Source organism: Algoriphagus sp. (assembly GCF_046296635.1).
Classification (GTDB): domain Bacteria; phylum Bacteroidota; class Bacteroidia; order Cytophagales; family Cyclobacteriaceae; genus Algoriphagus.
Window position 1 is genome coordinate 1 of the sequence record NZ_JBKBKZ010000023.1, and the last position, 57,671, is coordinate 57,671.

52 protein-coding genes (1 of these 52 running past the window's edge) are annotated in these 57,671 nt (G+C 42.1%); 17 read left to right on the forward strand and 35 right to left on the reverse strand.

Features of this window, described 5'->3' with window-relative positions:
* Nucleotides 1-527: 527 nt before the first annotated feature.
* The 10 genes from ACK4HU_RS15515 to ACK4HU_RS15560 all read right to left on the reverse strand — a co-directional run bounded on the left by ACK4HU_RS15515 (nt 528) and on the right by ACK4HU_RS15560 (nt 9,024).
* Complete coding sequence (locus ACK4HU_RS15515; RefSeq protein ID WP_409808266.1) at nt 528-1,181, reverse strand: peroxiredoxin; 654 nt, start codon at nt 1,179-1,181, stop codon at nt 528-530.
* 111 nt (nt 1,182-1,292) lie between these two features.
* Nucleotides 1,293-1,694, reverse strand: a complete 402-nt coding sequence (locus ACK4HU_RS15520; protein WP_409808268.1) for a c-type cytochrome — start codon at nt 1,692-1,694, stop codon at nt 1,293-1,295.
* 149 nt (nt 1,695-1,843) lie between these two features.
* Nucleotides 1,844-2,881: a transporter gene (locus ACK4HU_RS15525; RefSeq protein WP_409808269.1), complete on the reverse strand. Its 1,038-nt coding sequence runs from the start codon at nt 2,879-2,881 to the stop codon at nt 1,844-1,846.
* Between the two features lie 10 nt (nt 2,882-2,891).
* Nucleotides 2,892-3,950 (reverse strand): cytochrome-c peroxidase, encoded by a 1,059-nt coding sequence (locus ACK4HU_RS15530; RefSeq protein WP_409808271.1) that lies wholly within the window; start codon nt 3,948-3,950, stop codon nt 2,892-2,894.
* Between the two features lie 39 nt (nt 3,951-3,989).
* Nucleotides 3,990-4,709: an MbnP family protein gene (locus ACK4HU_RS15535; RefSeq protein ID WP_409808273.1), complete on the reverse strand. Its 720-nt coding sequence runs from the start codon at nt 4,707-4,709 to the stop codon at nt 3,990-3,992.
* Between the two features lie 11 nt (nt 4,710-4,720).
* Nucleotides 4,721-5,839 (reverse strand): cytochrome-c peroxidase, encoded by a 1,119-nt coding sequence (locus ACK4HU_RS15540; protein WP_409808275.1) that lies wholly within the window; start codon nt 5,837-5,839, stop codon nt 4,721-4,723.
* A 44-nt stretch (nt 5,840-5,883) separates the two neighbouring features.
* Complete coding sequence (locus tag ACK4HU_RS15545; protein ID WP_409808276.1) at nt 5,884-6,258, reverse strand: hypothetical protein; 375 nt, start codon at nt 6,256-6,258, stop codon at nt 5,884-5,886.
* A 62-nt stretch (nt 6,259-6,320) separates the two neighbouring features.
* Complete coding sequence (gene cydB / locus ACK4HU_RS15550; RefSeq protein ID WP_409808277.1) at nt 6,321-7,397, reverse strand: cytochrome d ubiquinol oxidase subunit II; 1,077 nt, start codon at nt 7,395-7,397, stop codon at nt 6,321-6,323.
* 2 nt (nt 7,398-7,399) lie between these two features.
* Nucleotides 7,400-8,794, reverse strand: coding sequence for a cytochrome ubiquinol oxidase subunit I (locus ACK4HU_RS15555; RefSeq protein WP_409808278.1), 1,395 nt, complete (start codon nt 8,792-8,794; stop codon nt 7,400-7,402).
* A complete protein-coding gene (locus ACK4HU_RS15560; RefSeq protein WP_409808280.1) occupies nt 8,791-9,024 on the reverse strand; it encodes a hypothetical protein in 234 nt (77 codons plus the stop codon). The genes ACK4HU_RS15555 and ACK4HU_RS15560 overlap by 4 nt, the downstream gene beginning before the upstream one ends.
* A 69-nt stretch (nt 9,025-9,093) precedes the next feature.
* On the opposite strand from ACK4HU_RS15560, the gene ACK4HU_RS15565 reads away from it, so the two are divergent.
* Nucleotides 9,094-9,732, forward strand: coding sequence for a Crp/Fnr family transcriptional regulator (locus tag ACK4HU_RS15565; RefSeq protein WP_409808281.1), 639 nt, complete (start codon nt 9,094-9,096; stop codon nt 9,730-9,732).
* Here the strand turns inward: ACK4HU_RS15565 and ACK4HU_RS15570 are convergent.
* The 12 genes from ACK4HU_RS15570 to ACK4HU_RS15625 form a co-directional block, all read right to left on the reverse strand.
* Nucleotides 9,729-10,757 carry a glycosyltransferase family 4 protein gene (locus ACK4HU_RS15570; RefSeq protein ID WP_409808283.1) on the reverse strand — a complete coding sequence of 343 codons (1,029 nt, stop codon included), beginning with the start codon at nt 10,755-10,757 and terminating at the stop codon, nt 9,729-9,731. The genes ACK4HU_RS15565 and ACK4HU_RS15570 overlap by 4 nt on opposite strands.
* Nucleotides 10,758-10,878: 121 nt before the next feature.
* Nucleotides 10,879-11,214 carry a HopJ type III effector protein gene (locus ACK4HU_RS15575; protein WP_409808284.1) on the reverse strand — a complete coding sequence of 112 codons (336 nt, stop codon included), beginning with the start codon at nt 11,212-11,214 and terminating at the stop codon, nt 10,879-10,881.
* Nucleotides 11,215-11,414: 200 nt separating this feature from the next.
* Nucleotides 11,415-12,056 carry a YdeI/OmpD-associated family protein gene (locus ACK4HU_RS15580; RefSeq protein ID WP_409808286.1) on the reverse strand — a complete coding sequence of 214 codons (642 nt, stop codon included), beginning with the start codon at nt 12,054-12,056 and terminating at the stop codon, nt 11,415-11,417.
* A gap of 124 nt (nt 12,057-12,180) precedes the next feature.
* Nucleotides 12,181-12,387 (reverse strand): helix-turn-helix domain-containing protein, encoded by a 207-nt coding sequence (locus tag ACK4HU_RS15585; RefSeq protein WP_409808287.1) that lies wholly within the window; start codon nt 12,385-12,387, stop codon nt 12,181-12,183.
* 3 nt (nt 12,388-12,390) lie between these two features.
* Entirely contained in the window at nt 12,391-13,149 is a 759-nt protein-coding gene (locus tag ACK4HU_RS15590) for a DUF2975 domain-containing protein (RefSeq protein ID WP_409808289.1), read from the reverse strand.
* A 37-nt stretch (nt 13,150-13,186) separates the two neighbouring features.
* Nucleotides 13,187-13,723: a DUF2975 domain-containing protein gene (locus ACK4HU_RS15595; protein WP_409808291.1), complete on the reverse strand. Its 537-nt coding sequence runs from the start codon at nt 13,721-13,723 to the stop codon at nt 13,187-13,189.
* A gap of 188 nt (nt 13,724-13,911) precedes the next feature.
* Nucleotides 13,912-16,086, reverse strand: coding sequence for a TonB-dependent receptor family protein (locus ACK4HU_RS15600; RefSeq protein WP_409808293.1), 2,175 nt, complete (start codon nt 16,084-16,086; stop codon nt 13,912-13,914).
* Nucleotides 16,087-16,146: 60 nt separating this feature from the next.
* Complete coding sequence (locus ACK4HU_RS15605; RefSeq protein WP_409808295.1) at nt 16,147-16,710, reverse strand: hypothetical protein; 564 nt, start codon at nt 16,708-16,710, stop codon at nt 16,147-16,149.
* Between the two features lie 173 nt (nt 16,711-16,883).
* The gene (locus ACK4HU_RS15610; RefSeq protein WP_409808296.1) at nt 16,884-17,009 is read right to left on the reverse strand and encodes a PQQ-dependent sugar dehydrogenase; all 126 of its coding nucleotides are present in this window, start codon (nt 17,007-17,009) and stop codon (nt 16,884-16,886) included.
* A gap of 64 nt (nt 17,010-17,073) precedes the next feature.
* Nucleotides 17,074-17,448: a PQQ-dependent sugar dehydrogenase gene (locus ACK4HU_RS15615; RefSeq protein ID WP_409808298.1), complete on the reverse strand. Its 375-nt coding sequence runs from the start codon at nt 17,446-17,448 to the stop codon at nt 17,074-17,076.
* 155 nt (nt 17,449-17,603) lie between these two features.
* Nucleotides 17,604-18,020 carry a PIN domain-containing protein gene (locus tag ACK4HU_RS15620; protein WP_409808300.1) on the reverse strand — a complete coding sequence of 139 codons (417 nt, stop codon included), beginning with the start codon at nt 18,018-18,020 and terminating at the stop codon, nt 17,604-17,606.
* A gap of 370 nt (nt 18,021-18,390) precedes the next feature.
* The gene (locus ACK4HU_RS15625; RefSeq protein WP_409808302.1) at nt 18,391-19,503 is read right to left on the reverse strand and encodes an FG-GAP repeat domain-containing protein; all 1,113 of its coding nucleotides are present in this window, start codon (nt 19,501-19,503) and stop codon (nt 18,391-18,393) included.
* A gap of 423 nt (nt 19,504-19,926) precedes the next feature.
* Between ACK4HU_RS15625 and ACK4HU_RS15630 the strand changes: the two genes are divergently transcribed.
* Nucleotides 19,927-20,127, forward strand: a complete 201-nt coding sequence (locus ACK4HU_RS15630) for a hypothetical protein (protein WP_409808303.1) — start codon at nt 19,927-19,929, stop codon at nt 20,125-20,127.
* Between the two features lie 68 nt (nt 20,128-20,195).
* On the opposite strand, the gene ACK4HU_RS15635 is transcribed toward ACK4HU_RS15630, so the two are convergent.
* Nucleotides 20,196-23,351, reverse strand: coding sequence for a PVC-type heme-binding CxxCH protein (locus ACK4HU_RS15635; protein ID WP_409808305.1), 3,156 nt, complete (start codon nt 23,349-23,351; stop codon nt 20,196-20,198).
* A 410-nt stretch (nt 23,352-23,761) separates the two neighbouring features.
* Here ACK4HU_RS15635 and ACK4HU_RS15640 point away from each other — a divergent pair, with 410 nt between their 5' ends.
* The 12 genes from ACK4HU_RS15640 to ACK4HU_RS15695 all read left to right on the forward strand — a co-directional run bounded on the left by ACK4HU_RS15640 (nt 23,762) and on the right by ACK4HU_RS15695 (nt 42,140).
* Nucleotides 23,762-26,800 carry a SusC/RagA family TonB-linked outer membrane protein gene (locus tag ACK4HU_RS15640; RefSeq protein WP_409808394.1) on the forward strand — a complete coding sequence of 1,013 codons (3,039 nt, stop codon included), beginning with the start codon at nt 23,762-23,764 and terminating at the stop codon, nt 26,798-26,800.
* Between the two features lie 45 nt (nt 26,801-26,845).
* Complete coding sequence (locus ACK4HU_RS15645; RefSeq protein ID WP_409808307.1) at nt 26,846-28,357, forward strand: RagB/SusD family nutrient uptake outer membrane protein; 1,512 nt, start codon at nt 26,846-26,848, stop codon at nt 28,355-28,357.
* Between the two features lie 420 nt (nt 28,358-28,777).
* Nucleotides 28,778-31,462, forward strand: a complete 2,685-nt coding sequence (locus tag ACK4HU_RS15650; RefSeq protein ID WP_409808309.1) for a c-type cytochrome — start codon at nt 28,778-28,780, stop codon at nt 31,460-31,462.
* Nucleotides 31,459-32,223 carry a DUF1080 domain-containing protein gene (locus ACK4HU_RS15655; RefSeq protein ID WP_409808311.1) on the forward strand — a complete coding sequence of 255 codons (765 nt, stop codon included), beginning with the start codon at nt 31,459-31,461 and terminating at the stop codon, nt 32,221-32,223. The genes ACK4HU_RS15650 and ACK4HU_RS15655 overlap by 4 nt, the downstream gene beginning before the upstream one ends.
* 207 nt (nt 32,224-32,430) lie before the next feature.
* Nucleotides 32,431-33,489, forward strand: a complete 1,059-nt coding sequence (locus tag ACK4HU_RS15660) for an aldose 1-epimerase family protein (RefSeq protein ID WP_409808313.1) — start codon at nt 32,431-32,433, stop codon at nt 33,487-33,489.
* Between the two features lie 324 nt (nt 33,490-33,813).
* Nucleotides 33,814-35,022: a hypothetical protein gene (locus tag ACK4HU_RS15665; RefSeq protein WP_409808315.1), complete on the forward strand. Its 1,209-nt coding sequence runs from the start codon at nt 33,814-33,816 to the stop codon at nt 35,020-35,022.
* Nucleotides 35,023-35,176: 154 nt separating this feature from the next.
* Nucleotides 35,177-36,199, forward strand: a complete 1,023-nt coding sequence (locus tag ACK4HU_RS15670) for a sugar phosphate isomerase/epimerase family protein (RefSeq protein WP_409808317.1) — start codon at nt 35,177-35,179, stop codon at nt 36,197-36,199.
* 218 nt (nt 36,200-36,417) lie between these two features.
* The gene (locus ACK4HU_RS15675) at nt 36,418-37,581 is read left to right on the forward strand and encodes a Gfo/Idh/MocA family protein (RefSeq protein ID WP_409808318.1); all 1,164 of its coding nucleotides are present in this window, start codon (nt 36,418-36,420) and stop codon (nt 37,579-37,581) included.
* A gap of 229 nt (nt 37,582-37,810) precedes the next feature.
* Nucleotides 37,811-38,047, forward strand: coding sequence for a hypothetical protein (locus ACK4HU_RS15680; RefSeq protein ID WP_409808319.1), 237 nt, complete (start codon nt 37,811-37,813; stop codon nt 38,045-38,047).
* Nucleotides 38,048-38,130: 83 nt separating this feature from the next.
* Nucleotides 38,131-39,159 (forward strand): proline iminopeptidase-family hydrolase, encoded by a 1,029-nt coding sequence (locus ACK4HU_RS15685; protein ID WP_409808321.1) that lies wholly within the window; start codon nt 38,131-38,133, stop codon nt 39,157-39,159.
* Between the two features lie 375 nt (nt 39,160-39,534).
* Nucleotides 39,535-40,071, forward strand: coding sequence for a pyridoxamine 5'-phosphate oxidase family protein (locus ACK4HU_RS15690; RefSeq protein ID WP_409808323.1), 537 nt, complete (start codon nt 39,535-39,537; stop codon nt 40,069-40,071).
* A gap of 758 nt (nt 40,072-40,829) precedes the next feature.
* Nucleotides 40,830-42,140: an ATP-binding protein gene (locus ACK4HU_RS15695; protein ID WP_409808324.1), complete on the forward strand. Its 1,311-nt coding sequence runs from the start codon at nt 40,830-40,832 to the stop codon at nt 42,138-42,140.
* 224 nt (nt 42,141-42,364) lie between these two features.
* On the opposite strand, the gene trhA (ACK4HU_RS15700) is transcribed toward ACK4HU_RS15695, so the two are convergent.
* The 6 genes from trhA (ACK4HU_RS15700) to ACK4HU_RS15725 form a co-directional block, all read right to left on the reverse strand.
* The gene (gene trhA, locus ACK4HU_RS15700; protein WP_409808325.1) at nt 42,365-43,003 is read right to left on the reverse strand and encodes a PAQR family membrane homeostasis protein TrhA; all 639 of its coding nucleotides are present in this window, start codon (nt 43,001-43,003) and stop codon (nt 42,365-42,367) included.
* Between the two features lie 70 nt (nt 43,004-43,073).
* Nucleotides 43,074-44,177 (reverse strand): acyltransferase family protein, encoded by a 1,104-nt coding sequence (locus tag ACK4HU_RS15705; protein ID WP_409808327.1) that lies wholly within the window; start codon nt 44,175-44,177, stop codon nt 43,074-43,076.
* Nucleotides 44,178-44,327: 150 nt separating this feature from the next.
* A complete protein-coding gene (trhA, locus tag ACK4HU_RS15710) occupies nt 44,328-44,972 on the reverse strand; it encodes a PAQR family membrane homeostasis protein TrhA (protein WP_409808329.1) in 645 nt (214 codons plus the stop codon).
* Nucleotides 44,969-45,820, reverse strand: a complete 852-nt coding sequence (locus ACK4HU_RS15715) for a sulfurtransferase (RefSeq protein ID WP_409808331.1) — start codon at nt 45,818-45,820, stop codon at nt 44,969-44,971. Before ACK4HU_RS15715 ends, trhA (ACK4HU_RS15710) begins: the two co-directional genes overlap by 4 nt.
* Nucleotides 45,821-45,943: 123 nt before the next feature.
* On the reverse strand, nt 45,944-46,537 hold the full coding sequence (locus ACK4HU_RS15720; RefSeq protein ID WP_409808332.1) for a DUF2911 domain-containing protein: 594 nt from the start codon (nt 46,535-46,537) through the stop codon (nt 45,944-45,946).
* A 206-nt stretch (nt 46,538-46,743) separates the two neighbouring features.
* Entirely contained in the window at nt 46,744-47,571 is an 828-nt protein-coding gene (locus ACK4HU_RS15725; protein ID WP_409808334.1) for a sugar phosphate isomerase/epimerase family protein, read from the reverse strand.
* 152 nt (nt 47,572-47,723) lie between these two features.
* Between ACK4HU_RS15725 and ACK4HU_RS15730 the strand changes: the two genes are divergently transcribed.
* Both ACK4HU_RS15730 and ACK4HU_RS15735 read left to right on the forward strand, forming a co-directional pair.
* Nucleotides 47,724-48,764, forward strand: coding sequence for a 6-bladed beta-propeller (locus ACK4HU_RS15730; protein ID WP_409808336.1), 1,041 nt, complete (start codon nt 47,724-47,726; stop codon nt 48,762-48,764).
* Between the two features lie 290 nt (nt 48,765-49,054).
* Nucleotides 49,055-49,435, forward strand: a complete 381-nt coding sequence (locus ACK4HU_RS15735) for a VOC family protein (RefSeq protein ID WP_409808338.1) — start codon at nt 49,055-49,057, stop codon at nt 49,433-49,435.
* Between the two features lie 2 nt (nt 49,436-49,437).
* Here the strand turns inward: ACK4HU_RS15735 and ACK4HU_RS15740 are convergent, their stop codons facing one another.
* The 6 genes from ACK4HU_RS15740 to ACK4HU_RS15765 form a co-directional block, all read right to left on the reverse strand.
* Nucleotides 49,438-49,998 (reverse strand): lactate utilization protein C, encoded by a 561-nt coding sequence (locus ACK4HU_RS15740; RefSeq protein ID WP_409808339.1) that lies wholly within the window; start codon nt 49,996-49,998, stop codon nt 49,438-49,440.
* Entirely contained in the window at nt 49,995-51,353 is a 1,359-nt protein-coding gene (locus ACK4HU_RS15745; RefSeq protein ID WP_409808341.1) for a lactate utilization protein B, read from the reverse strand. The genes ACK4HU_RS15740 and ACK4HU_RS15745 overlap by 4 nt, the downstream gene beginning before the upstream one ends.
* On the reverse strand, nt 51,350-52,108 hold the full coding sequence (locus tag ACK4HU_RS15750; RefSeq protein ID WP_409808342.1) for a (Fe-S)-binding protein: 759 nt from the start codon (nt 52,106-52,108) through the stop codon (nt 51,350-51,352). The genes ACK4HU_RS15745 and ACK4HU_RS15750 overlap by 4 nt, the downstream gene beginning before the upstream one ends.
* 15 nt (nt 52,109-52,123) lie before the next feature.
* Complete coding sequence (locus tag ACK4HU_RS15755) at nt 52,124-53,452, reverse strand: FGGY-family carbohydrate kinase (RefSeq protein ID WP_409808344.1); 1,329 nt, start codon at nt 53,450-53,452, stop codon at nt 52,124-52,126.
* A gap of 213 nt (nt 53,453-53,665) precedes the next feature.
* Nucleotides 53,666-54,703, reverse strand: a complete 1,038-nt coding sequence (locus ACK4HU_RS15760; RefSeq protein WP_409808345.1) for a GntR family transcriptional regulator — start codon at nt 54,701-54,703, stop codon at nt 53,666-53,668.
* Nucleotides 54,704-54,753: 50 nt separating this feature from the next.
* Entirely contained in the window at nt 54,754-56,874 is a 2,121-nt protein-coding gene (locus ACK4HU_RS15765) for a bifunctional aldolase/short-chain dehydrogenase (RefSeq protein WP_409808347.1), read from the reverse strand.
* 264 nt (nt 56,875-57,138) lie between these two features.
* On the opposite strand from ACK4HU_RS15765, the gene ACK4HU_RS15770 reads away from it, so the two are divergent.
* A protein-coding gene (locus ACK4HU_RS15770) for a purine-cytosine permease family protein (protein ID WP_409808348.1) crosses the window boundary here: on the forward strand, nt 57,139-57,671 show its 5' end (the start). Its footprint extends 871 nt past the window's final position; the window shows 533 of its 1,404 coding nt (coding positions 1-533); its start codon is at nt 57,139-57,141; its stop codon lies beyond the right edge, outside the window.

Consider the following 57,671-nt stretch of genomic DNA (forward strand, 5'->3'; position numbering starts at 1 on the left):
CCCTCCTTTTAATAAACTGAAATCCGGTGGCCGAGCGAAGTCGAGGCCATTTTGATCTACTGGCAAAGAAGCGGATAATCAGAAAAAATATTGTAGAAATACATAGATAGGTTAAAACTGAATTTCCTTTTGTGAAAAATAATTTAGAATTTTTCATCTGAAATTTTGATTGTTTGTTTGGTTTTAATACGTTTAAGAAACTTTAGCAAACAAAATAATTACTTAACCCAGCGCTTTGCCAAAGTTTATATGGTTTTAATCCATTGACAATAAACCCTGATAGGGAGCCTAAAATCAAAAAGGCTCCCTTATTTTTTGCCTGTCTTTTTTTGATTTATGTCAAAAGTTTAAAAACCGGTTTAAAAACATTACCATTTTGTTAATAAAAGTGTAAAATTCTTAAAAACTGGTTTCTAGGATTGAAAAAACTGATTTTCAGAAGATTCTGATTTTAGAGCCAATAACGAAAAAACCTTCCCGAAAATTTCGAAAAGGCTTTCCTGTTTAATTAACTCTTTAATCCAAATCTATGCTTTCGGCAGTTCTTTTTTAGCCAAATAGAAGTCTACCATTTCATAATCGCTTGCTTCACGCTCAAGCATTTCTTCCACTGTTTTTGGTGGGGGCACAATTACTTTTTCTCCGGGCTTCCAGTTAAGCGGCATTGCCACTTTGTATTTGTCAGCAGTTTGCAAGGCTAGCAAGACTCGCTTGATCTCTTCCATATTTCGTCCCACATTGAGTGGGTAATACATGATCAATCGGATTTTACCAGTGGGATCAATGAAAAATACTGCTCGAACAGCCGCAGTTTCACTTTCTCCCGGTTGAAGCATCCCGTAGAGTTTCGATACTTTCATATCGATATCTGCAATGATTGGAAATTCAAACAGGACCCCAGTGTTTTTCTTTACATTATTCACCCAAGCAATGTGAGAATGAATGCTGTCGATACTCAAGCCGACAAGCTTGGTGTCATGCTCATCAAAGAATTTTTGTTCCAAGGCAAACCCACTCATTTCTGTGGTACACACTGGGGTGAAATCCGCTGGATGAGAAAATAGAATCGTCCATTTACCCTTGATATATTCCGAAAATTGCATCTTTCCGGTGGTAGTCAATGCTGCAAAATCAGGAGCCATGTCCCCGATTCTCGGCATAGTTAATAGTTGGTCTTCCATAGTATGATTAGTTGTCGTTTTTTTAATCTAATAGATCAAATCTACTAAAACAATCCTTGGGACCTCGTGACCTTTGTCACCCTCAATTTAACAAGCACCAGGAATTATCAGTTATTTTCCGTGGTGAGCGTCGTACCAAGTTGGCTTTTGAATCTCGTTTGCTTCAATGTAGCTCACGATAAGTTTGATCGCTTCGGGGCTCACCGCTGGCTTGGGCATTAAGCCGAATCGTTTGATGGGACCTTTCATCAATGCTTTTTCCTCAGAGGGTGAATTGATGAAGCCTACCATAGCATCGATAAATTTATCTTTTTCTGGGAAGGTATTGCGGTAGTTGTTTTTGATGCCAAACAGGGGCGGAGCTAGAATTTCATCATGAGATGCCGTGTTTGGGTTGTGACAGGAATAGCAGTGCTTCTGAAGTAGGACCAATCCATTTTCCACTTGCTGTGCATGAGCAGTGAGAGTCAATCCACCTATAAAAGCGAGAATTAGAGAAGCTGATTTTTTCATAAACTTGGAAGGGCTGTTAACTGTCATTTTCAAAATTATTACTTCAGGGTGTCAGGTTTTTTGCTCGTTTCCATTTCTTAATTTTCTTTTCGATTTTTTAAAGTTTCCTGATTTTTCTACCTTTTGCAGTGATCATTGTCACTTTAGTATTACATTTTGAAGCTTCTGATTAAGCCTACGCTGATACGATTTTGATTGAGAATTTGATTTCCATTTAAGGTTTGGCTGAAAGGTTTTTGGAATATGAAAGAGAACGTGGTTTTCGTATAATTCAGATCGACTCCCACTTGAGCAAAGCTTACCTTTCCGCCAGTCAGTTCCTGCTCTATTCCTTGAAGCAAGTCTTTTTCTGCACTTTCGAAATAGAGACCCGCATTTGGGACGAGTATGAGTTTTTGGCCAATCGATACTTGGTAGAAATATTGTAGGAATGCATTAAAGCTATTTCCAAATTCATACTCTTGTTCTCCTTCTGTGCTCCATTGATAGCTCATCCCGATATTAATACCCTGCTTTTCCAGAAACCATTGGTAATTGAATCGTGGAATAAAAGAAAATGCACCCCTTCCCGGCTGAATAATCGGATCAAAAGGTTCCTGAATTTCAATAGCTGACTTCACTAAGGCTTGGCCGGTGGGTAGAGTCACTGCGATTCCCGGGCGGAGCGTATGCCGGGATTTGGGATTGTAAATGAGATGAATGTAATCAGTAGCCAAAGTTAAATCGCCCCAACCTTGAACAAAAAGAGTGGTGTCTCGGACAGGTTTTGGAATGTTAAGATACTTTTCATAATAGACCTTGTTGAATTCATAAGGAAGTAGAAAAGTGAAGTTCCATTTGTTCTTCAGCGTGTAATTTCCCCTCGCTTCAATGGTTTGATAGGTTTCAAAATCCTGTTTACTTTTTTGGACGTAAAGTCCGTTTCCCTCAGGTTCGTGCATGACCTCAGGGGCGTTCCAAGGCAATAGCCTAGTTCCGAGTTGAGCAGGATAGGTTTGGATGACAGAAGCTGTCTTATTTGGGTAGAGGAGATAGTTATCAAACTTTCTGGATCTGTAAAAGAGCCCAAAGAAACTCTTGTTTTCCAAAAGGCTATACTCAAAAAAATTACAGCTGTCGCAGGCCTTTGCTTGATTTGGGTTGAATAGTGGAATGATGGCAATGACTAACAGGTATATTTTTTTCATTTTATTCTAATTAGTGTTTTGAGTTTGTATCAATAAATGAGTCATCCTGCAGCGTTTTGAGAAATTCAAGAAGCACCAAACGATCCTTTTGGGATAGTGCCAATCCTCCTTTTAATTGAGGGGCCAAAGAATGGTTGATTTTAACGCCGAACTGATAGTGATCGAGCACCTCATTCAGCGTCTCAAATCTTCCGTCATGCATGTAGGGAGCTGTCAGCGTGATATTTCGAAGACTGGGTGTTTTATATGCCCCAAGATCAAGGGAATCAAAGCTGATGCGGAATCGCCCCAAGAATAGCCCTTCTAAAGCAGGCGGATCGGGGTATGTTTCATCCAATCCATTGTTGTGATACTTCAAATCGGTAAATAAGCCTTCCTTGTGGCAGCTGGTGCAGTTGTTTTGATACACTTGGTAGCCGGCTAATTCCTGACTGTTGAACGTTAGTTCTCCTTTTTTCCAGCTATCATACTTCGAGGTTTGGGAGATTAGCGTTCTCGTATATTGAGCCAAAGCTCTGGAAATCGTTGCACTTTGAATGGGTGATTCTGGAAAGGCCCGTTCGAAAAGAAGCGGGTACTCTTTGTCCTGGATCAGATAAGCTACAATTTCTTTTAAGTCCGCGGCCATTTCATCTGGATGGGTAATTGGACCAAAGTTTAAAGACTCCAAGTCAATGGCCCCTCCATCCCAAAACAGGCCCGTAGTACTCCACGCCAAGTTGAATAGTGGGGGAGAATGCCGATGAAGCTTATTGCCCGAGACTCCTTTGGTTGACAAGGCTACACCGTCCGTGAAAGCTAGATTAGGTTGATGGCAGGTAGCGCATGAAACTTTGCCATTGGCAGAGAGATTTGGGTCAAAGAATAACTTTTTACCCAGGAACACTCCCTCTTTGGATAGTGGGTTTCGGCTTGGTTGTGGAAAATCTCTCACCTGCAACGCACTTGAAATCTCAGGCACGAAAAGCTCGGGTCTGGGAGTTGATGGTTTTTCAGGAGTTTCGATCTGACTACAAGCAGAGCCTCCAGCCAGAAAAGCCAATAAAACAACTTGCTGATAGGTTTTCATAATGAAAATCCCGAGGCCAGAGCCTCGGGACTGTTTAGGTTACTTGATTTTCACAAAACCATTGGCATAGTTTTGACCGATTTTGTCAGCCCATTCTCCACCCATGATGGTGGTACTTGGTAATTCACTTACTTTGAGTGGATTTGGATCAAGGAAAAGCTGATCCACCACAGTTTGTAAGTTGATGGTAGCTGAGCTTCCCGCTCTGATTCCAGAGAGAGTTTGAGTTACCGTTTTGTAGTTTTGATTTCGTCCAATGTGAAAAATCAACCCTTTCCGTTCTCCGTTTGCTTTGCTGGTAAATTCACCTTCCAACACGACAAACTTGTATCCCGAATTCCAGTTCCAGGCCATATCGCTGTTGGGGTCCAAGTCACCTGTTTGATCGGTTTTTGCGTTGGCTTCTGCATCCACACCGATAGAAAAGGTGATTTGATCATATCCTGCTGAAGGAATCAATCCTAAGTCAACTTTGGTATTGATGTCCTGACCGATTAAGTGATAGCTAGCCGGAACAGTGTAAATAGCCCCACCTTTTGTGTCTGTCAGAATTACATTTGAAATGTAGTATTTCAACTTTTTGGCAGTAAAAGGCTCCCCAGACGGTAGCGTAAACGATCCTCCATTCAATTGAAGAGGCTTGCCGTTCAGCGTATTTTCAAAATTAATTTCTACCGCCATTTGTGCCGGAATTTCATCTTCAGAACAGGAAGAGAAAATCAAAATGGCGGCTAGGAATAGATATGCAATATTTTTCATTGTTTTAGTTCTTATTTAAATGGATTTGAAAATTTTGAATTGCTAATAAACTCTTGGTCGGTCAGTGTGTGTAGAAATGCGATGATTGCTTTTTTCTCTGATTCTGACAGCATGAGTTTGATCGGTTGCTTTGGGTCTAAGTATTCATTGCTTGCTTCCAAAATGAGTACATCCAATGTTTCACTGTTTTGGATATGCTCATTGTAGTGATCCAGCACTTCTTCGAGGGAGGAGAATCGGCCGTCATGCATGTAGGGAGCAGTCAGTCCGATATTTCTCAATCCCGGTGCTTTAAATTTTCCTTTGTCAAATTGATTCCCTGTCACAGATTTCAGTCCGTCTTTAAGCTTTTCGTCCGAATCCAGTCCGTTGTTATGAAATCCGGTGAAGCCATTGGTATCTCCGGAGGTTAGAAACCCCAGATGACAATCCCCACAATTCCCGCCTCGAAGCTGAATGGAAGGCTCAGGGTGTGTGAAAAACAACTCCAAGCCAAGTTTCTCCTCAGCAGTCAGCTTGACTTCACCCCGAATCCACTTGTCAAACTTGGAATTGGCAGAAATCAGCGTTCGCTCAAATTGAGCCAGCGCTTTTCCAATCTGATCCGAAGTGATCTGATCGCTGCCAAATGCCTCCTTAAATAAGGTTGGATAGGTTACATCACTTTGAAGACGAGCCACAGCTTCTTCGATCGACAGATTCATTTCCAATGGATCCTGAATCGGAATAATAGACTGCTCTTCCAAGGTAGTGGAGCGTCCATTCCAAAAGAATCGAGTTTGCCAATGGAGATTGGAGAGCGCCATGGCATTCATGGTTCCTTTCGTTCCATTGACACCCGGGCTAAACTGCCGACCGTCACTGAAGCCTTTTTCCTGCTGATGGCAAGACGCACAGGAGATCGTGCCATCCTGTGAAAGCTTTTTCTCATAGAAAAGCATTCGACCAAGACGCACTCCTTCCTCTGTCAGGGGATTGTCAGCAGGCATAGCTTGCAAAGCAGGAAAATATTCCGGCTTTTCCAAGGCAATCAAAGTGGGACTCTGAGATTCAGGATCTACTTTTTCTCCACAGGAAATAAGCAAAACAAGCCACAGCAATCCACCTGTCACACGGATAGGTGAGATCATTGTATTTTAGTTTTAGGGAAAAGAAAATTTAACTAAGAAAAAAATCAGACCTGTGGAGGATGGTCAATTTGGAAGTGTGCGGTTTGGCCAAACCAATTTTGATAAAAAGACTGGTGAACCAAGGTTGGTTCAAATTGAAATTCTACGATTGTCTGAAGCGGTGCAGTAGTGATGAAAACACCAAAGTCTTTATTGAAAGTAAATGCAGGAAGAGAGTCTTGTCGTTCTTTCTCTTCGTTGATTTTTTGCATCAGGAAGCATTTCCCATCGCACTTCAACTCGGGTTTGTCCTTGTTGATACAAAAGTTCTCGATGATGTATTTCCTATTGATGCTGAAATTCACTTTAATCACTGAATACACCATGCTATTCAGCACGACGGTCCAAGCAAAAGCGATATAGATGAGGCTTCTCAGCATTATGACACAAAGGTAAGACGCAGAGGAATCAAATCCATATGATTTTTATCACAATGTTGAATTCAGTAACTGCTATCGTCAAGCTTCACTTTTCCTCGGTACGTCCAATAAATAATTGTCGTGTAGGAAATCACAAAAGGTAACCCAAAAGAGGCCAAAATCGCCATTGTCTTCAGTGTGTAATCCGAGGAAGCACCATTATAGATGTCGAGGTTGAACTTTGGGTCTAAGTTAGATACCATCAGATTTGGAAAAATGCCTAAGGCAAATAACATCACTACCGCACCAATCATACTCGCGGAGGAGATGAAAGTCCAGCCGTAGTTTCCTTTTGCCAAAGTCCTGGGAATATTGGCAATGGCCAAAATATTTAAAGCAACCACCGTCCAGGCAAAGACCGAAATCATGGTTTCGTGATTTTCTACCAACTCATGTTTATTCCCAGGTAGATCTATTGTCCCAAAAGAAAAATTTGCGATCATCTCCGGTTTCAGATACAGCGTGAGTCCGGAGAAAAGCACAAAAAAGATCACGAATATCCAATAGTTCAATTTGATCCAACCCTGAATCTGCTTTTGAAGCTCTCCCTCGGTTTTCATATTCAGGTAAATCCCCCCATGTAGCGCAAACATGCTCAAAGCAAAAAAGCCTGAAACGATAGAATAAGGATTGAGTAAGTCAAAGAAATTCCCTTGGTACTCCATGTCTGATCCGATCGGAAAGCCCATTACAATATTTCCAATAGCTACGCCAAATAGAAATGCAGCTACTATAGATCCAATGGAAAAGCCTCGATCCCAAAAGCTTCTCCAGCGGGGATTTGCTTCTTTGCTTCGAAACTCGATAGAAACTGCCCTGAAAATCAAGGCGATCAACAGCACCATGAATGGAAGATAAAATCCCGAGAAAGCAGTCGCATAGACATTAGGGAAAGCAGCGAAAAGTGCTCCACCTGCCGTGATCAGCCATACCTCATTTCCATCCCAAACCGGCCCAATTGCGTTCATTAGAATTCGTCGGTCGTGGTCTCCTTTGCTTCGCAAATGGAGGATCCCGACTCCCAAATCAAATCCGTCCAAGATGGCGTAGCCGATCAATAGAACTCCTACAAGAATGTACCACACTACGTTGAAATCCATGATTAATAAGGTTTAAGGGCATCCATTCGTTCTGACTTTTTATGATATCCGGCCTCTACTTCACTGGTAAGATGCTCTGGACCATGCTTGATTTCCCGATCCAAAACATAAAGCCAAACAAAGAATAAGAGAACGTAAACCAATACAAACAAGACCAGAGAGATCATCACTTCCGGTGCTGAGATTGACTTGGAGACGCCTTCGCTTGTTCTCAAAAGCCCCTGAACAATCCAAGGTTGTCTACCTCGCTCGGCAGATACCCAGCCCAGTTGATTTGCCAACACGGGCAGCGCTACAGCAGGAACGTATAACTTCATCAGCCATGACCATTTTGGGGTGAAAAGCTGCTTTCGCCATAGCAAAAACAAACTCAAAAGTGTGACCCCTATGAATAGCATTCCTAATGCTACCATGATGTGATAGCTCTGAAAGACTCCGTTTACCGCAGGCCAATCTTCCTCCGGAAACTCCTCCAAGCCTTTCACTTCCCCGTCAAAATCCCCATGAACCAAGAAACTTAGCATTCCGGGGATGGCTACGCCTGAGGTTTTTCGGGTTTCAGGATCAGTCCATCCGAATAGGTATAGCGGTGCGTTTGTTTGTGTTTCGTAGAGTCCTTCAAAAGCAGCTAGTTTTGCGGGTTGCAACTCGCTCACAATTTTGGCATGCTCATGACCCAGAAAGGGCTGCGCCAAAGAAGAAACTGCGGCCACGCCCAGCGCAATGGCAAATGACTTTTGCGCAAACTCGATGTTGATTTTTTTGACCAGATAATAGGCCGAAACGCTCATCACCAAAAAGGCTCCCTGAATCCAAGCTCCGAAGATCACGTGAGTAAATCGGACCATAGCTGATGGATTAAAAACCATTGCCCAAAAGTCCGTAATTACTGCCCGGCGAATACCGTAATCAACCACAATCTCATAGGCCACGGGTGTTTGCTGCCAGCTGTTTGCCACTACTATCCAGAAGCCCGAGAGGATACTCCCGACTGCGACCATGATCGTAGCGAAGAGGTGCATACCAGGCTTGACCCGATGCCAGCCAAACAGGAGAATTGCCAGAAATCCTGATTCCAGAAAGAAAGCAAAAATCCCCTCCGCCGCGAGTGGTGAACCGAAAATATCTCCTACAAATCGGGAATAAGTGGACCAGTTAGTACCAAACTCAAATTCCATTACAATCCCCGAGGCTACACCTACGGAGAAATTTGCCGCGAAAATCTTAATCCAAAATCGAGTGATCTTTTCATAGATGGTCTTTTTGGTGATCAGGTAAAGCGATTCATAAAACACCAGCAGCAAGCCCAACCCAATACTAAAGGGAGGGAAGATGTAGTGAAACATGATGGTGAAGGCAAATTGAATCCTCGAAAGCGTCTCTACATCCCAATTCATGGCGTGGATTTTTGTGGTTTTCTGTAAATAATTATGCTGGCAATAATGAAGGTGAGTCCAAAAATGATCTTCATGAGTTTTGGCGTGTCAAATCCAAAAACAGTTTCTGGCAAACCGGGAATTTTGGTGAGAATCCTGAAAAAAAACATCAATCCCATGCCCATCAGAAAAAGAATATTTATTCGGGATTTCATCTCTTTGACCTTTTCATTTGGAACAAACTTTACCAAAATTAGCTTTCAAAAAATGAGTATAGGTGATCATTGTCACCTCCATTAAAGCTAAACACCATTGTTGAAATGAAAAACAGTCTGGATAAATTCTTAGCGCATTCTTTCCCTCAGTTTGAAATGGAATTGAAAAAGGAAATTCGTGACAGTGCAAGTTTGCTTACCCTGCCAGCAGATACCTTGATGATGGATATCGGGCAGAAAGTGGAGGTCATTCCGCTGATAGTTTCGGGGAGTGTAAAGGTATTTCGAGAGGATGAAGATGATCATGAGCTCTTCATGTATTACCTAGGTCCTGGGGAAGCTTGCGCTATTACCATGATCTGTTCAGCCCGCGAGGGATATTCCAAAATTAAAGCAATTCCAGAGGAGGAGACTACAGTGATTGTGGTTCCCATTACCAAATTGGACCTATGGATGCCAAAGTATAAGTCCTGGTATTATTTTGTGATGGATACCTATCAGGATCGTTTTGAAGAACTGTTGAAAGTGGTAGATGGGATCGCATTTCACCGGATGGATGAGCGACTGATTGAGTATTTGGAAAAGAATGCCGAAGCCAATCAAAATCCCACAGTTCATAAAACCCATCAGCGGATTGCTCAGGAATTGAATTCAAGCCGTGAGGTTATCACCCGGTTGCTGAAAAAATTGGAGCAACGTGGAATGGTTAGAGTGAATCGAAATCAAATTGAGTTGCTTTCTTAAGTCAGGGAAAGTGCTTTCAGTAGCTTTTCTTTTCGCAGCCCAAAATTGAATTCTTTACTGATTCTTAGCGAAGCTTTCTCTGAAAGTTTAAGAGTTCTAACAGGATCAATAAATTTAAAAATTACTTCCAAGCCGCTCAGGTCTTTTCGGAGAAGTATAAATCCTGTGTTTCCGATAATCTCAGGAATCGCACCCACTGCCGAACCGATAGGCACACAGCCGCAAGCCATCGCTTCTCCTAAAGCATTTGGAAAACCCTCGGAAGTAGAAAGTTGGAGATAGAATTGATGGGAATTGTAAAGTTTGAGAAGTTCCGTTGACTTCAATCTGCCTAAGACCTTTACATTGGAATTTGGAGAAAGGTAGTTGGAATCACCGGCTAAAGTAAAGGTCCATTCGGGATGATTTTCCGCTAGCTTTTCAATCAGATCATAGCCTTTTACCACAGCCCGTGTAGAATTTGAAGTGCCTGTGGCAACAGATATGAAGCTAAATGCCCTTCGCTTTTCTCCCAAATCTTTCCAAAATCCCGTGTCGAATCCATTTGGAATCACTTGAATGGGCGTTTTCAGATCCGGTATCAGATTAAGCAAGCCTTGCTTGGAATTGATTCTAGGATCGAAGGAATATTCCTGCTTGACCAAAGCCTCAGCGACAGGTAAGATCAATGAGCAGTTTTTGAAAGAATAGACTGTAGCTTTTCTCAGCCATTTTTTACGAAAATTTCCGTACCCGATCTCAGGCATATTGATGCAGTCAGTACCTCCTGCCTGGATGGTGCATTTTTTTCCAAAAACCCTTCCGAACAAAACAGGTAAAACACTGTGATAGCCTCCAAAGAAGCAAAGGTATTGGCTGGTTTTAGGCAAAAACCAAAGCAATTGAAAGAACTGGAAAATAAAGTAAAAAGGGAGTTGGATAGGACTCTGCGTGAATTCTAAAGGTCTGATATCTGCCACTGGGCTGATCATCTCCAAATCTCGGTCGATAAAAGCAGTGCGAACGGGGAAAGTGTAAATGATCATGGATTGGATGATAGCGGACTTAACTCACAAAGTAAAAAGTTTTGGAGTGTAAAAGGAGAAAACCTTAAGACGGCTATGATTCAAATAAAAGATTGCTTCAGAATTTGGTAGTTATTCCTTATTATTTTTTACTCAAAGCATCGCCTTCAAACTTTATTCCTTCCCAACCTGATTGTATAAAGTTGCGGATATTCTGATGGTCTGAGCCATCTGGATTATTTAGTACATCGATTCGGTAGTAGTCGCCAAAAAGTGCCAGAGTTAGCTCCCCGCTGAGTTTATTGAGCTTCGCAAAAGAGAAGATTTTGCAGCTGCCGTTGTTTTGTCCGACTTCATTGATGGTGTTGCCATTGACAAAGCGGGTAGGAGTGAAGTCGAAATTGGCATCGATGTGCGCAATGACTTCTGCAAAAGAAATGGATTCAGGTGAATTGTGGATTTTATCCAAAAGGGTCATGTCTCTTTAAATTTTGTGCAAGTTAGAAACGGTTTCAATTTTCAATTATCAAACTCAATTATCAATTTTCAAGGAAGGAAAGAAATGATTAAGCTCATCCCGATAACTCGGGACAATTTTCATGGACGTGGATACTTGTTGTTTTCCACTGATAATTGGTAATTGAACATTGAGAATTGCTCATTGAAAATTGAACATTGTTACTCCATCATCCCTTTCCCCGCCATAATCTTCTCCACACACTTTTCAATTCTGCTCAGTCGAGTTTGGGATTGTTTGGCTCCGGTGAAGTGAATCAAATAACCTCGCTGCCGACCTGGAGTAAGTGCAAAAAAGGCGGTTTCCAAACCATCATGCTCGGCGAATTTTTCGCTTAGTTCTTCGGGGATTTCCATCCCACCTCGGGCCCGAACTTCAGGTTTTTTGCCTGATTTCTCGATTTCTATGGCATCCTGAATGTATTGGGGGAGATAGGCCTCCAACTTTTCCAAATCATCCATTTTGATAAATCGGATAATTCGTCCTTCATGCGAATTGGGACCGGGAAGTTCGAGAATGCCTTCAGGATCTTTCATCAGGCTTCCTTTGATAAAACTGATCACGCAGGAATCATTGAAAACGCCGAGAAGGATCACATTTTTCCCATTTAAGGTATAAACTGGTACTCCCCATTTCCGGTCTTCGACCAGTTCTGTCTCCAAAAGAATCTGTCGCAATAGCTCAAGAATGGGAGTCCATCTATGGACTTTGCAGGCCGGTGTTGCGCCTTTATCACATCGCATGCATCCTTTAAGGAGGAAAAAGTCAACTTGAGGATTTGGTTGGGGCAAGGGCTGATTCATTATTCGATATTCAAAATTCGATATTCGGAGTTAAAAAGTTAAGGGTTAAATGTTAAGTGTTAACGTTCGACTCTAGATTTTAGCTCGTAAATCGTACTTCGTAAATCAAAAATCCAATAGTTACCTATTCACCTCGAAATTCAAGTATATCCCCTGGCTGGCATCCTAATGCTGCACAAATAGATTCCAAAGTACTGAATCGGATCGCTTTTGCCTTTCCGGTTTTAAGGATAGAGAGATTCGAAAGCGTGATATCGACTTTTTCGGAAAGCTCGTTGAGGGACATTTTTCGCTTGGCCATCATGACATCTAAATTGACTATTATGGGCATGATTTAGATGGTTAGAGATTGTTCCTCCTTTAATTTTATTCCTTCAGAAAATGCCTGAGCGATAAGGACCAAGAATAAAGAGAAAATCAGGTAATTCCAGTTAAATTTTACGGCAGCATTCAAATCTATTGGTGAAAATCCTTCAAGATTATGGTTTAATGTCTTAAAAATAAGCCACTGGCTCCCGTAACTTATGAGGCAGTAGACAAAAGCCAGATATGAAATCACTCGAATGTAGGTTGAGTTTGCCGGAATAAAGAATTGACTTTTATTGCAATTCTGAAGGAATTTGATGGCAAGAAAAATAGCAATCAATAAAAATAAAAAAGCCAGACTGAAGTAAACTTTCCAAATGGTGAGGGTAGTTTCTATACTGGAAAATGGTATTGGTATGTATAGATACATATCAGATTCAGGCATGGAGTATATATTCCCAGTTAATTTTTTAGGGTAATCGATTTCTTTTTTTTCTCCTTGAGGAAGCAGTGTGGATGTTAAAAATTTCTTTTGAATTTTTAAAAAATAACTATCTAACAATACTTCGCCGTTTTTTACGCGGAAATAGTATTCAACATTCAAGTTCATCGGTAATTCAAATTTACCTGTTGTACTTTTATCGATCACCCCTTTTAAATTGGATTTTTCAACCTGTTGGGTATTGAAATCTTTTTTTAGAAAAATTATTCCAAAAAAAGTAAAGGCTGTAATACTTAGCCCAAAACTGATGTAGGCAATCCAGAGTAATATTTTTGTTATTTTCATCTTGATGGTTTTTTCAGATTCAATGATTTGATATCAATTAAACTGTAAGGTCATTTTCTGCTTGTAATTCCAGTCCTTTTTTAAAGATCTGTGCAATCACAAAGACCACCGCAGCCATCATCAGAAAAGCTGAATAGTCATTCCAAAACTGTCCAGCCGCTGCTACATCATAGCCTCTTTTTGCCAATCCCTGACTAAACCTGTGTGAAAGGGCACCAAGAATTCCGACAAAGAAAATGTAGTAACTGATCTTGGAAATCAGGGTCGAAATCTTCTCGCTGAAGGGTTTATGCAAGTTCAGGTTGGAAAAAATCTGTGTAATCAAATAGAAGGTGTAAGCCTTCATAGCAGATACCCCAATAGCTAAGCTAAACAACAATCCAAAAATGACTTCATCCTGCTGAAAGAGCTTTGTAAGATCCAATAAGAGGTAGAGATTTTCTACGGGGAAAACATGGAATTGCATGAAAGCGAAGTTGAAAATCAAGGTCCCCGTTTTGATACAGAGGCCGATGAAGATGATCCATGAGATGACATGGAGAAATTGTGTAACGAGATCAGTTTTAGGAGACATAGCTGGATGGGTTTGAAACTATGCCTCAAATAACAGTAATTATTTATTGATAAACAATAAAATATTATTGAAAAACAAATTTATTTTTGAAGTGCCTTTGGATTTTGATTCAATGAAAAAACCTGAACTCTTAGATATGATCCAAAAGCTCAGGTTTAGGGAAATTTTTCTCAAATGAAATTGAATTCTCAAATTCGAAATCCTAAGGAAATGACCAGCCCTCTGCCATCCGATGGCCAAATCCCCGGTCCAGGATACATCAGCGGTCGGCGGGTAAAGTAGCTTTTATCGAAGACATTTTGCAGAGATGCCCGAAGGAACAGGTTTTGATAATAGTAAGCTCCTTGAATATCCCAAACATTGTAAGAAGGAACCATGCCGACTGATCCGGAAGCCGGAGGGGTTTTAGTATTCAGGGGATCGGAGAAACTTTCACTGATATATTGATGCTGGATGATCAATTTGGCAGGACCAATCGATGCACTCAGTCCGTTTCGGCTGATCCATTTTGGAGCTGCTTCTACTCGGTTGCCAGTAATATCCTTATTTCCTTCTGAAGAGGCCACCGAACCGTTTTGGTAGCGGGCATCCATCCAGCTGCTAGCGGTATAGAATGATAAACTTAGCTTCTCAGACCTATAAAACTCCCAGTCCCAAAGCAACTCCAATCCAGTCGTTCTGCTGTCTCCGATGTTCGCTTTTTGGGTGAAAGTCTGATTATCCTGTTGCACTAGGATGTTCCCAACTCGATTTCCAATTAGGGTATGGAAAAGCGTGAGATGGTAAGTCAATCTAGGGTTGATGTAATTCTCAATTCCCAGTTCGGCATTATATCCAAAGGTGTTTTCCAAATCAGGACTGATCAGCGCCAAAGGAGATCCAGGGATCAAATCCTGAAATAGAATGGGCCGATTCGCCTGAGAGATTCCACCATATAGTCTCAATTGTTCTTTGAATTGATACGTCGCGTTGAGGCCCAAAGTCACAAAATCGTATCGGATCTCTTGTGGGATCTGATCGGCTTCGATGTAGGCGATTCGGCCACTCATGACTGAATTACCTCTTTCGACCCGGATACCAGGAGAGACGGAAAGTTTTGGATTTAGGAATACTTGATTCTCAACAGCAATAGCAAGGCTTTCGCTGTGAAGGTTAACATCTCTCTGAAAATCTCCTTCGATACTCAGGTCATAATCCGACCCAGTTGTACCCTTGCCACGCTGCCTTCTGTCAAAGGAATTGTTGAAGTATCTGGTGGAAATGGAAAGGTGAGCGGGAAGTGTACCAAGTTGATACTTGTGAAGAATCCGGACTTCGGCGGTTCGGGAGTGGTAGGCATCCGTATCCACATTTCGGTGTGCAAACTCACCCGTGCCGGGAATTATTTGATCCCGAACATTTGCAAAGGCATCAAAAGTAACGGAAGACCGTCCACCAAAAACCCCACTGGCATTTGCTGTTACAGTAGTATTAGCCCCCAGTTTCCCTTCAATACTTACAGCAGGAACAAAAATCTCCGGACTGTAGAAATTGCGGCTTCGGGTAGCTTGTCTTGGATTTTCGGCAAACTGTTGGTCAGTCAGAGGACCTGGGATTTGGTACAGGTAGGTGCTTCTGGACAGTTCTGCTTTGGCTTTCCAATGATCCGAGATAGCGTAAGTAATTCCTATATGTTGGGCATCAGAATCTGAGCGGGCACCTTCCCTGTATCCGTCTGAACCTCTTTTTTGATAATAGCCGAAATAACTGAATCTGCCAATCGTACCACCAATGGAAGTGTAGTTGGCCAAGAGACCAAAAGAACCAACGGTGCTGATGTTCTCCAAGCTGAAAGGTACTCCAGTCTCTGGTTCTTTGAGGACGTAGTTGATCATCCCGCCAAATTGCTGCCCGTATTGTAGGGCAGCGGTACCTCTCACGATTTCGATGCGTTCGATAGCTTCCATTGGCATAGAATAATGACTTGCGGGGTAGCCGTAGATGTCGGAATTCAGCATAATTCCGTTTTGCCGGACATTGAATTCCCAACTTCGATGAGCATCCAAACCTCTCAGTGAGAGGTTGATCTGATTGCCGGAACCGTCCATATCATAGACAAATGCAGAAGGAATCTTGGCAAAAATCTGCCGCCCGGTCTTCTCTGCAAGGTTGGCAGGAAGGTCACGCACACCGATGATTTCCGATTTTCTGGACCCAACAAGAAAGGTCCGATTGGCATTGGGAAGCGGGGTGATGGGATTGTTTAGTCGAAGTTCTTTGATCTGATATTCGTTTAGATTTATTGTTTGAAGCGTGTCTTGTTGTGCCTTAATTTTAGAAAAGTGCAACGCAAAACACAGGATTAAGAGATACCTGAGTGTCATTTCTTTGGAAAGTTAAACTAATAAGAATGTAGGGGAAATCAACATCCCCGAAAAAACGGCTTAGGAAGTAAGCCTTTCAGGAGGTGGTAAATCTAGTTCAAACTCTGCGGTTGGAGTTGAAAAAAGGTATGGTTTTAAATCGGACACTACACGACTTGAGAGCAATCTTTCTTTCAAAGAGAGGAGATTCTCCTGTGGGATAAAATCCTTCAAAAATGACTTTAAAAGTAGTTTTTGAGAGAATGGAGTGTTCTCTGCGGCTTCACCTTCATTTAAGGATGCAATCCATGTTGTCAATTGAGCTCGGTAGCTATCATGGAATTTATCAGGGACAGCAACTAGATGAAGGGAGTCGTTCTTGTATTGCTGATAGATTACCCGATGCTTCTTTCCTTTTAGCTCGATGGAAAAGTTTGCCACTTGATAATCCTCTTGATCCTGACCATAAGGTCGAGGAAAAGGTATGACGAGGGTAGTGTTGAGGACTGAAGTCAGGTTATAATTCCATGCCTCTTTTTCCCAATAATTCTGAATCGCAATAGGCATCCAAAAACTCAATATGAAAAAACCGAACTGATAAAGTCCGAAGCAGAATAGAAGGAAAATGGAAATGAGGCGTTTCAATATTCTGAATTTTTCTGTGAAATCTCAGATCTGGATTTCTTCAAGTTATAATCGAAAGCTAAAAAATAATAGAATGATTTAAAAAATTCAGACATTTTAACCTTGCGATTATATTCGAAGCGGAGAAAATTATCCCCCTCTAAGGAAAATTATAAAACTCCAGTGTTAGCTACTTACTTCACCGGAGTCACGCGAAGCAACGCGTCCAGAGAATTTGTCAATACATACAATGCCCCGTCAGGACCAATTTTGACATCCCGCACTCGACCAATTCCTTTGATGATGTCTTCTTGGCTCAAAACTTTGTCCCCATCCACAACCAATCTTCTGATTTCCTAATCTTTCAGCGCGGTGATCAGCAGGTTATTGGTCCATTTTGGAAATACATTTCCATTGAGGATTAATCCCTACCGCTATGCTTTGCTGCATGTCTCCGGTAGTGAAATACAGGTATCCATCGGTATAAAATAAAAGACGGCTTCCCCAACGTGTGCCCCCACTGACTAGAATTGAATCCGGAGCTTCAAAAAGTGTCTCTTGATCTACCCATTGATAATCTTTTATTCTCCCTCTGACCAATTTGGTCATTGCAGGGGAAGTCTTGTCCACGGTGTTCTTTGGATTATGGCTGTAGGCAAAATAGATCCAATTGTAAACCTTCTCTCCATTTTGGGCTGAAGCAGTAAAGGTGGACAGGATTAACCCTGTCAAAAAGATGAGTGAATGAGAAGCTCGCATGATAAAATTCCTAAAGGTTTATTCTTTATGAAGGTACGGAATTCATTCGGTGAGGGCTAAGCAACCTGATTAATCTTAAATTTTCAACAATTCAAGAAATCGGAATATCATTCCACCAAAACTAAAAAGTAGAAGTGTATTTTGTTGAAAAACCCTTAAACAATCAAACTCGATAAGAATTCTTCTGCGGTCATGACTGGGACTGAGGCATTTTTGAAGTTGGGCCTATTCCTTGTGATAATTAGTTCACATTTCGCTTGTAATGCACAATGGTATTGTACCGCATCTTCAAAATCCTTGAAAAGTGAGAAAAGGCTCTTGTCAATTGTTTCTTGATTAGCCAGGGCAACTTTGCACAGGATTGCAAACTTTTGAAGTTTGATTAATACTGATTTTTTGGGCTCAAACTCAGTCAATACATATTCCGCCGTGGTGAAAGAAATAGGTGAAGTCATTAATATGAGTTCTTTACGATCTGCTAGGGTTACTACCTTGGCAATGGATTCGTAAAATGGGAACCTCTCTCCCAAGAGATCTATAATCACAATGGTGTCCAGAAAAATAAGCTTCATCGATATTTCTCCTCCAAATAATCCTGGTAATTTATTTTGTAATCATAATTGGCAGGAACAGTAGGCCCATTTGTTAGACTTTTTACGAAAGGGGAAATGAGATTTTTTTTTTAGCTAAAGGATCCAAAGTCGCTATCAGAAAGTTTTCAATTAACTGATCCTAGGAAACGTTACGTTTCAAAGAAAAGCTCCTAGCTTTTTCTAAAACTGCTTTATCAATTGAAATTGTGAGTTTAGATTTCATGGCTGGAAAGTTAAACTATTAACGTTAAGTAATATTGGTCATTTCATTTCGATTAGCTAAAACATCGGTCCCCGATCCGCCGCGGCGGACGGGGCAGGCTATCCGGCACTGGACATCCGACATTTCCTATCTCTGAAAAAACACAGCCAAGCCATCTTTCCCAGCTACAGCGATATCGATTTTGCCATCTCCATTTAGATCTCCGGTGGAAAAGTAAAGACCAGTTCCTTTTCCCTCGCCAAATGGTCCATAACTGATCACGTTTTTCACAAATGTTTTCCCGTTCCACTTGAAGTAATAGAGTCCGATTTCATCATTTCCACCAGGATCTTTACCATTATGTGCTCGATAGCGTTTGCCGGTAATCAGTTCGTTTTGTCCGTCCCCATCGAGATCAACCCACTCGAGTACATGGTATTGGGCATGGTAAGGGTCAATTTCGTGTTTCACAAATGAGATTGTACCTTCTGAATCCCGCTTTTGCTCCATCCAAAACAATCCGTAATTATGACCATTCCCCAAGATCAGATCATTCATGCCATCTCCATTCAGGTCGGTGACGATGATGGGCACGCTCACATCTCCGAGATCCAAGCTTGGGTGAAAAATCCAATCTCCATACCGCAAATCCGGTGGAGCCTCATACCAGCCAAAGGAACTGATTAAGTCTCCCCAACCGTCACCATTGATATCTCCGAAGCCAAGTCCGTGGCCTTGAGTTTCGAATACCTCATATTTTTCAAATTGATTTGGACCAACCCACTTGTAGAAAGCTAGGGGTTTGCGTGGCGTATTTGGGACGATTTCCAATGTCCCGTCTCCATCAATATCCCAAGCTCGGACGGTTTCGATATTGCCTGTTTCCGCAATCAGATGCTCTTTCCATTCCCCGTTATTACCCGGATTTTCTTTCCAGATCAGCTTGCCTTCAAACCATCCCCCTGTAATAAAATCCATCTTTCCGTCACCGTTGACATCCATCGGAATCGTGGAAAAATCCTCATAATACTCGCTGTATCGCTTCACTTGACCAATTAAAAATCGATCGAGGAATTTGGGGCCCTTGTACCAATAACTCCCAGAGACCAGATCCGGAATTCCATCCTTGTCCACATCCATTATTCCAACTGACTCATAGCTTTCGTATGCGATCATCTGCTTTTCAAAGTTGATGTTTTTGGATTGAGAAAAGGCGATGATGGGTAAAGCTAAAGCTAGAAGTGTGAGACGGGTTTTCATTTACGATTGGTGAAATTTACGAAGTACGAAGTGAGATTTACGAAATACGATTTACGAATTACGAGGCCAAAATAAACTTCAAGTATCTGAATATGCTTCCATTCTGATTACACTAAGTAAAAAGATTTAGTCGAGTTTCATTATTTATTATTGGTGAAATTTACGAAGTACGATTTAAGAATTACGAGGCAGATATGAACCTCGAACGTTTGATTTAGAGGGTAACCTTTTTATGATAAATTTACTTCAAACAAATAGCCTACCATCTAATTTGAACGACGAACACCGAAGATCACCGGACATCTAACATCGGACACCCGTCATCCGACACCGGACTTCCAATAACTTAATAACCAATAATGAACATCGAATGTCGAAGACCACTCGCCACCCAATCAATAATTCACTAATAATGAATATCGAATGATGAACATCGAATTCCGAAGACTACCGGACATCGGTCATCCGACATCGGACAATCCTACCAATAACTCAATAACCAATAATGAACATCGAATGCTGAATGCTGAACAACCACCGGACAACCTACATCGGTCATCGGACACCCCCACCAATAACTTAATAACCAATAATGAATATCGAATGCTGAACATCGAATGCTGAATGTCGAATAGCGAAGATCATTTAGCATCGATCACCGGACATCGGTCATCCGACATCGGACAATTCACCTACCTTTCCATCGGATGCACCCTAAGCAACTCCTCTGGACTCCAGAATCCTTTTTTGTCCTTCACATCTTCTCGTACCTGTCTCACCAATTCAGGTGAAATGGGACTTGCTTTATTTCCAAAGGAATTTCGAACATAAGTGAGCACGGCCGCAATCTCTGAATCGTTAAGCATACCTTCATAGGGCGTCATTGGCACTTGTCCAGGATATTCTCTTCCAGCCACTTCCATCGGCCCCATGATTCCTTTGAGGACAATCTTGATCAATCGTTCAGGACTGCCCGTCACCCAAGGTGTGCCACGAAGCGGTGGGAATTGAGAAGCGGTCAAACCTCCCCCATCTGCCTGATGACAGGTGCTGCAGAAACCTTCTCTTGCGTAGACTTCTTTACCCAAGACGAATAATTCACGATCCGAACCTGTGAGTGAAGATTTGATGTCCTCTTCTTTTTTCTCCCGAACAGATAGTCCGTTCAGGTGAGCAACAGCTGTTTCCAACGTGCCCGGAATCCAGGTATTGTCTTTGGGTTGCTTTTCGGCTTCTGCCAAAATTGGTAAACCAGTCTCCCTTGGAAGCCAAGATGCGGCTACTATTGCTTCCATCCGTACTCTTCCGTGAGGATCCTTGGCCGATGCTGTAAGCAATTCAGCCTGATTTTTCACCTGATGACCGGTATAACGAAGCACCCGAGTTGCGGCGGCACGAGCTCGATAATCTTTGGCATTCAGCAATTGCTTAAGCAAGTCCTGATCGACTTGATTTATTCCCCAAGTCACCCAAAGACCTTCCAGCAAGTTGTGCTCGTAGTTTGGATCGTTTTTGTCCAGTGATTGGGTCCAGGATTTTACAGCCGAAAAAACTTCACCCTTATCTCTGCCGCGGAGTTCACGGCGGGTTCGGTAGCGGGTTCTATATTCTGGAAGTTTCAGATTTTCAAGTAACTCTGGAATACTTGCACCGTCGATTTTAGCAGGTGTGACTAATGGTCTAGAAGGGTAGGTGACTCTATAAATTCTGCCATGGACATGATCCCGCAGCGGATCACGGGCATTGTGCTGCATGTGGCCAATGAGGATATTGTGCCAATCCACGATATAAAGTGAACCGTCAGGAGCAATTTCCATATCCACAGGTCGGAAGTTTCGGTCAGTGGATACGACCAAGTCCTGTCTCCATTTGGTGATAAAGCCAACCGTATCTTCGAATACCTGATGCTGTTTAGTCCCAAGGAATCCGATGGTATTGTTGATAATCATGTCACCTTGGACATCCTCCGGGAAATGCCGGCTGGAGATAAACTCCAAGCCGGAAGTTGGTCTGACAAGGTGCGCTTTTTCAATCAAGTTTGGGCCTTTGTAATTGGAGTTTCCATACCGTGGCAAAGTGGAGCCTGGAAGCATCCAATTGACATTTGGTCCTGATGTTTCAGCGTAAAAATTTTGCCCCCAGGTATCAAAAGCAATTCCCCATGGATTTGGAATATTTACCTGATTGACGCGCTCAAGTTTGTGTCTTTTAGGTTCGAATCGGTAGAATCCTCCATTTGTAGCGCGAACAGGGCCATAGGAAGTTTCCACATTGGTGTGGAGAAAAACCCCTTCAGCCATATAGATGGCTCCGGATTCATCGGTAGCAAATGCTGAAATTGCATGGTGGGTGTCGTGATCGTCAAAGCCGCTGAGGAGGATTTCTTTGCGGTCCGCTTTATCATCTCCATTTTCATCTACCAGGAGAATCAAATTATTTCCCTGCGAGACATAGACTCCCTCAGGGGCGATTTCGAAACCGACGGGGATGTGTAGATTGTCTGCAAATGTGGTTTGCTTATCGGCTTTGCCATCTCCATTCGTGTCTTCCAAAATGATCAATTTGTCATGAGGTCTTGGATCGCCAGGCTTATAGTGCGGATAGCTTGGCATGGTCGCCACCCAAAGCCTTCCTTTGTTGTCAAAGGAAAGTTGGACTGGATTAGCTAAATCGGGAAATTCATCTTCGGAGGCAAAAAGCTCAATTTTGTAGCCTTCGGGCACTTTTAAAGTGCTTAAGGCTTCCTCCCCGTACTTGTATTCCAGACTTCCATTTGCTTGTGGATTGTAATTGGTCTCCACCTCAGGAAGTGGGCGGGTTTTGGCGTCGGCGGCAACTAGGTCTTTAACTTTGCCAGAAGTAGCTTCCCAGATAGCCGTATCCCGAATCGCAGTGAGCTGGCGAATTTTTTCAAGTTCGAATGGATAATTAGCGGGACCAAAAGGATCATACCGTCTGCCAAAGACATGAACACCATTTGGGATTTTGTAATCATTGGTCCACATCCAGTTTTTCTCCATCACAGCCTGATGAATCAAATTTCGGTTGGCTTCAGCCTTTTGGTTTTCTTTACCAAAAAGTTTATCCGCCAGTAAAACAGCGAGTTTAGCATACCCTGCTTCGTTCATTTGGGAACCGTCGATGGTTAGTTGTTCATCTGATTGTGAATACCATTTTTGACTTTCGGAAAAAGCATCCACAAAAACCAATTCATATTTTTCAGCTAATGTTTTCGTTGCATCAGCAAAGAGCTTCAGGTTTTCATTTTCCTTTTTTCCGTCTGGCACATCTTTGATTGCAGTGATATCTTCGAAGGCGATTGGAGAAACCAAAGCGAGTTGCGGAGAAGACTTGCCGTTATATTGTTGCGATTTGGAGTGCATTATCCAGGCTTCAAGCTCTGCTTTGTAATTTTCCAGCCCTTCCTTTCCTTGAAAGGATTCATTGAAACCAAAAAAACCGATCACGATATCCGCCTGCAATCTTGTCAGCCATTGATCGGGCTTTTCCAAAAAGCCTTCACTTCCTGATCTGGTAGCATATTCAGTCTGAAAGTCTTCTGCACCTGGAAAAGCCCAAGGATCATTGGTGCCGGAGCGAGGTCGGAAACCGGGAGTATCACCAGGATCGCCAAGATTTCGGATAAAAAGCGTGCTATCCGGATAGCGTAAGTGCATTTCAGTCTCGAAAAGTCCATAATCCATCATTCTGGAGGCGAGGTTGTTTCCGACTAATGTTATTCGTGAGTCTTTCCGAATTTCTAGTGTTTTTTCTTTGGTACAGCTGGAGAAAGCAAGAATTGAAAAAACCAAAAAGATTTGGCGAACGGTGATTCTAGGCTTGATCATAGGTTAAGAAGCATTTGACTCTAATTATAGGCAGAAAGGCGGGGAATTTCAACTCTTATATATGTAGAATGATATTATAGTTTTTTAATCGCTAGTGCCTCTAGTGGTAATTAAAGTTTCAACAATTTAATATAAAAAAGCAGTCCTGTGGTATCCTGTTATTTCTTCTTTTATTATAGAAGGATTGAATTTGGGATAAATAAAAAGAATAATTTTTTGTATAGCACTGTCCTGCTCTATCCTGTCTTAATAGCCTGATTTTTAATGGTTTTTGCAGGATTGGGCAGGATAGGGTCATTTATTTATATGATGTAATTGGAAGTAATATTTTCAATTCAATTAAACCCACCCATATGAATAACCACTATCTATCTAAGATAAAAGTCCGGCTAGTCGGATTTTTGTTGCTTATGTTTTGCATAAGCGTAACGAGTTTTGGGCAGACCCAATCTGTCCAAGGAGTAGTCTCATCCGAAGGTGAACCTGTGCCAGGTGCACTAGTAATTGTCAAGGGTACTCAACGAGGTACTGTCACTGATATTGATGGGAGTTTCTCCATCCAAGCAGCGGCCGGGGAGACTTTAGTAGTCAGCTTTGTTGGCTACACTACAAAGGAAGTAGCTGTAGTCGGAGGGCAAACCACCTATAATATTTCCCTTGCGCTATCCACTTCTGATCTTTCGGAAGTCGTGGTGGTCGGCTATGGTAGCCAAATCAAGAAGGAGGTAACTGGTGCCATTCAATCAGTCAATGGGAAAGACTTGACGGACCTCCCTGTTTCATCTCTTGCACAGAAACTCCAAGGGCGACTTGCAGGTGTTCAAATCAATCAAACGACAGGTCGTCCAGGTCAGGGGATGAATGTCCGAATCAGAGGTCAGCTTTCAGTTTCCGGAGGTAGTGCACCATTGTACGTTGTGGATGGTTTTCCGATCACCGGAGATATCAACGCCATTAACCCAGATGAAATCGAAGATATTTCAGTTCTGAAAGATGCTGCATCCACTTCACTGTATGGTTCTAGGGCTGCTAATGGAGTGGTATTGATCACTACTAAAAAAGGAAAAGTAGGGACAACAAATGTCGAGTTCAATGTATTTACTGGTTTTCAGCAAGTACCGGAAAGAGGAAGGCTTGAAATGATGAATGCAGAGGAATTTGCACAGTTTAAAAAGGAATACTACGAAGATGCAAAGCAACCTGTTCCTGAGGTGTTTCAAAATCCAGCACAGTATCGTGGTAAAACGAATGACTGGTATGGCGCTATGCTTGAAACTGCTCCGATCACCAGTTACAACCTCACCGTAACTTCAAACAAAGAAAAAGTAAATACCGCAATTATAGCAGGGGTTTTTGACCAAAAGGGGGTTGTACGGAATACGGACTATCAACGCTATTCTTTGAGAATGAATACTGATTATGCGGTATCCGACAAAGTAAACATTGGAGTGAATGTGGCCCCGAATTATGTAAAGGATAATACGCCTCGAACTGATGGTACCCGAGGTACTGGTATTTTATTTAATGCTTTACATACTTGGCCTGTTATGCCAATCTATGATGAGGCTGGAGATTTAACCTTTTTCAACCGATTCCCTGCCAATACAGGAAATATCTTCGCTTATCCAAACTGGCTACGATCTGCAGATGAAATAACCAATGAGACGTTGGTGGTCAGTGTCTTGGCAAATACCTATGCAGAATGGAAGCCAATCAAAGGCTTGTCAGTTAAGTCTACTTTCAATGCGGAAATAAGAAACTCACGGTATTTCTTCTTCAATCCTTCCACTGCAACCGCTCAAATCAATGTCGCGATCCCTACAGTGGCAGTATCAATAAGAGATGATATCGAAGATTTCTCTTGGTTAAATGAAAACATCGTGACTTACGATAAGTCGATTGGAGATCATAATTTTCAGGTGTTGGGAGGCTTAGCCAATCAGCAATTCAGAAGAGACCGAACTCGTGTACAGGCTGATACCTATGCAGACGATCGCCTTCCGACTATTCAAGGAGCAATTAACATAAATAGAGGTGGCACCCAGAGTGGTGTTGAAGAATGGACTTTGACTTCAATATTCTCCCGTTTGACTTATAATTATAAAAGCAAATACCTCTTTACCGCCTCAGTCAGAGGAGATGGATCATCTCGATTTGGAGCGGATAATAGATGGGGTGTTTTTCCTTCTACTTCCATCGGTTGGGTCTTGTCTGACGAAGGATTCCTAGTGGATAATCCGACTATTTCTTTCACCAAGCTAAGAGCTAGTTACGGTATCACCGGTAATAATAACATCGGTAACTACACCTCTTATGCACTGGTAAATAATACAATCAATTCTGTATTTGGAAACACATTAGTGCCTGGGGCAGGTATCACCTCGCTTCAAAATAATAACTTGGGATGGGAGACCACGGCTCAGTTCGACTTCGGTGTGGACTTGGGTTTATGGGGTGATCGAGTATCGTTTGTGTATGATTTCTATACCAAAAACACCACCAACCTACTTTACGCAGTGCAGATCCCTCAGGAGTCTGGATTCACCAACTTCAATGACAACATCGGAGAGATTAAGTTTTGGGGTCATGAATTTTCAGTCAATGCGATTCCTGTCAATTCTTCAAAATTCCGATGGAACGTAAATGCGAATATATCCTTCAATCGAAATGAGGTGATCGCTTTGGCAGATGGGATTGATAGGGTGTACGGATCATTTCATATCACTCAAGTAGGGCAGCCTTTTGGTCAATTTTACGGACTAAATAAATTAGGAAATTATGCAAATGCTGAGGATTTGGCCAATTCTCCAAAGATCCCCGGAAGGTCTACTGTCGGCAGTATCAAGTTGCAGGATGTGAATGGCGATGGAATAATCACTTTTGGGGGAGACAATGATGATCGAACAATCATCGGAAATCCATTCCCTGATTTTGTCTACGGCCTTGTAAATAATTTCACATTTAAAAACTGGGATGCAAGCATCACCGCATCCGGATCGGAAGGCAATCAACTTTACATGAGACACCTGTTCAGTACTGCAAATCTCGATGGGGTATTTAATATGGTAAGGAGAGCCGGAGAAAGATTCAGATCTCCTGAAAATCCGGGAGCTGGAATCTTTGGGACTACCGTAGGTGGAGGAAATGTGACAGGAGTCGAACGTGATTGGCCCAATAGCAACTTTGTTTGGGATGCTTCCTATTTCACTATCCGAAATATTACTTTAGGCTACACCTTCACTAAACTTCCAAAGTCAATGAGGTCTGCCCGAGTTTATGCATCAGGTCAGAATCTATGGGTTTTCACACCTTATTGGGGAGGCTCCAATCCAGAGGCCAGTATGCAAAATGACGGTCAGGGAGATGGCGGAAACCTAAGCCCCGGAATCGACTTGGCAGGATATCCAGTTCCACGTACTATTACCTTCGGGGTAAATGTTAAATTTTAATCTGCTGATTACAAGCGGTTTAATTCACCTACAAACGACTTAAAAATGAAAAAATATATCATAGGACTACTTTCAGCGAGTTTGTTTCTGACAAGCTGTGAAGATTTTCTTACCGTGGTACCGGAGACCCAGTTGAGCTCGGCTACTTTCTTCAAAAACCAAAATGACTTTCAGCAAGCTGTAAACGCTGCCTACGCTCCACTGAGAACTATCACCAATGATCGATCTTGGCTCTTGTCCGAAATGCACTCGGATAATACGTATTATGTGCGAAATGTTCTATTTGGTGCAGTAGACAATCAGGAAGACTTGGCGGATTTTTCCGTGCCAGTTTCTAATGGGACTACTGCCAATGTTCACGTGCTAAATCAATGGAGACAGGATTACCTGATTATTGCAAGAACCAATCAAATTCTCTCCCTAATTGATGGAGTGAATTTTGATGCCGCAGCCAAGGGAAATTTAAAAGGTCAGGCCTTGTTTCTAAGAGCTTACGCTTACTTTGAATTAGCCAGATACTTTGGAAGTGTTCCTTTGCACCTGACTCCTGTAGCTGTGAGAGCTGAAGCGGCTCTTCCCCTCACTCCTGAAGTGGATATCTACAAGCAGATCGAAGCCGATCTTACTGCCGCTATTCCACTTTTGCTTGACAAAGCAACTCAGCAACCAGGAAGAGTGACATCCGGTGCCGCTCGAACACTACTGGCAAACGTTTATATTAATCAGAAAAAATGGGCAGAAGCAGAGCAGGTCCTTAGACCGGTGGTGACTTCTGGTCAATATACCTTGATACCTAATTATGCCATGGCTTTTTCTGATAATGTTGCTAATAAAAACAATGCAGAATCAGTATTTGAGGTTCAGTTTCTGGAAGGAGCAGCAGGACTTCAAGGGAACTTTATTTATCAATTTATGCCAAGACCAATTAGCGCAGCTGAATTACGGGAAATTACAGGCACCAACAATGCGCAACCGATAGATGGGGAAGGAAATAACGTTCCTACACCGGATATTATCGCAGCCTATGAGCCGGGTGATTTGAGAAAAGACGCTTCCATTGCATATGTGTTTTTGGCAGGGGCATTTCAGGTTCCGAAAACTTTCCCCTATATCCTTAAATTTGCCAAGAAACACGCCCAGCACAATAATCACGGGACTAATTTCCCAATCTTTCGATATGCGGAAGTGCTTTTATTCATGGCGGAAGTATTGAATGAGCAGGGAAAAACAGCTGAAGCAATTCCATTTCTGAACCAAATCCGAACCCGTGCCGGCCTTCCAGCAACTACGGCCGCAGGTCAATCCAATGTAAGAGAAGCAATTTTCAAGGAAAGAAGAGTAGAACTTGCCTTTGAGAACAAGCGCTGGTTTGATATTCAACGAACTGACCGTATCCAGGAAATTATCATTCCACTTGGACAGCGAATTGTTGCCAATCCTCAGGCCTATTATTATCCTCCTATTGCAGGAGCAGTTCCCCGAAACAACGTTTTCACAAATCTCAGTAAGTTTTATCCATATCCTGCTGCTGAATCAGATTTGAGTCCTTTCTTCTAAGTTGGTTTTCTTTAATTCAAATAGCCCGACAACTTGTAAGATTTTCAATCTGAAAGTTGTTGGGTTATTTTCTTCCAACCCTCAATAGCAGGACAGTTAAACCCAGACGATGCATTAGGTTTCGTTATGAGGCTTCTAATTGCAAGAAAATCAAACTGTTTGGAGACTAAGGCATCCCGTACGTACGGGATGGTGATCCCGATAGCTCGGGAGAAAACAGTAACGTAGTGATTGATTTTGAAACAATTAAATGCCGCAATAGCTTGTGCGCCTTGGTGTAGAATTGCTAATGCATTGTATGGGTTAAATAAATGACAGAAAGTAAATAGCTTTCATGAATGGCTTTCCCCATCATTAAAAATTGCTCAACTTGAAACTTGCGAAATTAGATAAAACTGAAATCCAATAATCCTTAAAAATATGTCCCACAAAAGCACCCTTAAGAATCTTTTTCTACTTGTTGGAGTCCTTGCAATCTCATTTGCTTGCTCCAAAAAGGAAGAAACTGGCCGTCAGCTTACCGGTAATCCTAAAATTGACAAGCTCAAACTTCCCGACGGATTTGTGGCGGAGCATCTTTATAGTCCTGGCGACAACGAGCAGGGCTCATGGGTAGCAATGACCTTTGATGACAAAGGAAGGATGATTACCTCAGATCAGTACGGTTTCCTTTATAGATTGGAATTACCTCCTGTAGGTTCGGATAGTACTGTAAAGCCCAAGGTTGAAAAATTGATTGTTGGAAATGTCTCTGCACCTCAGGTAGGTATGGGATATGCACAAGGCCTGCTTTATGCATTCAATTCACTGTATGTGATGGTGAATCATAATCCAAATGAGACGTTTAGCCAACCCACCGGTCTCTATCGAATCCAGGATTTGGATGGAGATGACCAATATGAAACCATCACACAAATTCGGGAACTGAAAGGACAACAAGGGGAGCATGGCCCACACAGCATGAGAGTAACTCCTGATGGAAAGGGGATTTACCTCATAGCAGGAAACCATGTGGACGTTCCCGAAATGAATTCTTATCGGCTTCCCAATGTCTGGCAAGAGGACAATCTTTTTCCTTTGATCAAAGATCCAAGAGGCCACGCCAACAACAGAATGGCTCCGGGAGGATGGATTGCGAGAATCAATCCTGAAGGTACAGATTGGGAATTGATCAGTGCAGGATATAGAAATGCCTTTGATTTCGATTACAATGAAGTCGGAGATATTTTCGCCTATGACGCAGATATGGAATGGGACTTTGGGATGCCTTGGTACCGACCTACTCGAATTAACCACGCCACAAGTGGGTCAGAGTTTGGCTGGAGAACAGGTAATTCAAAATGGTCACCAAATTATCCCGACAACTTGCCTGCAATACTTAACATCGGCCAAGGTTCACCTACCAATGCTATGTTTGGTTTCGGAGCTAATTTCCCCAGCAAATACAAGAAGGCATTATATGCTTTTGACTGGAGCTTTGGAATTATTTATGCCATTCACCTCACTCCAAATGGCGCAACTTATGATGCTACTGCAGAGGAATTTATTTCAGGATCACCTCTCCCTTTAACTGACGGTACCATAGGCCCGGATGGAGCATTTTATTTTGCGACAGGAGGAAGAAGACTGGATTCTGATCTTTATCGTGTGACTTACACGGGAGAACTTGATACATACAAGCCACTTACGGAAGCAGATCTTCCACAGGAAGCCAAAACCAGAAGAGAGCTCGAACAATATCATAAAGCTGGAGCACCTGCAGAAGGATTAGAAAAAGCTTGGGCGCAACTCGGACATAAAGACCGCTATGTGCAGTATGCTGCAAGGATCGTTCTGGAACACCAGCCAGTTGCCACTTGGAAGGCCAAAGCTATTGCTGAAACCGATCCGTTGAAAAAGATCCATGCCATTTTGGCCTTAGCTCGTCATGCAACGGATGCTGATGCTGCTGCCATGCTAAATAGCTTGATGCAGGTTGATTACAAAGGCTTGGACAGCAAAGGGAAGCAGGATATTTTGAGAACTATTGAGGTGATTCTTTATCGCTATGATAAAGGAGCTTCATCAGTGAAGCCTCAGTTGATTACTTATTTAGATCCGAATTTCCCGGCAAATGAAAATCTCCTGGATCGGTCATTAAGTATTCTGATGACTCATTTGGATGCACCGAATGCAGTAGAAAAGACTTTGGCACTATTGAAAAATGCCAAAGATGATCCTGATTACCAGAAAACATTTACGGCGTCTTCGGATTTGATTTTCAGAAATCCTCAATATGGAATGGACATAGCCAATATGCTGGCGAATGTGCCACCTGCTCAAGCTACTTTTTATGCCACAGTTCTTGGTGGTGCTGACAAAGGTTGGACAGCAGCACAGCGAGAGGAATACTTCAAATGGATTAACAATGCGCTGACTGCCTACAAGGGAGGAAGAAGCTATGTCGGTTTTATCGATAGAGCGCGAAAAATGGCTTTGGCATCAGTTGATAAGGCTGATTTTGAAAAATACGATGAAATGTCAGGTGGAAAAATGCTCACTGCCAATGGAAATGATATCATTGAATCAGGGGTGCAACCCGTAGGTCCAGGAAAGAGATGGACTGTTGAAGAAGCCGAACCCTTAATGGCCAATCTTACAGGACGTGACTTGGCAAGAGGTAAGGCAATGTATGCTGCCACACTTTGCCAGTCTTGCCATACCATGCAGGGTGAAGGAGGAGCGATCGGTCCTGATTTGACTCAGTTGGGCACCAGATTTTCCCCGAAAGATATCTTGGTAGCTACAATCAACCCAAGCGAAACGATTTCTGATCAGTACCATGCGACTGTTCTTGAACTGAAAGCTGGAGGATCTATCGTAGGAAAATTGAATGACGAGGACGGGCAGAATTATTATATCTCCCAAAATCCATTCGCCCCGAATGATATCAAAACTGTTGCGAAAAGTTCTGTAGTGTTAAAGAAAAACGCAGAGGTCTCCATCATGATGCCAGGCCTAATCAATCGACTCAATGAAGAAGAGCTTAAAGATTTGATGGCTTATTTGATTTCCGGTGGAAATGCTGACCATGCTGTTTACAAACAACCAACTGCTCAACGATGATCAGCTCAACTCTTAAAACCATAAAAATAGCTGGATTCATTCTGGCTGCAATTTTCACTTTGGGATGTGTTTCGTCCAAAAGCGAAAATGAGGAATTCGAGTCCATATTTGATGGGAAAACTCTGGATGGATGGGAATTTGATCCCGTTTATTGGTCTGTCAAAGATGGTGCAATGGTGGGGGAAATCACGCCCGAGACGATTCTGAAATCAAACACATTCATCATATGGAAAGGCGGGGAATTGGGAGATTTCGAGTTGAAATTGGATTACTGGATTTCTGAAGCCGGCAATTCAGGAGTACAATATCGAAGCGATCGCTTTACCGAAGTTCCTTTTGCACTGCGGGGTTATCAAGCCGATATTGATGGGGCCAACCGTTACACGGGGCAGAACTATGAAGAGCGAAAGCGGACAACTTTGGCTTATCGTGGCCAAAAAACTCGGATCACTTCTCAGCCAGACAGTATTACTGAAACCCGGGGATTTGTTGAGCGAAATGCTTGGAAAGGGCTGAACTTGGTTTCTGAACTTGGGGATCGTGATGAACTAGGCGCTTTGATCAAAAAAGGAGAATGGAATAACATCCACTTGGTGATCAAAGGAAATGTGATGCAACATTTTGTCAATGGTACTCTGATGAGTGAAGTCACTGATGAGGATGCGAAAAATCGCATGCTGAAAGGTCTGATGGGCATGCAGGTACATGTCGGCCCACCGATGAAAGTGATGTTTAAGAATATTCAGTTGAAAAAACTGTAACAGTATTTGCCACTAAGACACTAAGACACTAACTTTTTTGTGACTTAGTGTCTTGGTGGCATTTTTGATTTCTTTTTTGATCAATGGCTAATTAAGCTTTTGCATTTTCTCTATCTTAAGGCTATGCTTTTTTCTACTACCCACATACAGCAGGATAGTCTCGGAAGGCCTTTTTCATAGGTTTAAATCTAGTCCTTTATTCCCAAAATGAACCTCGCAGACTCCACCAACTGGAAGCATAAACTCTCCAATTCTCACCAAATCGGTGGAATCGAAACCTCCATCGTTGACAATGGTCCGGGTCGGGGAGTGCGTATCGCTTGGGTAAATACCGGAACTGGTCTTAGATACAAGCTGGTGCTAGACCGAGGCATGGATATTTTAGATGCCTTCTTCAATGAAAAAAGCCTCACTTGGATTTCTCATGCAGGTTTGACTGCACCTCAACCTTTTTCCAATCAGGGAATTGAATGGCTTCGGACTTTTGGTGGAGGTTTGCTCACCACTTGCGGACTTTCAAATGCCGGGCCTCCAAATACTGATGAAAGTGGTAGTCGTGGGTTGCATGGAAACTATTCCAATCTACCAGCCGAACTCATTAGCATCAAGCAGCCGGATATTTTCTCTGGCGATCTGAGTTTTGAGATTGTGGCCAAAGTTCGGGAGACAACTACGTTTGGACCGAATCTGGAGATGTTGCGAAGTATTTCAGGTATCCTGGGTTCGGCAGAAATTCGAATCAAAGACACTGTCACCAACAGAGGTAATTCACTTGCACCGCATATGCTTTTGTATCATATCAATTGCGGTTGGCCGCTGATCGATGAAGGGACTCGGATAATTTGGCAGGGAGAAAAAAAGCCAAAAGCCACCGATGCAAACAATACTGAGTTTAATCGTGACTATGAATTCACTCGCTGCGCAGCTCCGATGGATGAGCATGCAGGATTCGGGGAGGATGTAGCTTTTATCGATCCAAAAGCAGACTCCAATGATCTGGTTACCTGTGGCTACGCAAATGATAAGTTAGAATTGGCCTTGAAAATTTCCTTTTCGAAAGCCCAAATGCCTTGGCTGATCAACTGGCAGCATTGGGGTAAAAATGAGTATGTGACAGCGCTTGAACCTGCAACTCATCCACCAATAGGACAAGCTGCGGCAAGAGAAAATGGAACATTGATCCTGCTTGAGCCGAGAGAGAATAGAACCTATGATTTGGTGTTGGAGGTGTTAACTGGAGAAAAAGCGAAGGGATTTACGAAGTGAGATTTACGATTTACGATTTATGAATTACGATTTATGAATTACGATTTACGTTTTACGATTTACGACTTTCTTTTCAAGGTTTTGACATAAAACTGAATCTTGAAGATTAAAAATAGGAATGCTGAATTTTGAAGGATCCTCAACCAATAACCAAAATACTGAATGTCGAATGTTGAATATCCAACATCGAAGAACAGGAAACCCACTAATAACCAATAACCTTATAACTAATAACCAAAATACCGAACATGGAATGCTGAATGTTGAACATCGAAGAACGGGAACAACTCCAATAACTCAATAACCAATAACCAAACCCACACCATGAGCCTAGCAAAAAAAGCCCTTGAACAAGGCGAAGGAATACTAAGATTAACCCCAACCTGGGTACCACGATCTTTCTGCGTACCCGGAAGAAGAATCAAACTTCATCCCGACGATTATTATGCCCTTGGCGGCATGCGTGGAGGAATTGATGAGCGTTGGTTTTCATCCACCACTCCAGCGGAAAATGGGCCTCTTACATCCAAAAATGAGGGTTTGAGTCACATTGCTTTCGAAGAGGGAGGTAAAACCGAACTTTTTCTCTTGAAAGATGCCATCGACGAATTGGGTGCTCAGATCGTGGGATCCAGAATTTGGGATCAGTACAAATCCTGGCCAATGTATTCCAAGTTTTTTGACAATATGGGGCCTCTACCGCATCATATCCACCCATCGGATGAATTCGGGAAACTGACCAATCAAAACGGCAAACCGGAAGCCTATTATTTTCCCCCACAGGTCAATAATCATGGTGGAGATTTCCCATATACCTTCTTTGGAATAGCACCGGGAACGAGCAAAGAAACGATTTTGGATTGCCTGAAAAACTTCAAAAAAGGCGACAACAAAATCACGAATTATTCTCAGGCTTTCCGCCTACAACCTGGTACAGGTTGGGATGTGCCTCCGGGAATGCTCCACGCTCCGGGAAGCTTGTGTACCTATGAACCTCAAAAGGCCTCTGATATTTTCGCCATGTATCAATCCTTAGTGAATGAGGCGATTATCCCGGAAGAATTGCTTTGGAATGCCACTCCAAAGGACCGATGGGGAGACTATGAATTGCTGGTGGAAATGATTGACTGGGACCTCAATGTGAATCCAAACCTGATGGACAATCATTATATGGAGCCAAAGCCTGTTCACCATTTAAGCGAAATGCGTGCGGCTGGATATCAGGAAAACTGGATTTGCTACCGCTCTCATGATTACAGTGCTAAAGAACTGACCGTCCTACCTGGACAGACTGTAGTAATTAAGGATGCAGCAGCTTATGGATTTATCATGATGCAGGGCTATGGCAAAATGGGCGTTTGGGATATTGAAACTCCAGCCTTGATCCGCTTTGGTCAATTGACTCATGATGAGTATTTTGTATCCGAGCAAGCTGCACAATCGGGAGTGAAGATCACTAATTTGTCTAAAACTGATCCGATTGTAATGTTGAAGCACTTCGGGCCGAGAAATCCGGATTTGGAGATAAAATAGACATAAGACGTTAGATTTTAGACAAAAGAGAAGTTGCGGAATTCTTAGGTCTTGCGTCTTCGGTCTTCCGTCCCAAAATCATCGGTCATCGGACATCCGACATCGGTCTTTAAAAACCAATAACCAATAACTAAATAACGATAACCCAATAACTATGAACAACTTCCCAAAACTCCATAACGCCACTTGGCCGGGATTGGTGGGCAAAGGCCCAGATTCCGAACCAGTAATTCCTTTTGACTCTTTAATCCAAATGACAGCTAAAGCTGAAGTCAATGGGGTTAAGTTTGACGGCATCGATGTTGGCTTACTCGAACCGCACTTTGACTTGAATAATCCTGACGAGGCGAAAAAGCTAGCTGATAAAGTCTCAAAATACAATCTGAATGTCGGTTCGCTTGTAGCACCAATCTGGGCAGGATCTGCCATGGGTACGTCAGATCAGCGCAAGACTTTTGTGGAGATGGTTCGCAAATCCTGTGAATTTGGCCAAAAACTGAAAGCACTTGGAGTGAGACATTATGGAGTTGTCCGGATCGACTCTGCCGCCGGAGTTTCCGATTGGGCAAAAGATCCGATTGCAAACACCAAGCAGATCGCTGAAACTTTCCGAGAAGCTTGCGATGTGGCAGCTGGATTTGGAGAGAAACTCGCTGCTGAAGGAGAAATCTGCTGGGGTGCGATGCATAGTTGGAAACACATGGTCGAGTTGCTGGAAATGGTAGATCGACCAAACATCGGTTTCCAAGCGGATATGTCACACACCTTCCTCTACACCCTAGGTTACAACGCTCCGGAGAATCGAATTTTGCCAGTTGATGCCGATCTGAAAGATCGGGAAACGATCAAAGCAGCTTTGAAAACGGTAACTGATGCTTTACGACCTTGGACGATCGACTTCCATGTGGCCCAAAATGACGGTTCTGTTTTTGGTTCAGGTTCACACGACAAAACGGGCAGACACTGTCAGGCCACTGATCCAAGTGGTCTTTTGGATATCGCTCACGATGCAGGTTACTGGCTTCGGGACGAAAAAGGCGAGCTAACCAAAGCCTTCCAGCATATCTGTTGGGATGGATGCATGTTCCCAAATTCGGTGATGGAAAACCAACAAACCTGGAATGATATCCTTGCAGCGATGATCAGAGTGAGGGAAGCACATGGCTGGCGTGGTTGAGGTAAGAAGCAAGTTGTAAATAGTAAAATGTACGATAATAGTAAAATGTACGATTTACGAAGTACGAATTACGAGGGTCAGGAATTTGGTAGCCTTATTTTAAGAATTTGAGCTTTTGAAGTGGGAAACCTTATAACCTTCCAACTTTACCACTTTCCAACCCAATTTTCCAATCCGCCACGGCGGACAAGTTCTTTCAATTTTAAAATTTTCCAATTATGTCAAAAAAACAAATACGAATCGGACTGATCGGCACAGGGCTGATGGGCCGAATACATACCAATGGTTACAAGCGTTTGTCTGACTTTTTTCCCGAGTACGAATACGTTCCGGTACTTCAGGCTTGCTGCTCAAGAAAAGCCGAACGCGCACAGGCTTTTGCAGATCAGTGGGGATATAAGTCAATCGAAACGGACTGGAGAAAAGTAATCGAGCGTGACGATATCGATGCGGTGGACATTTGTACTCCAAATGACTCCCATGCTGAAATCGCCATTGCAGCAGCGAAAGCCGGGAAGATGATTCTATGCGAAAAGCCTTTGGCTAGAACTGTCGCCGAAGCAGAAGAAATGGTGAAAGCCGTTGAAGCATCTGGAGTGAAAAATACCGTTTGGTACAACTACCGAAGAATTCCTGCAGTGACTTTGGCCAAAAACATCGTCGCTTCCGGTAAGCTGGGTAAAATTTTCCATTACCGGGCCAACTTCCTTCAGGACTGGACGATCAATCCCGAATTGCCTCAGGGAGGTGACGGGCTTTGGAGATTGGATATAGATGCCGCTGGTTCGGGTGTGACAGGTGACCTTTTGGCGCATTGCATCGATACGGCGATGTGGCTGAATGGAGGAATCAAAGACGTATCAGCAATGACAGAAACTTTTGTTAAAGAGCGGGTTCATGTGGGTTCAGGGGAGAAGCAAAAAGTCGGAATCGACGATGCCTGTATTTTCCATTGTCATTTTGATAACGGTTCATTGGGCCTATTCGAGGCAACTCGCTATGCAAGAGGTCACAAGGCAATGTATACCTTTGAGATTAACGGGGAACATGCTTCGATCCGTTGGGATTTGCATGACTTGACACGATTGGAATATTTTGATCATGGTGACGAAAGTCAGGTAAGGGGATGGAGATCTATTCACGTGACGGACGGAGATCATCCTTACATGAGCAGATGGTGGATTCCGGGAACTTCCATCGGATACGAGCACTCCTTTATCCATCAGGTTTCTGATTTCTTCCTGAGTTTACAGACTGGCGAACCTTGCCATCCGACTTTCAGAGATGCATTTGAAACCCAGAAAGTTTGCGAAGCAGTCATCGAATCTGCCAACTCCAGATCTTGGAAAGATACCGGAGTAGAGTGGGTTGAAAAAGTCTGAATTATAAAGTCAGAAATCTAAAAAGTCCAAGTCGAAAGGCTTGGATTTTTTTCTTTAATTACTTTTGGGTTGCATTAGAAGACTTTTTAGTAAGTCACTAGATAAAATTCCTCTTGTATTTTGAGGAAGTTGAGCAAGGATTTTAGTAGCTTCCAAAATGATAAAAGAACCATCGGCTGAATTTCTTCAGAATCTAAATCGTTGAGTAATTAAATCGTAACTTTGCAATATGAAGCAACTATTTGAAATAGAGACTGATAAACCTGAAATATTGAATGAATTTAGGGAGCTTGCCCGTAAGTATAAGTTGAGCTTCCGAGAATGGAAATTGGCCAAAAGCGATAATCCATCTCCAAGCGGAGATCCTTTTTTTGACAATCCTGAAAATTTGAAAGAGATTCTTCGAAGAAAGAAAGAAATGGAAACAGGAAATATTGAGTCGGTAATTTTTCCCGGATTAGGTTAATTGTAATCCTAAAAAACTATAATTTTCTAGTTGGGTCCTCCGAATCTTTCTTTTAAATTGTTTTATCCCAAAGCTTATCACCCATGAAAAGTGCTTATTTTCTGATTCTTTCAGCAGCAATCTCCCTTTTCTCCTGCCAATCATCCACTCAGACTGAATCGATTCAGGCTGACTCTACTGAGGTGGTATTGGATGAAGGAGTTCAGCTGATTCCTATTCAAACTCCTAAAGGAGAATTTAAAGTTTGGACCAAAAGAGTCGGAGACAATCCGACGATGAAAGTGCTCCTGCTTCATGGCGGGCCGGGGATGACACACGAGCAATACGCCAATTTTAAAGATTACCTTCCTCAAGAAAATATCGAATTTATATGGTATGATCAGTTGGGTTCAGCGCACTCGGATCAGCCGGACGATTCTACCCTTTGGACGATCGAGCGATTCGTGGATGAGGTGGAGCAAGTCAGGATCGGATTGGGACTGAACAAGGATAACTTTTACCTCTATGGTCAGTCTTGGGGTGGAATGTTGGGGATGGAATATGCCTTCAGACATCAGAAAAATCTCAAAGGCCTAATCATTTCCAATATGATGGCAAGTTTAGATGACTATGAGAAATATGCAAAGGAAGTCCTCGGACCGCAAATGCCTCCCGCAGTTTTTGCTGAACTGATGGAAATCGAAAAGAATAATGACTTCGAAAATCCTCGCTATATGGAATTACTTGGGGAGCATCATTATCCACAGCATGTCCTGCGAATGCCACCAAACGAATGGCCTGAAGAAATCAATAGAATGATGGGGCAGGTGAATCCTAATGTATATGTTTACATGCAGGGATATAGTGAGTTTGGAATTACTTCAGGAGCAAGTCTCGAGGGCTGGGATGTTAAAGATCAATTGAAAAACATCACTGTTCCGACTTTGGTTATTGGCGGTACCCATGACACTATGGATCCCAAACACATGGAATGGATGTCCAAAGAAGTCAAAAACGGTAGATTCTTGCTTTGTCCAAATGGAAGTCACTTGAGCCAATACGATGATCCGGAGCACTTTTTTCCTGGGTTGATCGATTTTATCAAGGATGTGGATAGTGGAAGCTTTAATTGAATTTCCGGTAAATTCTTGAATGGCTGTGATGTGAGATATTTTGGGTCGTTAATTCCACAAAGTGCGGAATTAACGGCTTCGTTTTTTAGCCTCGCATGGGTCTTTAATTTTTGGATTCAAACCAGTTTGAAAATTGGGCGACTCGGAATATTTCGTTTCTAAAATCGAATCACTTGAATTATCCTCGGTAGAATAGAAAAAATCAGAGTGATAACGGGAGATTGTTTTTTGGCCTATCAATGGTCGATCTCTCCAACCTAATATTATGAGCAAGTTCCGCATCTTGGATGAACTTTTGATCTCACATTAAAGACGCAACGTCGCTGGGTTTTCATAATGGAAACTCCTTTTTCATAAACCAAAACAGAAAATACCATGAACTCAATTGATGAACAGCAGGAAGAAACCAACAGAAAGGATTTGGCTGGATCTGAAGCTATTGATAAAATTCGCTCTCTAATCGATAAATCTGGTTCATGTTTCTTTGTGACCCAAGCAAATCTTAACGGTTCTCACAAATCCAGGCCGATGGCTGTCCAAAAAACAGATGCCTCAGGACACGTATGGTTTCTCAGTGCCAAAGACAGTGTTAAAAACATGGAATTGGAGCAGAACAAAAATGTTACTCTATATTTCCAAGGTTCTTCTTATTCCGATTTTCTTGAGCTTAACGGCTATGCAATTCTCAACTATGACCGGGAAAAGATCGAGGAACTTTGGGACGCTACTGCTAAGGCCTGGTTTACCGAAGGAATCGATGATCCTCGAATTTCTGTCATTCAATTTATTCCAGACTCGGGATACTATTGGGATAATAAGCATGGTAATGCGATAGCGGGAATCAAGGTGCTATTCAGTGCGCTTTCCGGAAAAACAATGGATGACTCGATCGAAGGAGACTTGATTCTCTAAGTGTCAAAATTCCATTCCAATAGAGGCTGTCTCAGAATGCTTCTCGGTGTCAGCCTGATCCTTCGACTCCGCTACCAATGACAGATTGTATTTAATTTTGTAAAAAAGAATATTATAGAATTTTATTCCGATTTGGAATCTTTAAATCGTTAGACATTGATCTTTAATCATGGTTTTGGATTTAGGTTAGGCTTTTTTTTTCTTCGCTCTTTTGGCTTGACCCAAAAGAACCAAAAGGTCAAGATTTGCCAAAGCTCCAACCCTGCCTGCCGGCAGGCAGGCGCACGAGGCCGAACGCTGGCTCGCTGGCAAATCCTCCCACCGCGCCCTTCCGATCAATGTTTTGTCTAGCCGAACAAAATCCAGACGTAAGCTTACATTCTATTGGCTTTTGGCATGCTAAACCCTGTCATTCCCTTTTTGTATGTTTACCAAATATTTCAGACTCAGGATGACTGGAGTCGAAGGCCATTCCCTATAAATGGGGCAACATTTCGAACTTCCCAACTCTCGTTGGTCAGGTGCTCAATGTGACATTCACTACTTATGAGACAGCTTTTTTTTGTGTTCAGCCGAATAAGAGCTGTTTTTTTATATAAAACACATCCTCTATATCTACTCCTTGGCAGATTGACAGATCTACTTTCATTTAAAAAAGTGTTGTCATTTACATTTATTCGTTTGAAAAAGTGTGGTGATTCACATTTATTCATTGGAAAAAATGTAAATGATGTCTATTTTGCCTAAAATTTAGGGAAATGTACCGTCAGTTAATTCAAAAACTAGTCAATTGGAAAAGTGCTTCAAATCGAAAACCCTTAGTAATTCGAGGGGCTAGACAAGTGGGTAAAACTTGGTTAATGAAAGAATTTGGTGCTAATCATTATACCGAACAAGTTTACATCAACTTCGAGTCTAATCGTACTTCAAAACTTCTATTTGAAGAAGGACTTGATCTAGGAAGGATCATTCAAGGGTTGGAAATCCAATTGGGAAAATCCATCGATCCAAAAAATACACTAATTATTTTTGATGAAATTCAGGAATGTCCCGAAGCTCTCACTTCCCTAAAGTATTTTCAAGAACAGGCGCCTGAATATGATATTGTTGCAGCTGGATCCCTGTTAGGAGTTGCATTGCATCAACAACATTCTTTCCCAGTTGGCAAGGTGGAGTTTCTCGATTTGTATCCTTTATCTTTTCATGAATTTTTGGAGGCATTGGGCGAAAAGCTTCTTGCAGAACTTCTACTCAAGTTAGATTGGAGTTTACTAGCACCTTTCAGAGAAAAATTGATTCAATACCTCCGCTCTTATTACTTCATTGGAGGGATGCCTGAAGCAGTTAAAACTTATGTGGATCAAGGAGATTTCTTTACAGTCCGAACCGTTCAAAAGCGGATTTTGGATGCCTATGAGCAAGATTTTTCTAAACATGCCCCAAATGATGTTGTCCCGAGGATTAGAATGATTTGGAATTCAATTCCTTCTCAGCTTGCCAAGGAAAACAAGAAATTCATTTTTGGTCAATTGAGACATGGCGCAAGGGCAAAAGAATTTGAATTGGCAATGGAATGGCTCAGAGACTGTGGGCTAATTCATAAGATATCCAGGGTTACGAAACCTGGATTTCCCTTAAAGGCCTATGAGGACTTTTCGGCTTTCAAAGTATACTTGTTGGATGTTGGTATTTTGGGCGCGATGGTAGATATGGATCCTATGTCTGTTTTGGGGGGAAATAATCTGTTTACCGAATTCAAGGGTTCATTAACGGAGCAGTTTGTTCTTCAAGAATTGATTGCCTCCGGTCACTCACTTTACTATTGGTCTTCAGATAAGGGTATTGCTGAACTCGACTTTTTACTTCAGTTTCAAGGGAAAATAGTTCCGATCGAAGTCAAAGCTGAAGAAAATTTGAAAGCGAAAAGTTTGAAGGTAGTTTCGGATAATTACCCAGAAACAACACCGGTAAGAGCATCAATGTCAGATTTTCGAAAAGAATCTTGGATGACTAATTTCCCACTATTTGCGATAGGAAATCTTAATGTTTTTCTAAAAAAAAAGCATTGAAATCGAGCCTGCGTGAGGCAAACAGGCATGATCCTGTACATAGGGGAACACAAAGTGGAATGATTATAGAACCTTGGAAACTTCAATCCTGCCGAGAGTGAGCTAAATATTTTAAATAGGATTGCCACAGATGCACAGATTTATCTGGGCATCTGTGGCAATTACTAAAATTCAAGAAGCCAACGAATAAAATCCTTTAAATAGCCTTCAAAATAACTCAAAAATCAAATTATAATCACCTGAAAGACAGCCACAAAATGAGCGATCGTTCCTACAAGAACGAATAAATGCCAAATGGAATGAAAGTAAAGTTTATTGCTATGAATGTAAAAGTAAACGCCAATCGTGTAAGCCACCCCTCCCACACCTATCCAAACCAAGGTCTCAAGTGAGATCCTTTCTGCGATATCCTGAAAGAAAAACACAGCCAACCAACCCATTGTCAAGTAAATGACGATCGAAAGAATCTTGAATCGTCCTGTGTAGAAAAGTTTGAAAAATGTCCCCACTAATACGGAAGCCCACAGAATGGAAAGGAAGATTATGGCTTTGTCTTGCTTGAGTACGGCCAATACCATCGGAGTGTACGAACCCGCAATCAGGAAATAGATTGCAATATGATCTAGGACTTGAAGTTTACTTTTCCACTTGGGATTTTTTGCAGCATGATAAAATGTGGAAAAAGTGTAAACCATGAGTATGCCGAGGCTGAAAGCTATTCCTCCTACCCATGCTTTCGCCTCTCCATTTTCCAATACTTTTTGAATCAAAAATGGAATTGCAATAAGACCAAGCAATAGTCCAAAGCCATGTGAAGCTGCGTTTGCAAGTTCTTCTTTTGGAGTTTGAGGACGTTTGGGCATTGACTTAGCTTTTGGCCGAATCTAAGAAAATTTGAGAATGAAATTTCTTGGCTTAAATAGATTCTTCAGCTCATATCCTAAAAAATATTCCTTTTCGATACAGGAAATAGCACAAACCCCAAAGCGCAGATAAGGTCAACAAAGACGCAATGAGCGCCAATCCGTGTTCCCCAAGTCCGGTCCTGCTAAGAAATCCAGTACTGAAAATGCCGATTGTTTTGAATAGCCATCTTCCCAAAATCTCTGCGAAGAGGTAAATGAAAATGGAATTCATCCCGACAATCAAAAAAGGAAACACCCATCCCTTTTGCTTTTTGATATCCACTAGCCAATAGAAAAAAGCTAAAGCAAGTAAAGCCCATCCTCCGGAAGCGAAGACAAATGCGGAGGTGCTGATTCGCTTCACAATCGGCGTAATTCCCGCCAAGTCAAGTCCAAACCCAATCACCAATCCCACTAATCCTGCAATTATGAAGGTTCTGACTTTCTCGGAATCCGGTTTTTTGGAAAGCAGTAAATTTCCACAGATCGCTCCCCAAATGGTATGCGCCGCAGTAGGGATGGCATTAATGGCAACCCAGCCTCCATTGTTGATTTTACCCATCAAAAGCTGGTCAGTGTAATTGCCAAAGTTCGTCCCATGCTCGAAAGGAACTTCCGGATTGTATGTGCGATATAGAATCTCCGTCAAAGCTAAAAGACCTAAGGACACCCCTAGTTGAACTTTCCAACCTTTGTCCAATAGAAAATACGTCACCAAAATTGTGAATGATAGTTGAGTCAGGACATTCCATAACTCAAAAACCAGTTTGCCTGAATAGATGCAATGCAGGCCTGTACCGAAAAGAAAAAGTAGTAGACATCTCTTCAAAATGTGAAGTGTCACTTTACTTTGATCTTCTGAAATGGCCAACCTTTTATTAAGAGAAAAAGGCATCGCTACACCCACAATGAACATAAAAAATGGCTGTATCAAGTCCCAGAAATACAATCCATTCCATTTATGATGAGTGAATTGGATAAAAAAACCATGAAGCGCATTTCCCTCGGGGAAGATTTCCAGTAGAGCATCGTAGACTAAAGCAGCCTCCGCCACCAGCAAAAACATCGTGAGTCCGCGATAGACATCCAGAGAATCCAATCGCACGCTTGGGTTGGGTGGTAGCTCAGCCATAATGAGGATCTTGAGTTGAGTTCAAGATAAAAAATGCCTTCGATTTGTAATCGAAAAATCTTACAAATGGAAGTTCATTCTTTAGTTTTAAAATTGAAAATAAAAGAGCGAGACTTCGACTTACCATCCTGAAAAACACAAGTTTGACGCTTAAACAATCTGAAATACCGCCACGAAATGGGCAGCTGTACCTCCTAGATCAAACAGATGCCAAATGGTGTGGTAAAAGAGCCTTTCGCTCTTTACATAAAAATACACACCAATCGTATAGCTAAGTCCTCCGACTCCAATCCAAAAAAGAGTTTCAAAAGGTACTTTTTCCAATAAATCTTGAATGAAAAATACAGCCAACCAGCCCATCGTGAGATAGATAACCAGCGAAAGAGTTTTGAATTTCTTTGTGTAAAAAAGTTTGAAAAAAGTACCGATCAGCACTGAACCCCAAATAATGGAAAGGAATATTATTGCTTTACCCGGCTTAAGAATCGCCAAGACCATGGGAGTGTAAGATCCCGCAATTAAAAAATAGATCGAAACATGGTCCAGGATTTGAAACCTGGCTTTTTTGGATGGGTTTTTTGATGCGTGATATATGGTAGAAAAGCTATAAACCATTAGAATGCCGATGCTAAAAGCTATTGTGCCGATAATTGCTTCCAATTCGTTTTGGGATAAAGCTTTAGTCAAAAGAAAAGGAATTCCAATTAAGCCAAACAAAAGCCCAATCCCATGAGACCAGGCATTGGCTCGCTCTTCGCTTGGAGTTTGAATTCTTTTTTCGCCACTAGTGCTCATAGACTTTTGCCAATGGGTTTTTCATTTCTACTCCACTCACTCCAAGAACCTACATACAGTTTTGGGATTCCTAATCCCGCATAGTCCATGGCTAAAAGTGTGTGGCATGCAGAAACTCCCGATCCACAGTGCACGATGATATTTTCATTCGGGATTTCACCTAGGATTTCAGCATACTTTTCTCTCAGTTTTTCAGGAGAAAAGAAATGCCCTTTTTCGTCCATATTTTCAGTGAGCGGAAAATTTATAGCTCCGGGAATGTGACCGGCAATCAAATCAATAGGCTCATGTTCACCCCGATATCGTTCTGCTGATCTGACATCAATTACGAGATGTTCTTTGTCCCAAGCCTCTGCTTCTACTTCTTGCATATCTGCGATCCCTAAGCTCCATTGATCTGCAGGGTAAGGTGGTGCAAGATTTAGTGTTTCTGATTCTGTGCTGACTGGAATTCCAGCAGCCTTGGCAGCTTGAAAACCTCCTTCCAAAACTTGGACTTTTTCATGACCTAGGGCCCGGAGCATCCACCAAAATCTAGCAGCTGAATTTGCCCCTAGTTGATCATCATAAACAACTACTCGACTTTCAGGCGTGATTCCTAATTTGCCCAGAGTTTTGCAAAAGGCTTCAAGTTTCGGTAGCGGATGTCTTCCTCCTTCAGCAAGATTTTCTTTGATATCGGCTAATTCTAGATTGGGATCGACGAAGATTGCACCCTCCAGATGCCCTTCCAGGAAGACTTTCTTTGGGTTGCTGCTATTTCGGGCATCCACTAGAACCAGATCAGGACTGGAGAGAATTTTTATTAATTCAGTTGAATTGATGATTGGAGAAATAAGCTCTGACATGGTGATATGGATGCGATATTTTCCACAATTTAAGAGTAAAAGATTTTATGGACTGATTGGGACAAAAAAAACCTGCCATGAACTGAGTCAGGGCAGGTTTGAGAGTGTAATAAGTTTCTCTTTTTAGAAAGCAGACTTAAAACCTTCTATTCTTTGATCAACTTGAGTGTCAACCATGAAGGAAATTACGACTTTTTCCCAAGCCATAGTCACTTTCGCAACTTTGTTGTTTTCAGCAGAGATGTGGTACTGAAGACGCTCAGTATTTCCGGCTGTAGGGGCTACTTTGAATGAAACTGCGTCATCAGCAGCAACAGCTTCCTCGTCGATCACTCCCTCTTTCATATAAGAGAAGACAGATGCCGCTTTGCTGTTTATGTGAACGGTCCATTCGCCAGAGGCGGCAGGAGTCATGAAGATAGAGTATCTACCCGCACGGATATTTTTTCCACCTATGCTTACCGGAGTACTGAAATCGATGATAGTCTGTGCGTTAGCACCTGCTCTCCAAGTCACGCCATATTTTTCAATTTCTCCAAAGATTTTCCGGCCTTTTACAGCAGGTGAAGAATAGTCAATGCTGATTTTGGTAAATCCTACAGTCTGAGAAACAAAGGCTGCAGGACTTGCTGCAGGAGTTTGTAGCTGCGCAAAAGCAGTAAATGTGGATGCAATTAATAAGGCAAAAGCCAGTAAAAGATGTTTAGTGTTTTTCATAAGTGTGTAATTTTTTTTTTAGGTCATATGGAATCTCGCATGATTGAAAACGCCCATTTTTACGACGATTGAGTTATGCTCGATTTCATAAGTTTAGTTGAATTTGGATTTAGGTTTGAAAGCTAACAAAAAATCGGGAGGGTTGTTCACAAAAAAACCTTTCGGGGGCTTTTACCGAAAGGTTTGTTTTAAAGTCTAGTTATAATTTATTTCTTCAACTCGCTTTTTATAAAAGCAACACTCTGAGGTATCTGAGCAACCGATCTTGAGCTTTCATCCTCAATCACCAGATATTTGGTTCCCTGCTTTTTGGCTTCTTGAATCAAACCCGCAATATCTATGTCTCCTGTCCCCAAGACAACATTTGCTTCCACATCACCACGACCGTCCGGTGAACCCGGAGTTCCGATTTTTCGATCCTTGAGATGAAGTTGAGGAAATTTTCCAGGATAAGCTTTCATGATAGCCAAGGGATCTCCTCCGCCCATTTTCACCCAAAAGACATCCATATTGAATTTGAAGTTCTTTGCATTTGCAAGCATATAATCCATAGGGGTGCCAGAACCAGAATTTTGAAACTCATAACCATGCGGATGGTACGTTAGTGTAATGCCTTCTTTTGCAAGCATTTCACCAGTAGTATTGAAGAGTTCTGTTGCGGCTTTCATTTCATCCATGGTGATAGGACCTTCAGTATGGGGGATCCAATAGCAGGTAGCATACTTTGCTCCATACTTTTTGGCGTCAGCAATGATTCCGGCAGGGTCAGACTTCAACCGATTGTAATCAGCACCGACTCCAACGATTTTCAGCTTATTGTCAGCGAGAAGTTTTTGGTATTCTGCATCCGACATTCCGTATCCTCCTCCCCCTTCAAGTGCTGAAATGCCCCATTCTGAAATCATTTGGTGGTATTTAACTGGATCTACTTTCATCTCATTTCGAAGAGAGTAGAGTTGGAGTGCTATTTCCTGAGCACTGAGTCCAAGAGGACCAAGTAGGAAAAAAGCTAGGAATAGGTGTTTGATTTTCATGATAGGTTAATTTTGCGTTGATCCAATTTAGGCATTTCCTTTTTGCAAAAGTATAAAACCATGAATATCAAGTTCTCGGAATTTGATTTTTATAATCTTGTTACTTTTCAATCTTTCAAGAAAAGATTACCTTGAACAAAGTCAATTCGCCCATGAACTCACGAAGAAAATTTATTCAAAACACCTCCTTTTTAGGACTAGCTATGAGCATCAACCCTACCGTTTCCCTTTTTGCCGGCAAGGATACAATTCTTGGTCACGGCGATTTTAAGTACAAGATAGATCCCTCCTGGGGAAATCTAGATCCTGCCAAAGTTCCTGTGGTCAATTGCCACGAAATGGTCATGGATCGAAAAGGGCGAATGATTATGGTGACAGATGAGGTCAAAAACAACATCATCATCTATGATCAGTCTGGGAAATTAATTACGACTTGGACATTGGGGCTCAATCGAGCGCACGGATTGTCCCTTGTAGATGAAGGCGATACAGAATACCTATGGGTAGTGGATAATGGTGGGAGGGTGCTCAAAACAACCCTGGACGGTAAAATTGTCTCCGAAATTCCTTCACCCTTGGATTCAGGAATTTATACCGAAAAAATGCCTTGGGTTCCGACAGAAACATCAGTAGGACCGAATGGAGATCTATATATCGCAGATGGATATGGCTCTCAATTTTTCCTTCAGTATGATAAAGACGGAAACTTCATCCGCAAATTTGGAGGCAACGGTCATGGTGATGATCAATTCAAAACAGCCCATGGTATCGCCATTGATCAACGCGGAGGAAAGGCTCCAACTTTACTTTGTACTTCCAGGGTTCATAATTCCTTTAAGCGATTTTCAATGGATGGAAATTATATGGAGACTATTTTTCTGCCTGGAGCTTTTGTTTGCCGACCAGTTATTCATGGAGAAAATTTATATGCTGGTGTTTGCTGGTCCAGGCTGAAATACCTCGAGCAAATGGATAATTCCGGTTTTGTCACGATCCTTGACAAAAACAATAAAGTAGTTTCCAACCCAGGTGGAACAGCGCCCGAATACCGAAATGGTGAACTTCAATTGATGGTCCAGAAGGAACCTGTTTTTAAGCATTGCCATGATGTGGCCATTGATCAGGATGAAAATATCTACGTCTGTCAGTGGAATGCAGGAAAAACGTATCCGATTAAATTGACTAGAGTTTAAAAAATTATCAATGGACAATGGACAATGTTCAATTACCAATTCTCAAGTAAGGCTCAAATGCTGTAATTCCTTGATAATTGATCATTGAGTTTGATCATTGAGTTTGATCATTGAACATTAAAAAAATTATCAATGGACAATGATCAATTAACAATTTTCAAGTGAGGGAAGGACTATAGAGTAAAAACCTAGTCTTCATTATTCGGTGTTCGATATTCATTATTAAAATATTGAATACCGAATGTTGAATATCGAAGGTCGAATTTCAAATAACCAATAATCCACACGCTATGAAATCAGTAACAGTAGGATGGTTTGAGATCCCAGTATCGGATATAGACCGGGCGATCGAGTTTTATCAAAAGGTATTTGACTGCAACTTAAACAAGCAGGATATGGGCGACTTTAAAATGGCTTGGTTCCCTTGGGATGAAAGTAAAGGTGGGGCAGGAGGAAGCTTGGTTTTCCACAAGGACTTTTATAAAACTTCAAATTTGGCGGGAACGCTGATTTACTTTTCTTCAGAAGACTGTGAAGTGGAACTGAACCGGGTAAAAGAAGCTGGAGGAGAAGTTCAAATTCCAAAGCGAATGATTGCGCCTGATATTGGATATATGGGAGTTTTTCTGGATTCGGAAGGGAACAGAATTGCTGTTCATTCTAGGGTTTAATCTCAAACCAAAACAACCCTCAAGCTTTTAGCGCCATGTGCGCCGATTACAAGTGACTGCTCAATATCCGCTGTTTTGGACGGACCAGCAAGGAATAGCCCAAAGCCTGATTTTGCATTTCCGATTAGATCATAGCCCTGATGCATCGTCTCTACCAGCTTATTTCGATCTAAAACAATAACCAAATGCTCGGTAATAAATGGAAGGGCTCTCAGTCCAAGATTTGAATCTTCCAGCCAAATTGCTCCATTCTCTGCTACTCCAAACTGTCCATCCAAAATCGCCAATCCAAGATCTTCCAGCTCATGAGGATTTTCGGGGAGTGATAAGGTAGATTGGTTTTTAAAATGAGACGAAAGTGAAATTACCGTGGAAAAATGCATGGAAGGAAGCCAACTTTCAAATTCTTCTTTGGAAATAACTTCGCCTTTATTCCCAAGAATGGATTGTATAAAAAGTTCTTCTAGATTGCCTAGAATTCGAAAATCTGGAATTTCCGGTAAAATTTTTATACCGGTTGAGACTCCTGCAATGGCTGATAGTATTTTCTCTCTACTGCTCATGATCGATTCTTTTGATACCATTGCTGAAAAGTCTCCTTCGGTGTGTCAGGCAGGTTTCTGCTTTTCCCCCAAGTATTGAGCGGATGATAAATCAGGCTATCTGGCAAGGCTTTAAGTGCCGAGCGCATCAGATTTCCTGAGATTTTATACGCCAAAGGACTTTTGAATATTCCGCTTGCAAGTTTCATCGAAAGTCCTTTTCCGAATTCTCCATGAGTTTTGGTGATTTCTTGCCGCCACTCATAAAGCTGCTCGTGGATGTTGATTTTCACTGGGCAGACATCCGAACAGCTACCACAAAGCGTGGAGGCAAATGGAAGCGTGCTGTGCTTTTTCATATCCAGACCCGGAGATAAAATCGAACCGATCGGTCCCGGAACAGTACTTCCATAGCTAAATCCACCACTTCTTCTGTAGATCGGGCAAGTGTTCATGCAGGCACCACAACGGATGCATTTGAGCGAATTCTTAAATTTTTCACGTGCCAGCTGAGCCGTACGCCCATTATCGACTAAGATAATATGGATCTCTTTTCCAGGAGATGGACTTCTGAAATGTGAATTATAATTGGTGATAGGTTGACCCGTAGCTGAGCGGGCAAGTAGTCTGAGAAATACAGCCAAGTCTTTTCTTCGCGGAAGGATTTTTTCAATCCCCATGCAGGCGATGTGGATATCTGCCAAGTGAACTCCCATATCAGCATTCCCTTCATTGGTGCAGACAACAAATTCACCTGTCTCAGCGATTCCAAAGTTGACTCCTGTTATGGCAACTTTTGCACCTAGGAATTTTTCCCGAAGGTGAATCCTAGCCGCTTGAGTCAAGTAAGTTGGATCGTGATTTCCCTTTTCGGTATGAAGTTTTTCGTGGAAAAGATCGGAGATTTCGCCCTTTTTCAAGTGAATGGCAGGAAGTACGATATGGCTTGGTGGTTGATTGAGAAACTGAACAATCCGCTCTCCCAAGTCTGTGTCTACCACTTCGATTCCCTCATTTTCCAAATAAGGATTCAAGTGGCATTCTTCTGTCAGGATGGATTTACTCTTGACAATCGCTTTGCAGTTTTTCTCTTGCAGAATGCGCAGAACGTGCTGATTGTGCTCCTCAGCATCCGCAGCCCAGTGGATTTTGATGCCATTTTGCAACGCATTTTTTTCAAAATCTTCCAGATAGGAACCCAAATTGGCTAAGACATTGTCTTTGATTTGCGAAGCTAATTCACGCAACTGCTCCCATTCAGGAATGGTTTTGCTGATTCGATCACGCTTGTCACGGACAAACCAAAGTGTTTCATCATGCCATTTGGATCTGCTTTGATCTTTTAGAAATTCAGTTGCGTTTTCGGGATGACTCATGAGATGGCCTGATTTAAGATTTCAGCAACATGCATAAACTTCAGTTTTTGCCCTTCTCGGGTCGCAATTCCTTCCAAATGCATGATGCAGGACATATCACCACCCGTGATGATTTCTACCTGATGTTGGATATGATCTTCCAATCGGTCCTTTCCCATCCGTATCGAAAGCGCTTCTTCAGTGACAGCGAATGTCCCCCCAAATCCACAACACTCATCTGTTCTTGTCAACTCCACCCATTCCAAACCATCCAGATTTCCCAAAAGTTTTCGGGCTTTGTTGAATGGATTCTGGTTCAATTCAGAACTAGAGGCCAGACGAAGTCCTCGCTGTCCATGGCAGGAAGCGTGGAAACCAATTCGATGAGGAAAAGTACCTTCCAACTTTTCCACTTTTAGAATATCCGTAATGAATTCAGTCAATTCGAAAACTTTGTCATGGAGTTCTTCCTGTTCTTTTTCCAATCCAAGCACTTGAGGTGAATGTTCCTTGACATGCAATACACAGCTACCTGATGGAGCCACCACGTAATCAAAATCTTTAAAAAGTTCGATAAAATGCCGGGTAGCCCCGATCGTATCCCGCTCATATCCTGCGTTGGCCAAAGGTTGCCCGCAGCAGGTTTGTCCTGATGGATAGCTCACATTGCAGCCTAGTTTTTCCAGCAATTCCAGTGTGGCAATTCCTACTTTGGGGTAGAATTGATCCACATAGCAAGGAATAAATAGAGCAACAGTTGGGGAATTAGTCTTCATCTTTGGTAAGTTAACTCATGCCTCCATATTCACCAGCATTGCGGCGCCTAATGCGGATCCATTTGGAAAGTCACTCGGAATGATCTCCATATTTGGGAGTTTTTTGCGCAACATCTCCAGGAAAATGACATTGGCATTGAATCCTCCGTCCACAAAAAGCCTGGAAACAGGAGCACCCTTTAGTACAAGTTCGATAGATGCTACCTGAATTTCAGTTAGCTCATGGAGGAATGTGTAATAGGATTCTGTAAATTCAGAAAAGCTGCTCCAGTCAGTGGAATCGGCTTTTTCCATACCATAATCTGATGGTTTTAGATAATGAAAACCGATTCGCTTGATATGGTTTTGACTTACTTTTTGGTAAAGGGACTCATCAAACTTCAGTTTTTTATAAGTGCCAAGAGGAAGCTGCCAATGTGCGTACATTTCTTCTACTTGAACCTTGTGTTCTTCTCCGATGAATAACCGGGATATCTTGATGGGTTGCCCCGTGATGCTTAAAAATTGGAGACAGTCTTTGTAGAGTTCTGATTCTGTCAGGGCTGTTTTGTTAAATGGATTGATGGTGATGGCCCAAGTACCGGTGGAGAGAAGCGCAAAGGGTTCTGTTTCCTGTTTTAGGTAAGGCAAAAGTGCTCCAGAAGAATCGTGAACACCAATTCCACAGGGAATGCCACCAAGTCCAGGCTTTGTTTTCAAAAGAGAATTTCCAGGAAGAATTTTCGGAAGAAGCGGTTCAATTCCTTCTCTTTTGACCCAATCGTGATAATCCATTTTAGCAAAATCCCAGAGACCTGTGTGGCAGCCAATACTCGTATAATCTGACACCATTTCTCCAGTGAAAATCAAACTCAGATACTGGGGCAGATGCAAGGCATGCTTGACCTTTTTGAAGAATTCAGGTTTGGTGTGTTTTAAGAAATAGAGTTGAAGCCCTGAGTTGAGCATAGCCAAAGGAGGGGAGGATGTTTGCTGGCAAAAGGCTGCTTTCCCACCATTTTCACTGTAAAACCGATTCAATAAATCCTCTGGAAAGGGTTTAAGATAGTCGTAGAGCGGTGTGACAGGCTCTCCTTTTTCGTCAGTTTGGACAAATGAAGCTCCATGTCCTGAGAAATTGAGTTTTTGGATTTCAAATTCTTCTGAATTAAGCGCTTCGCGAAAAGTCTCCAACATCCATTCTCTTAAGGGAAGAACCGGCTCGCTTGGAAAACCATCCTCATCCGGAATGGCTTCCAGTCGAGTGTAGGAGTTGAATACTTCTTTTAGATTTTCATCAAAAAGAAAGAATTTTTTATTCGTTTTTCCGATGTCAAAGACGGCAGTGACTGGAGTTTTAGACATTTATGATTTAAGATTAACGAAGTACGATTTACGAGGCCTTGGAAGTGTTCCTAAGAAACAAAGGTTATCAGGCGTCACTTGGTAAACTTTTGAATATTTTAATCTTTCAATCCGCCTCAGCGGATATGTTCTTCCAATTTCTAAATAATGAATATCGAACATCGGATAATGAATGCCGAAGTTTTCGCCCAATCTTCCAATTATCCAGTTCTATTACAAAGACTTTCTCAAGGTCATTCTAAATTGATTTTTGATCGGAATGCGATCTTCGGTGCCCAAAATCTGTTGGCCGATCGTCCTACCCATTTGCTGAAAATCTGTAGAGATCGTAGTAATCCCATCAGCCAGAATTTCTTTCAGCGGAGTATCATTGTAGGATATTACTCCGACGTCCCTTCCAAGCTTCAGCATTTGTTCTCTTGATTTTTTGATGATATTAACCAAGTCGGTTTCTGCTAAAACGATATGACAGTCTCCCTGGTCAAGAGGTTCGGCATAATCTACTCCGTCTACAATTAGATTTTTGAAATCATGGAAGAAACAGAACCGCTTAAATCCATCCATTATTTCAATAGGATAAAGATCTCCTTTTGGAAAAACCAAAATTAGTCTGCTATACTTTTTCAAATGTGAAATCCCAGACTCCAGTACTTCGAAAATATCCTTTGAAAAGTCCTGATAAACGCCTGGGAATTCATTTTCATGATCTTTTACAGCCCGGTCAATGATCAATAATTTTTCCTTTGGGATGCGTTTAACCAAATCATAGCCGGTTTCGGGACGACCCGAGTTGTCAAAGAAATGAGGAGCCAAAACATAATAATTGTAATGGCCGATGTTGGTTTCCAATAAATCCTCCAACACGTTCCTATTGTAATGATGAATTTGCAGATCTACTGTAGCATCAGCACCGAGAGTTTCAATAATTGAATAGTAAATAATCTTCTTATAGGAACTAAGCTTATTGAACAGCAAAAGCACTTTGACTTTGTTTCCCATGTGGGTGGAGGAAATGTAAAACCCCTTACCTCTGACCGAAGTTATTATTCCCCGATCCCGAAGTTCATTATAGGCTTTTTCCACCGTATCTCTGGAAAGCAAAAAGTCAAAACTAGTTTCATTAATGGAGGGAATTCGATCTCCGATTTTGAGTTTTCCTTTTTCGATGTCTTCCAGAATCAAATTGACTACCTGGAGGTACTTCGGCGTGCGCGAGTCCACGGCGATTTTTTCGGATTTGTCAAGAAGCATAGGTTACTGGGTTTTGGGGTTGGGTAGGTCAGGGTAATAATGATTCGAATCTATCGAGGGAAAGCGGCCGCAAGGCCTCCATCCACGTTGAGCATATTTCCAGTTGTTTTAGTTAAAAGTCCACCTACAAATGCAAAAGCAGCATCAGCAATGTCGCTGACTTTCACACTTTCTTTAAGCAAAGTTCTGTTAGCATAATATTGAGGTAAATCTTTCACTTCAATACCATAAGCTTTGGCGCGATTCTCAGCCCATCCACCTTCCCAGATGTTTGAGTTTTCGATAACAGCATCAGGATTTACCACATTTACGCGGATCTTATCTTCAGCAAGTTCTGCGGCCATCAGTCTGGACATGTGAAGTTGGGCTGCTTTGGAAGTGCCATAAGCCACGTTTTTTGGCCCTGCAACCAAGGCATTTTTGCTGACGATGTTAATTATGTCGCCTCCAAGACCTTGTTGCTTCATTAAGGTAACACCAATCTTAGAAACTTGATACTGGCCCATTACTAAAATATCGTTGAGTCTTGACCAGTCCTGATCGGTATGGTCTTCAAAAGCTTTTGAAATCGAAATCCCGGCATTGTTGACGACGATGTCAATTCCTCCAAATTTCAGACAAGTGGCCTGAATGGCTTCTGAAAGACTTGCTGTGTCGGTCACATCCAGTTTCGCACCTAGCACCACATCTTTGCCATATTTTTTCTGAAACTCGGCCACTGCTCCTTCTAATCTTTCAGGATCAATATCAGTCAAAACGACACAAGCCCCTTCCTGAACAAACTTTTCGGCGATTCCTTTACCAATTCCTCCAGCACTTCCGGTGATAAGTGCAATTTTGCGTGAAAGAGGTTTTTCTTTTGGCATTCTGGAAAGTTTTGCTTCCTCAAGAAGCCAATATTCAATATCAAAAGCTTCCTGAAGCGGAAGGGAAACATATTCTGAAACTGCCTCAGCGCCACGCATCACATTGATGGCATTGATATAAAATTCGCTGGCAACACGACTGGTTTGCTTGTCCTTGGCGTAGCTAAATAATCCAACCCCCGGCCATAATATCACTACAGGATTTGGATCCCGCATTGCTGGACTATTAGAATGCTTGTGTTTCTGGTAATATTCAGCGTACATCTCACGGTAAGCCTGAAACGCTGCTCCAATTTTTTCCTTCAAGCCATTCACGTCGCTGAGATCTGCATCTGCTGCTAAATCAAGGACGAGTGGACTGATTTTAGTTCTCAGAAAGTGATCAGGACAACTGGTGCCCATAGGAGCGAGTTTAGTCAAATCATGACTGTTGACGAATTGAAGGACCACCTCTGAATCACTGAAAGTACCGACCATTCGCTTTTCGGAAGAAGCCAGACCTCGAAGGATCGGGGCCAGTTTCGCAGCTTGAGATTTTCGCTGATCAGGAGCAAGAGATTTTACTTTTTCGCCACCGAAGACTGGTCGTTTTTTGCCGTAATTTGACTCTAAATATGCGGAGGCTGTTTCGATTACTTCAAGACTGTTTATATAGCATTCATAAGCAGTATCTCCCCAGGTGAAAAGTCCATGACCTCCAAGCATGATTCCGCGGATTCCAGGATTGTTGTCAAGGGCTTCTTTCAATTGCAGGCCTAGATCAAAACCTGGTCGCTGCCAAGGAACCCAAGCAATTGACCCATTCCAAAGTTCTTGGGTGATTTTTTCTCCATCCTTGGACGCAGCGATAGCAATGGCAGCATCAGGATGTAGGTGATCAATATGTTTAAATGGTAAAAAACCATGCAATGGTGTATCGATAGATGGGGCTTTTGAGTCCAAATCATAAATACAGTGGTTAAATAAGCCCACCATTTCATCTTCAAATTCAATTCCTCTGTAGATACCGTTTAAGGATCTGAGTTTATTTACATATAATCCTGCCAAGCCAGATCTCGTCATGGTGCCAATGTCACCCCCTGAGCCTTTGATCCACATGACCTCAACAGGTTCTTTGGTGAGGGGATCTAGCTCCATGGTTTTGCAGGAAGTATTTCCTCCACCATAATTGGTTATTCGAAGATCCGCCCCAAGTATATTTGATCGATAAATTAAGAGTGCAACCTCATTTCCTTCGAGTGCTTCTGCTTTTGCCTCGTCCCATAGGTAGCTTACATGCTTGAAACTCATTGTTGGTGTATTCATTTTAACAGGTCTACTGGTGATAGGATGAATTTCTCAGAAAACGACTCAATAGGTGTCCTGTAGTGTCTTGAGTGAATCGTGATTTTGAAAAATAAATCCAGATGATTTAAGCGAGATATTAGAATGAGTAAAATCTGCATTAAAATTTAACCTTTAATTAACTTTTTACAAACTAGAAATGAGAAGAAAGGTCGAAAAAATATAAGACAGGGCAGGACAGGTTGCGATTATCATTTAGTTTTATTCAACCCAAAATAATTTTAAATGAGCAATCGATTCTTCAAAAAGATAGTTGGAGGAACCAATGAATATGAGCGAACGCCGGTTCCAGCGGCTAGCCTAAAAGGTGGCAAAAGCTTTCTCGGGATGTATGCAGGCGAGCATACCGCAGGTACTGAGTTTGTCATTGGGCCTTTGTTCGTAGCCCACGGTGTAACGGCAGGAGATTTGGTATTGGGCTTGTTGATCGGGAATTTACTCGCTGTACTTAGTTGGGGTTTGATCACTGGTCCCATTGCGGCTTCCAAACGAATGACACTTTATTATCAACTGGAGCGGATCGCCGGGAAAAATGTAGTCCGCTGGTACAATCTGGTCAATGCCTTGATGTTTTGCTTTTTGGCAGGATCGATGATTGCTGTTTCTGCAACCGCAGTCGGTATTCCATTTAATCTGGAGATGCCCACCTTGACCGATTGGCTTCCAAGGACACCGGGTTGGATTGTTATAGTATTATTTATGGGTGCGGTTATTACGCTGGTTGCAATTCAAGGATATAATCAAGTTTCCAAATTTGC

Bases quoted from the DNA above. Each gene is read 5' to 3' on its own strand.
- ACK4HU_RS15685 (WP_409808321.1), top strand. From the start codon at position 38,131: ATGAAAAGTGCTTATTTTCTGATTCTTTCAGCAGCAATCTCCCTTTTC.
- cydB (WP_409808277.1), bottom strand. From the start codon at position 7,397: ATGGATTTCAACGTAGTGTGGTACATTCTTGTAGGAGTTCTATTGATC.
- ACK4HU_RS15695 (WP_409808324.1), top strand. From the start codon at position 40,830: ATGTACCGTCAGTTAATTCAAAAACTAGTCAATTGGAAAAGTGCTTCA.
- ACK4HU_RS15760 (WP_409808345.1), bottom strand. From the start codon at position 54,703: ATGCTTCTTGACAAATCCGAAAAAATCGCCGTGGACTCGCGCACGCCG.
- ACK4HU_RS15635 (WP_409808305.1), bottom strand. From the start codon at position 23,351: ATGATCAAGCCTAGAATCACCGTTCGCCAAATCTTTTTGGTTTTTTCA.
- ACK4HU_RS15720 (WP_409808332.1), bottom strand. From the start codon at position 46,537: ATGAAAAACACTAAACATCTTTTACTGGCTTTTGCCTTATTAATTGCA.
- ACK4HU_RS15665 (WP_409808315.1), top strand. From the start codon at position 33,814: ATGAGCCTAGCAAAAAAAGCCCTTGAACAAGGCGAAGGAATACTAAGA.
- ACK4HU_RS15705 (WP_409808327.1), bottom strand. From the start codon at position 44,177: ATGGCTGAGCTACCACCCAACCCAAGCGTGCGATTGGATTCTCTGGAT.
- ACK4HU_RS15615 (WP_409808298.1), bottom strand. From the start codon at position 17,448: ATGCGAGCTTCTCATTCACTCATCTTTTTGACAGGGTTAATCCTGTCC.
- ACK4HU_RS15735 (WP_409808338.1), top strand. From the start codon at position 49,055: ATGAAATCAGTAACAGTAGGATGGTTTGAGATCCCAGTATCGGATATA.
- trhA (WP_409808329.1), bottom strand. From the start codon at position 44,972: ATGAGCACTAGTGGCGAAAAAAGAATTCAAACTCCAAGCGAAGAGCGA.
- ACK4HU_RS15575 (WP_409808284.1), bottom strand. From the start codon at position 11,214: ATGACCCTTTTGGATAAAATCCACAATTCACCTGAATCCATTTCTTTT.
- ACK4HU_RS15655 (WP_409808311.1), top strand. From the start codon at position 31,459: ATGATCAGCTCAACTCTTAAAACCATAAAAATAGCTGGATTCATTCTG.
- ACK4HU_RS15645 (WP_409808307.1), top strand. From the start codon at position 26,846: ATGAAAAAATATATCATAGGACTACTTTCAGCGAGTTTGTTTCTGACA.
- ACK4HU_RS15740 (WP_409808339.1), bottom strand. From the start codon at position 49,998: ATGAGCAGTAGAGAGAAAATACTATCAGCCATTGCAGGAGTCTCAACC.
- ACK4HU_RS15745 (WP_409808341.1), bottom strand. From the start codon at position 51,353: ATGAGTCATCCCGAAAACGCAACTGAATTTCTAAAAGATCAAAGCAGA.
- ACK4HU_RS15515 (WP_409808266.1), bottom strand. From the start codon at position 1,181: ATGGAAGACCAACTATTAACTATGCCGAGAATCGGGGACATGGCTCCT.
- ACK4HU_RS15580 (WP_409808286.1), bottom strand. From the start codon at position 12,056: ATGAATCAGCCCTTGCCCCAACCAAATCCTCAAGTTGACTTTTTCCTC.
- ACK4HU_RS15565 (WP_409808281.1), top strand. From the start codon at position 9,094: ATGAAAAACAGTCTGGATAAATTCTTAGCGCATTCTTTCCCTCAGTTT.
- ACK4HU_RS15650 (WP_409808309.1), top strand. From the start codon at position 28,778: ATGTCCCACAAAAGCACCCTTAAGAATCTTTTTCTACTTGTTGGAGTC.
- ACK4HU_RS15525 (WP_409808269.1), bottom strand. From the start codon at position 2,881: ATGAAAAAAATATACCTGTTAGTCATTGCCATCATTCCACTATTCAAC.
- ACK4HU_RS15595 (WP_409808291.1), bottom strand. From the start codon at position 13,723: ATGTCTCCTAAAACTGATCTCGTTACACAATTTCTCCATGTCATCTCA.
- ACK4HU_RS15765 (WP_409808347.1), bottom strand. From the start codon at position 56,874: ATGAATACACCAACAATGAGTTTCAAGCATGTAAGCTACCTATGGGAC.
- ACK4HU_RS15555 (WP_409808278.1), bottom strand. From the start codon at position 8,794: ATGAATTGGGATGTAGAGACGCTTTCGAGGATTCAATTTGCCTTCACC.
- ACK4HU_RS15570 (WP_409808283.1), bottom strand. From the start codon at position 10,757: ATGATCATTTACACTTTCCCCGTTCGCACTGCTTTTATCGACCGAGAT.
- ACK4HU_RS15520 (WP_409808268.1), bottom strand. From the start codon at position 1,694: ATGAAAAAATCAGCTTCTCTAATTCTCGCTTTTATAGGTGGATTGACT.
- ACK4HU_RS15585 (WP_409808287.1), bottom strand. From the start codon at position 12,387: ATGCCCATAATAGTCAATTTAGATGTCATGATGGCCAAGCGAAAAATG.
- trhA (WP_409808325.1), bottom strand. From the start codon at position 43,003: ATGCCCAAACGTCCTCAAACTCCAAAAGAAGAACTTGCAAACGCAGCT.
- ACK4HU_RS15715 (WP_409808331.1), bottom strand. From the start codon at position 45,820: ATGTCAGAGCTTATTTCTCCAATCATCAATTCAACTGAATTAATAAAA.
- ACK4HU_RS15660 (WP_409808313.1), top strand. From the start codon at position 32,431: ATGAACCTCGCAGACTCCACCAACTGGAAGCATAAACTCTCCAATTCT.
- ACK4HU_RS15670 (WP_409808317.1), top strand. From the start codon at position 35,177: ATGAACAACTTCCCAAAACTCCATAACGCCACTTGGCCGGGATTGGTG.
- ACK4HU_RS15690 (WP_409808323.1), top strand. From the start codon at position 39,535: ATGAACTCAATTGATGAACAGCAGGAAGAAACCAACAGAAAGGATTTG.
- ACK4HU_RS15530 (WP_409808271.1), bottom strand. From the start codon at position 3,950: ATGAAAACCTATCAGCAAGTTGTTTTATTGGCTTTTCTGGCTGGAGGC.
- ACK4HU_RS15730 (WP_409808336.1), top strand. From the start codon at position 47,724: ATGAACTCACGAAGAAAATTTATTCAAAACACCTCCTTTTTAGGACTA.
- ACK4HU_RS15535 (WP_409808273.1), bottom strand. From the start codon at position 4,709: ATGAAAAATATTGCATATCTATTCCTAGCCGCCATTTTGATTTTCTCT.
- ACK4HU_RS15620 (WP_409808300.1), bottom strand. From the start codon at position 18,020: ATGAAGCTTATTTTTCTGGACACCATTGTGATTATAGATCTCTTGGGA.
- ACK4HU_RS15640 (WP_409808394.1), top strand. From the start codon at position 23,762: ATGTTTTGCATAAGCGTAACGAGTTTTGGGCAGACCCAATCTGTCCAA.
- ACK4HU_RS15755 (WP_409808344.1), bottom strand. From the start codon at position 53,452: ATGTCTAAAACTCCAGTCACTGCCGTCTTTGACATCGGAAAAACGAAT.
- ACK4HU_RS15625 (WP_409808302.1), bottom strand. From the start codon at position 19,503: ATGAAAACCCGTCTCACACTTCTAGCTTTAGCTTTACCCATCATCGCC.
- ACK4HU_RS15545 (WP_409808276.1), bottom strand. From the start codon at position 6,258: ATGCTGAGAAGCCTCATCTATATCGCTTTTGCTTGGACCGTCGTGCTG.
- ACK4HU_RS15675 (WP_409808318.1), top strand. From the start codon at position 36,418: ATGTCAAAAAAACAAATACGAATCGGACTGATCGGCACAGGGCTGATG.
- ACK4HU_RS15725 (WP_409808334.1), bottom strand. From the start codon at position 47,571: ATGAAAATCAAACACCTATTCCTAGCTTTTTTCCTACTTGGTCCTCTT.
- ACK4HU_RS15750 (WP_409808342.1), bottom strand. From the start codon at position 52,108: ATGAAGACTAATTCCCCAACTGTTGCTCTATTTATTCCTTGCTATGTG.
- ACK4HU_RS15630 (WP_409808303.1), top strand. From the start codon at position 19,927: ATGATGAACATCGAATTCCGAAGACTACCGGACATCGGTCATCCGACA.
- ACK4HU_RS15680 (WP_409808319.1), top strand. From the start codon at position 37,811: ATGAAGCAACTATTTGAAATAGAGACTGATAAACCTGAAATATTGAAT.
- ACK4HU_RS15600 (WP_409808293.1), bottom strand. From the start codon at position 16,086: ATGACACTCAGGTATCTCTTAATCCTGTGTTTTGCGTTGCACTTTTCT.
- ACK4HU_RS15590 (WP_409808289.1), bottom strand. From the start codon at position 13,149: ATGAAAATAACAAAAATATTACTCTGGATTGCCTACATCAGTTTTGGG.
- ACK4HU_RS15540 (WP_409808275.1), bottom strand. From the start codon at position 5,839: ATGATCTCACCTATCCGTGTGACAGGTGGATTGCTGTGGCTTGTTTTG.